Here is a 57178-nt window from a genome sequence, read left to right as displayed (position 1 = left end):
TGGCCGCTGCGCAAGGTTCGTGAGGAGATTGCGCGAATGCGGAGCGGCCAATCGCGCCAGATCGATCGTGCAATGCCGGTTGAGGTTGCGCCGATGGTCGAAGAACTCAACGGCCTGATCGCGCATAACGAGCGCCAGGCCGAAGAGGCGCGGCGGCACGCGGGCAACCTGGCCCATGCGCTGAAAACGCCGCTGACCGTGATCATGAACGCAGCAACCGCCAATGCTGCTGATCTCGGCCCGACCGTTATCCGCGAAGCAGCAACGATGCGCCGTCAGGTCGATCATCACCTCGCGCGGGCACGGGCGGTAGGGCGGCGTGGCAACGCGCACAGCCGATGTGATGTGTGGCCAAGCCTTGAATCGGTCGAACGTGCCGTGGGGCGGCTGTACAGCCATGTCCGCTTCGACCTTGATGGGCCAAAGGATCTGAAGGTGCATGTCGAGCGCCAGGACCTTGATGAGATGCTCGGCAATCTCATCGAAAATGCTGCAAAATATGGCGGCGGCAGCGTGTTCGTGACCGTAAAGGCGCAGGCCGGTTTCGTCGAATTCCTGGTCGAGGATGACGGGATGGGCATTCCCGAGGCCGATCGCGTCCGCATTTTCGATCGCGGCGCGCGGTTGGACACGGGCAAGCCTGGCACCGGCCTGGGCCTCGCCATTGTGCGTGACGTGGCAGAAATTTATGAAGGTACCGTCTCGCTTGAGGAGAGCGAGGATCTGGGCGGGCTGCTTGTGCGGCTCAGACTGCCTGCGGCAGTCTAAAGCGTATCGCGACCGATATGATTGCTCTACACCGACGTGGTGGAGTCGGACCCCCCCACCACGGGACGGGAGTGACATTTTATGGAAACCAGCATTGACCGGCAGCTGCATCAGCAGCGAGCATTGCAGGAGCGCGTGATGACAGCGCGGGCCGTTTGTACCGAAGCGGCGATCGCACATGACGAACTCAACGTTTTACATATCGCCGCTTGCGCCAAGTGCGCGCACGGTCTGACCGCAGAATGCACCGAGTGCGACATGCAGCCGCTTTGCGACGCGGCAGAAGTTCACCTGGCCTAGATTTCAGGCGGCGTGGCGCACCGCCTGCATCGCCTCAGCCGCGATTGTTAGGCTGCGCTTGCGGGCGGCGTGATCATAGATTGAGCTGGTCAGCATCAGCTCGTCCGCGCCGGTGCGTACGATGAAGCGGGCGATGTCGCGCGCTACCTTGGCGGGGCCACCAACGGCCGAGCATTGCAGCACCTGATCGAGCATCGCCGCGCCCTGCGGCCCCAGGCTCTCCCGATAGCCAGCGACCGGCGGGGGCAGCTGGCGCGGATTGCCGGAGCGCAACGCTACAAACGCCTGTTGCTGCGATGTGGCGAGTAGCTCGGCCTCGTCATCGCTGTCCGCGCCGAACACATTGAACCCGGCCATGAAATGCGGTTTGGTGAGCAGCGCCGATGGCCGGAAATAGTGGCGGTACAACGCCGCTGCCTCATCAAGCGCATCGGGCGCGAAATGCGAGGCGAAGGCATAGGGCAGGCCAAGCGCGGCGGCGAGCTGGGCGCCGTACGTGCTCGATCCGAGAATCCAGATACTGACGCGTGCGCCTGCACCGGGGGTCGCGCGGATGCCGGTTTGCCCGTCATCAGCAAAATAGCTTTGCAGCTCCAACACATCCTGCGGGAAGGCGTTGGCATCGCTTTCCAGCGTGCGGCGCAGCGCGCGCGCGACCTTCATGTCCGATCCCGGCGCACGGCCAAGCCCCAGGTCGATCCGACCGGGGAACAGCGCGTCGAGCGTGCCGAACTGTTCGGCGATCACCAGCGGCGCATGATTGGGCAGCATGATGCCACCCGCGCCGACGCGAATGCGGCGCGTGGCGGCGGCGACATGCGCGATCACGACTGATGTGGCCGCCCCGGCAATCCCGGCCATGCCATGATGTTCGGCAATCCAGTAGCGGCTAAACCCCAGCCCTTCGGCATGGACGGCCAGATCGGCGGCATTGGCGAGCGCCTGTGAAACGCTGCCGCCTTCGACGATGGGGACAAGATCGAGAAGCGAATATGCTGTCATGTCTGCCAAGATGGGGCGGCGGGGGCGTTTACACCAGCCCCGTCAGAATTCCTTCGAGAAGCGAAATGCAATGCCATAATCGTCCGAGAAGGTGGCGACATTGCCGGGGTCGCGCCGCAAATACAGGTTCGTCTGGAACGCCCCGCCCCATAATGGCAGGCCATAGCGGGCCTCCAGATCGATCTCACGACCGGTGGGCGCCAGGTTCAGCCGCTGTGTGGCGAAGCTGCTGACGCTGTTGGTGCCGTAGTCGAAAAATGCCGGCAGCCGCAGATCGATGCCGCCGCCGCGCGTTAAGCGTAGCGGTTGCGACACGCGCAGCCCCATGCTGTCCCCGCCGAACAGGAAATTGCGCTTGCCGATGTCAGCGGCAAAGGCGGTGGTGCCGATGAGCCCTGATCCATCAAGCCCGGCGCGTGCGTGCGCCATCGTCCAGCCTTGCCGCCATGTCCCGCCGATCGACCAGCCTGCACCGAAATCGACACGCGCAGCGGCATCGATGAACCAGCTGTTCGCCTGTGCAGCACCTAGCCCGTCACCGAAGCGCGCGCCGAGCACGGTGTCACGCTCGCGCAAATGCGTGGCGTTGAGCGAGGTGAAGAGGGCACCAAAGCGCCGGTCGAGCGCGACCGACATCCGATCATAGCGCGATTGCTGCATGCGGGTTTGTTGCCCGGCCAATAATTCGAGCCCTGGTGCAAGCACGGCGCCATTTTCCGCCGCCACGGTTAGCCCGAACTTGCCGAGATCGCGGCGTACTGCGACCGATGCGGCGGTGGTGCTGGCAAACCCCTGCGTTTGGGCGGGGTCTGGCGCGATCAGGAAGGCGGGATCGCTGCGTCCGGCGAGTTGCGCGGTCATGGCGGACGCGCTTTGCGAAAAGCCGATCGCGAACCGGGCCTTGCTGCCCAGCTTGCTTGTAATCGTCGCGGCAAGCGTGCGCGCCACATCGGCATCGCCGGGCGCCAGCAGCAGCCGTTCAACCTCGGGCCGCTCGCGCCCCGGCGCAATCGTGACGGCAATCGCTGATGATCCCGCGCTGACGCTGTAGTTGCGCTGATAGCCTGTCAGCGCCCCCGTCAGCATCCGCTGAATCGGGGCAGCCGTCAGCGTCCGGGCGAGGTTGAGCGAATAGGCTCGGCCAAAACTATCCTGAATCGCGGTGCCGAGCGGACCCTGCTTGGCATCGCCCATCGGTGCCGAGGTAGCGCCGTTGCGGACCAGCGAGACGGGCACGCGCGATCCCGCCAGCGATGTCTGGCCGATCGGTGCGAACGCGCTGGTGAGATCGAGTATACCGCGTCCATAAACGGCATCGATCCCTGTTGCCCCGGCATCGCGCGCGCTGCGGTACAGGATGTCGACAATCTGCGTGCCGCTAAGATTGGGGAAAGCCTGTGCCAGCAATGCGACCGCGCCGCTGATCTGCGGGGCGGAGAACGAGGTGCCGCTCCACAGGAAGGGCACATTTTCCTGGTTGGGCGCGCGCACGCGTTCGCCAACGGCCGTCAGGAAGAAATTCGCGCCGGTTCCGGCCTGATTGCTGGAGCTGGAGATGACATCGGACGTGCCGACCGATCCAGCGATGATCACCAGCCCGCGCGCAACCGCTGCGTTGGTAGCGACTGCTGCAAAGGCATCGGGGTTCATCGCGCCATCATTGCCCGCTGAAATCACGATGATGATACCCGCCGCCGTCGCCCGGTCCACCGCTTGCAAAAAGGTGTTGGTCCCGGCCGATCCGCCGAGCGAAATGTTGATCACCTTCGCCCGGTTGGTGACGGCTAGATCGATCGCCGCGGCGATGTTGCGGTCGCTATGCGTGCATCCGCTGGTGGTGGCAGAGCCACTCGGCGTGGTGCCCGCGCAACTGCCCGGCGTATCGGTCCGCAGCACGAGCAGGGTGGAATCAAACGCGATGCCGTGCGTTCCGGCATCGTTGCGTCGGCCTGCGATAGTGAACGCTACTGCGGTGCCGTGTCCCGATTCGTCATCGATGGTGCCGTTGTTCGCCGTGCTGGCCGATGCCGCGCTGATCCGGGTGCCGAATTCCGCGCTCTGAAGATCGATGCCGCTATCGATCACCCCGACGATGATCCCCGCGCCGGTTGCCCCGCGCTGATAGGCGGCAAGCGAATTCGCGGACACATTGCCGACCGTCATCCGATACTCGGCGGTATCGAAGTTGCTTACCGGAGGCGGTGTGGGTGTTGGAGTGGGGGTCGGCGTTGGTGTCGGCGTGGGCGTGGGCGTTGGGGTCGGAGTTGGGGTTGGGGTTGGCGTTGGCGTTGGGGTGGGAGTTGGCGTGGGAGTCGGAGTCGGAATGGGGGCCGGCGCTGGTGGCGTTGGCGCAATTACACCACCGCCGCTACCGGACGAACAGGCACCCGTAGTGACGAATGCAGCCAGCATGGCCGATTGAAGCAGGTGCTTTGACGTCATTCTGCGCATTGCTGGTCCCTGCCTTTTTCCTGTCGTGCCCTGGCTGCTTGGTGTGGCCTGCTTCACACTCGATCCGGTCTCTCATCTTTATCGGCCGGCTGTTTTGGCAATCGATCGGCGACCTCGCCTTGCTCCCCTCCTGATGGGCGCTTAGAGGGTCGAGCCTATGCTCGCGCGTCTTGCCCATATCCGCAACTGGATTTTCGATCTGGATAACACTTTGTATCCGGCAAACATTAACCTTTTTTCTCAAGTCGATCAAAGAATTACCGATTATATCGCCGATCGGTTCGGGCTTGATCCGGTGGCGGCGCGCGCCAAGCAGAAGGATTATTTCCACGCGCGCGGCACCACGCTTGCCGGCCTGATGGACGATCATGGCACCGATCCGCACGATTATCTGGACTATGTCCATGATGTTGAGATGGACGTGCTTGAACACAACGCGCCGCTGGTCGCCGCGATCGCGCGGCTGCCCGGTCGCAAGCTGATTTTCACCAATGGCGATGCGCCCTATGCGCGCAAGGTGCTCGACCGGATCGGCCTGTCCGAAAGCTTCGAGGCGATCCATGATATCCACGCGACAGCCTATGTCCCCAAGCCCGAACCATCGGTTTATGCAGGGCTTTGCGCGGCGTATGACATTGATCCGCACGCCAGCATCTTCTTTGAGGACATGGCCCGCAACCTGAAGCCCGCCAAGGCGATCGGCATGACGACGGTATGGATCGATAACGGATCCGAACAGCACGCCGATCAGGATCGCGACTTTATCGATTTCACGATTTCAGACATCACCGGCTGGTTACACGAGATAATGGAGGACGCATGAGCGAGGAACTGCAGGGCCTGATCGACGGCGCATGGGAAAAGCGCGATCAGATCAACAGCGCGACCAAGGGCGCGGTCCGCGATGCCGTCGATTCCGCGCTCACCCTGCTTGATTCCGGCCAGGCGCGTGTGGCCGAACCCGATGGCGCGGGCGGCTGGCGCGTTAACCAATGGCTGAAAAAAGCTGTCCTGCTGTCGTTCCGACTGAACGATAATGCGCTCATCAAAGCCGACTCGGACTTTGCTGGCAACGGCCCGAGTCTGGGCACCTGGTGGGACAAGGTGCCGCTGAAATTCGATCGCTGGACCGAGGAAGATTTCCGGACCGGCGGCTTCCGCGTGGTACCGGGCAGCGTGGTGCGGCGCGGTGCCTTTATCGGCAAGGGCGCGGTGCTGATGCCAAGCTTCGTCAATATCGGCGCGCATGTGGGGGAGGGGACGATGGTCGATACCTGGGCTACGGTCGGCAGCTGTGCGCAGATCGGCAAGAACGTTCATCTCTCGGGCGGGGCCGGGATTGGCGGCGTGCTCGAACCGCTTCAGGCTGATCCGGTCATCATCGGCGACGGCGCCTTCATCGGCGCACGCGCCGAAGTGGCAGAGGGTGTGCGCGTGGGTGAGGGCGCGGTGCTGTCGATGGGCGTCTATCTCGGCGCATCGACCAAGATCATCGATCGCGCGACGGGCGAAGTCCACCGCGGGGTCGTGCCGCCCTATTCAGTGGTGGTGCCCGGCAGCATCGGCGGTGGGGATGGCAAGCCAGCGCTGTATTGCGCGGTCATCGTGAAGCAGGTCGATGCGCAGACGCGCTCCAAGACGAGCATCAACGAATTGCTGCGGGATTAAAGTCCCGCAGCTTTGCGGAGCGCAGCGTTGATCCGTGTTTGCCAGCCGGGGCCTGAATCGCGAAACCAGTCGATCACATCGGGATCGAGGCGCAGCGACACGGCGCGCTTGGCATGATCGATCGGAGGCCTCCCACGCCGAACAAGGCGGTTACCGTCGCGTGGGTCGGCACCAGCGAACCAGTCGGCGTCGAGCTTCGGCGCGTCGTCAGGATCGGTCCAGCCATTGTCGATATTGGTGTCGTTCATCGCGATCCGCTTTCTGATCGATAATTAACGTAGATACGATATATCGGAATTGCACCCACTATTTCTCGACAACCCATGCCCTTCGTCCTATCCGCGAGCGCAAGCAATAAGAAGGATGCCCAATGCCCAAAGCCAGCAAGGTCCTGGACCGCGTTCTCGTTCTCGAAATGGTGCGCGTTACCGAGGCGGCCGCCGTGGCCGCTGCCAAGCTGGTCGGGCGCGGGGATGAAAAGGCTGCCGATGCTGCTGCGGTTGAGGCGATGCGCGCGGCGCTGAATGAGCTCTACATGGACGGCACCGTCGTGATCGGTGAGGGCGAGCGTGATGAAGCGCCGATGCTCTATATCGGTGAAAAGGTCGGCTCGGCTATCGGCAAGGGCCCCAAGATCGACATCGCGCTCGATCCGCTGGAGGGCACCACGATCACCGCCAAGGCCGGGCCGAATTCGCTCGCGGTGCTGGCAATTGCCGAGGAAGGCTGCCTGCTCAACGCGCCCGATGTTTATATGGATAAGATCGCGGTCGGCCCTGGCTACCCCAAGGATATCATCGATCTCGACAAGACACCGACCGAAAATGTGAAGGCGATCGCCAAGGCCAAGGGCGTCAAGCCGCGCGATATCGTTGCCTGTGTGCTTGATCGCCCCCGCCATGAAAAACTGATCGCCGAACTGCGCAAGATTGGCTGCGGCATCATGCTGATCCCCGATGGCGATGTCGCAGGCGTGATCGCGACGACCAATCCCGATACCCAGATCGATATCTATATCGGCCAGGGTGGCGCGCCGGAAGGGGTGCTGGCGGCGGCGGCTTTGCGCTGCGTGGGCGGGCAGTTCAAGGGTCGACTGGTGTTCCGCAACGATGACGAGCGCGCCCGCGCCGCCAAATGGGGCATCAAGGATCTTGACAAGCAATATGATCTGAAGGAACTCGCCAAGGGCGACTGCATTTTCGCGGCGACCGGGGTTACCGATGGATCGCTGCTCGCCGGCGTGAAGCGCATGAAGGGCAAGATGACCACCGAGAGCGTGGTGATGCGGTCAAGCTCGGGTACCGTGCGCTGGGTGAAGGGTGAGCACCGGATCGATTGAGGGTTCGGCGCTTATGCGCTCGCCTCGCCTCCCGTCGGTGCTGCCGCCGCGCGTTTGAACGAAATCACCACCTTCGTCCCTTGGCCTGGCGCTGAATCGACCTTGATCCTGGCCGATGCATTCTGGCGCAGCGATTGGACGATGATCGCGCTCAGCTTGCCGCGTTCGGGCCATACCATCTGAGCGGGAAGGCCAATGCCGTCATCGGCGATCGTGATATGGCACCCCTCATCGTCGATCAGGCTGTGAAGCTTGATCGTGCCCGCATCGCGCCCGGTGAAGGCGTGTTTTAGCGCGTTGGTCAGCACCTCGTTGACGACGAGCCCGGTCGGCATCGCGACATCGACCGAGACCGGCCAGGTGTCGATCGTCATGTCGAGCCGGATGCCCTCCACCGCATGCGCCTGCATCACTGAGCTGGCAATCTGCGCCAGATAGACGCCCAGATCGATCGTATCATCGGCATTGTCGTTTGACAGCGCATCATACAGCGTCGCAAGCGCGTTGATCCGCCCTGCCAAACGATCGAACCGTTCGCCGGTTTCGTCATCGGGCACGTTGCGCGCTTCCAGCCGGATCAGCGCGGTGATCATCTGGAGGTTGTTCTTCACCCGGTGCTGCAGCTCCCGCAGCGCATTGTCCTTGGCGCGGAGTGCTGCTTTGGCGACCTGTTCGGGATCGGGATCACCCGCCGCGCTGCCCAATGCGACCAGCCGATAGATTGGCGTGCCGCTGTCATCCTCGATCGTGTTCGACCAGACATCGACATGGATCGTGCCGGTCTCGCGATCGATGCGGAATTCGCCGATATAGTCGGCATCGTTTTCGATCGCGTCGCGCAGCAGGCGTTCGTCGTCCGCCGCAGCGGCGATTCCCGGCAGCGTGCGCCAGCTTTTGCCCTCGATCTCCGCCACGTTCTGGCCAGTCAGGCGGGCGAATTCCAGATTGGCATAGGTCACGACTTCGGACGGATGAAGCTCCGACACGGCAATCGCCACGGGCACGTGATCCAGAAACTGCTTGAAGCGATCACTGCCCAGAGCGTTGGCCAGATCGGTCGTCCCCATCAGTTCGTCGATGCGGTCGGCGTCGTCGCTCATCGTTGAAATTTCCTGCCCATGCGCTGCAGGCGTTAGCCGCTTTTCGCTGATGCGCCAACTGGTTGCGAAGGGTGCTTCGGCAAGCCGTTAAACGCGGCGATCGGCGCTTTCCCATCGGCGAGGGCCGGGTTAGGTTCGCGGCACCGTCCTGGGGAGAATAGTCGATGCGCGTCCGCCACCTTGTCCTGCTGCTTGCCGCCGCCGCGATGCCGGTGACGCTTGCCGCTCGCCCTCAAGCCGCATCATCGCCCGCCACGACGCCCGCTGAATCGCCCTTCACCTACGAAAAGCTGATGGTGCCGATGCGGGACGGCGCGAAGATGGAAACCGTGATCATCCGGCCGCGCGACCAGAAGGGGCCGCTGCCTATGCTTTTCCAGCGCACGCCCTATGGCATCCCCGGGGCCGCCCCACGATCAGTGCCGCGCGGTTGGGCGGCGCTGGTGAAGGACGGCTATATCTTCGTCTTCCAGTCAATGCGCGGTCGGTTCGGATCGGACGGCGTTTTCACGCTGTCGACGGCGGTGCACCCGAAAGATCCCAAGGCGGTGGATGAAGCGACCGATGCCTATGACGCTACCGGCTGGCTGGTGAAGAACATCCCAAACAATAACGGTAAGGTCGGCATGGTGGGCATTTCCTACCCCGGTTTCGCCGCCGCAATCGCGCTGGCCAAGCCGCACCCGGCGCTAAAGGCGGTCAGCCCGCAAGCCGCGTGGATTGATTACTGGCAGAATGACGATCTCCATCGCAATGGCGCCTTCCGGCTCAGCTATTTCACGGACTGGGTCTATTCGCTGCAGGCTGACAAGGGCGACGGGGCCGACTTCAAGTATGACACGGTCGATACCTATGACTGGTTCCTGAAACTCGGCCCGGTCGAAAATCTGGAAACCTATTTCAAAGGCCGGGTGCCGCTATTCCAGTCGATGCTCGATCACCCCGATCATGACAGTTTCTACACCGATCAGCGCTGGTCAGATACGCTCGGCAAAACGGTGGTGCCGACCTTGAACGTTGCCGGATATTGGGATCAGGAAGACCCCTGGGGCAGCTGGCGCATCTATGAAAAGCAGGAAGCCAAGGACCCGAAGAACCTGAACCTGATGGTTGCAGGACCATGGAGCCATGGCCAGTGGAGCCGCCCCGGCGCGAACAATCTGGGTAAAATCACTTACGGCGTCGATACCGGCACCACGTTTGTGGAGGAAATCCAGGCCCCGTTCTTCGCGCATTGGCTGCACGGCAAGGGCGCCAAGCCGTCTTACGAAGTGAAGAGCTTCCAGAGCGGGTCCTGGGTGTGGAAGGACTATCCGCGCTGGCCCGCGCCGGGCGCCACCGCGACCAGCCTGTATCTGCGCGCCGATGGATCGCTCTCCTTCGAACCGCCGCCAGCAGGGGAAGCATGCCGCAGCTACACCTCCGATCCCGCCAACCCGGTGCCGTTCCGTCCGCGCCCAATCTCGCCCACCTATCCGCGCCCCGAATGGCAATGGTGGGAGGCGGAGGATCAGCGCTTCGTCGATCACCGGCCTGATGTGCTGAGCTATGAAAGCGCGCCGCTGGAGGCCGATCTGACGGTGACCGGCGCGTATCTGGCCGAGCTGATGGCTTCGACCACCGGCACGGACAGCGATTTCGTGGTGAAGCTGATCGACGTACTGCCGCAGTATTATGAGAAGTTCGACAACGCCAAACCGCTCGGCGCCTATCCGCAGCAGCTGAACGGCTACCAGCTGCCGATCGCGATGGAAGTGCGGCGCGGGCGCTATCTGAAGAGCGATACGACCCCGCAGGCACTGGTGCCCGGACAGGTGACCGCCTGGGACGTGCCGCTGCGGGATCACGATCACGTGTTCAAAAAGGGCCACCGGATCATGGTGCAAATCCAGTCGAGCTGGTTCCCCGTGATTGACCGCAACCCGCAGACTTTTGTTCCGAACATCCTGCGCGCCAAGCCCGCGGATTTCGTGAAGGCCGAGCAGCGGGTGTGCCCCGGATCGAAGCTGGTGCTGCCGGTGGTGAAGTGAGGGGCAGAGTAATCCTCCGATTGCCCCTTCCAACACCCTCGTCACCCCGGGCTTGACCCGGGGTCCCGCTTCTTCTTCTTCTTCCTCAGACCAGCGTATCGTAAAGGTCCAGCCATTCAGGATTGCCGCGTTCGATCAACTCAAACTTCCACTCGCGCCGCCATCGCTTCAAACGCTTTTCATGCTCGATGCAGCTGACGATATCGTCGCCGCGCTCGGCCCAAACGAGGCGATTCAGCCCGTATCGCGCGCAGAAGTCAGAGCCGTTTCCGGATCGGTGCTGATTGATTCGCTTCGCGAGGTCGGAGGACACGCCGATGTACATCGTGCCCCGATAGCGATCGGCCATGATGTAGACCCAGCCGCCCTTGTTTATGCGCTCCATCGGCGTTGGATGAGAAAAGCGGGACCCCGGGTCAAGCCCGGGGTGACGTGCATTATTGGGCTGTTATTGCTCGACTTTGCCCCCTATTCGTCACCCCGGGCTTGACCCGGGGTCCCGCTGCCTTGCGACCTCAGCGAGACGCGGTGCCTTCGCCCCCTCTCTCAACTCTTCAGCCGATAGCCCGTCTTAAAAATCCACGCGATCGCCGTCAGCGTTGCTCCCAAGAACACCGCGATCGCCAGCAAACTCCACTCGATCGCCACATCGCCCTGCCCGAAAAAGGTCCAGCGAAAGCCGCTGATCAGATACACGATCGGATTGAACAGGGTGATCCATTGCCACGCGGGGGGCAGCATCTTGATCGAATAGAAGGTGCCGCCAAGGAAGGTGAGCGGGGTGATCACCAGCAGCGGAACGATCTGTAACTGCTCGAAGCTTTTCGCCCAGATGCCGAGCACGAAGCCGAACAGGCAGAAGGTGATCGCGGTGAGCAGCATGAAGCCGATCATCGCCAGCGGATGCGCGATCGGCAGCGCCACGAAGAGATGCGCGGTCGCCAAAATCACTAGTCCCAGGATCATCGATTTGGTCGCCGCGGCGCCCACATAAGCGATCACGGTTTCCAGCGGCGAGATCGGCGCGGAGAGGAGTTCATAGATCGTACCCGACCATTTGGGCATATAGATGCCGAAGCTCGCATTGCCGATCCCCTCGGTCAGCATTGACAGCATGATGAGCCCTGGCACGATGAACGCGCCGTACGGTACGCCATCCACCGTGGTGATCTTCGATCCGATCGCCGAGCCGAACACGATGAAATAGAGCGAGGTGGTGATGACCGGGGTCAACAGGCTGGTCGCGATCGTGCGGCCAAAGCGGGCGACCTCGAATTGATAGATCGCGGCAATACCGTGCCAGTTCATCCCGTTCATGCTGCCTGCTCCGCCGATTGGTGGACGAGCCCGACAAAGATATCCTCGAGCGAGCTTTGCGCGGTGTTCAAGTCCTTAAAGCCAATCCCCAGATCGCCAAGCGCCCGCAGCAGCGAGGGGATGCCGGTCCGTTCGCTATTCGCCTCGAACACATATTCCAGCTCATAGCCATCGGCCTTCAGCACCGGATTCCACTGCGCCAGTTCCGCAGGCACGGCGGCGAGCGGTTCGGCGAGGTTGATCGTCAGCGTCTTCTTGCCGAGCTTTTGCATCAGCGTCGTCTTGTCTTCGACCAGGATCAGCTTGCCCTTCAGGATCACGCCGACGCGGTCGGCCATTTCCTCGGCCTCTTCCAGATAATGCGTCGTCAGGATGATCGTGGTGCCCCGGTCGCGAAGCCCGCGCACCAGATTCCACATATCGCGGCGCAACTCGACATCGACGCCCGCGGTCGGTTCATCGAGGAACAGGATATCGGGCTCGTGGGACAGCGCTTTGGCGATCAGCACACGGCGTTTCATGCCCCCCGAAAGCTCCATGATCTTGTTGTTACGCTTGTCCCATAACGACAGGTCGCGCAGGATTTGCTCGATGACGGCCGGGTTGGGTGCGCGGCCGAATAGCCCGCGGCTTAGCTTCACCGTGGCGAGCACGGTTTCGAACGCATCGGTCGACAATTCCTGCGGGACGAGCCCAATGCGGTAGCGCGCGGCGCGGTAGTCGCGCTGAATGTCATGCCCGTCGACGCTCACGGTCCCCGCGCTCGGCGTCACAAGCCCGCAAATGATGCTGATGAGTGTCGTCTTGCCCGCACCGTTGGGCCCGAGCAGCGCGAAAATCTCGCCGCGGTTGATCGTCAGATCGACATGGTCAAGCGCGGTCAGGCCCGATGCATAGGTCTTGGTCAGGCCGGAAACGGCCAGGATCGGTGTCATGAATGCCCCTGTATTGGTCTGGGCTGAAATGGGGTGGGTGTAGCGCGAGTGCAATCGCTGGCTTGACCGAACCGACGTCGTCTCCAAAATTGTGCCGTCACCCTGAACTTGTTTCAGGGTCCACCCCGCCGCACGTCCGGTCGCCGGTGGGGCAAGGTGGATGCTGAAACAAGTTCAGCATGACGGATGTTTCGTGCCGAAGGTCGCGTTCAAGCGACGAGCGCAGATTGGTTATGGCTCATGGCCTGCCCATAACTTGAAAAACGTCAGCGCTTCGCCCGCACTTTCGCGATTTGCGCCCGCAGCTCTTCGATCGGCAGCGCGGCGGAGACGACATGATCGCCGATCACCCAGGACGGTGTGCCCGTCATCCCCAATTTCTGGGCGATGCTGGTGTTGCGCTGGATTTCGGCCTCGATACGCATGTCGGCGGCGGCCTTTTGGGCGACGAACGGGTCGATCCCGGCGACTTTGAGCGCCTGATTGATCGATTGGTCGCTGATCGGCCCGCCGGCATATAGCGCTTCGTGAAACTGGTTGAAGCGCCCGCGTTCGGCGGCGACCAGGCTCAGTCTAGCGGCGGTGCGGCTTTCTTCGGACAGGATCGGCAATTCGCGGAACACCACGCGGAGCTGCGGGTCGCTGGCCACGAGTTCGCGGATCACCGGCAGGCTCGATCGGCAGAAACCGCAATTATAATCGAAATACTCGACGATGGTGACATCGCCCTTTGGATTACCCATCCACGCATTGCCATAGGGCGTCAGGATCGCGGCGCGATTGCCGGCGATCACCTTGCCCGATTCGCGGTCGCGCATCAGGCCCATCGCTTCCGGAATGATTTCCGGATGGGCGAGCACATAATCGCGCACCACATGCTCGATGGCGGCGCGCTGCGGTGTCGAGCCGACGCTGCCCGTCAGCTGGGTCACTCCGGCGACGGCGCCCGCACCGATCAGTGCCGATCCTGCTGCCACCGCGATCAGCAGCAGCTTGTTTCCTGCAACCCTGTCGATCATCGCCGCCGTCCGCCTTTGCTATCGTCCAGCGCGTTCTGTGACGCGACCGCGATGTCCTGTGCCCTGATCCAGTCGACGCTGTTTTGCGGCAACGCCCCCATCGCCGCCCGGGCGCTGAAAGCAGCGGTACGTGCATCGCCTGACAGGCTGGCGCGCTCAGCAGTGGCAAGCATCGCGCGTGCCTTGTCGCCGCGCAAATCATAGACGGTGCCGAGCTGATACCAGGCGAACGGGTTTTCATAATCCCGCGACACGGCCTGGCGCAGCACCTTTTCCGCCTCGAGATAATTGGCGGGGTCTTCGGTCGCGATCAGCGCGTGGCCAAAGCTGGTGGCGATCAGCGGTTGAAAATTAGTAGCCTTGGTGGCTTCGCGAAGCGGCGCCAGCGCTTCGAAAGGTTTGCCCGATTCGAGCAGAATCTGGCCCTTCACCTCAAGGAAATAGGGGTCATGCGGTGCCACCGCGATCAGCGCATCGGCTTCGGCGTTGGCTTTCTCAGGGTAGCCAGCCTTGTGATAGGCATAGGCGCGGGCATAATGCGCGTAGATGCTCTGATTTTCGGCCGGATAGGCGTTCAGCGTGCGGGGTGGATCGCCCACAAAGCCGATCAGCTTGGCGCGCACCCGCTGGAACCTGATTTCAAGCGCCGGATCGAACGGCTTGTTCCAGGCGGGCGACTGCACGAGCGTTTCGGTTAGTGTGGCGACGCGCTGGCCGCTGAGCGGATGGCTTTGCGCGAACGGATCGATGTTGGTGTACCCGGCGCGATACTCAAGGCTTTGCAGCTTCTTGAAGAATTGCAGAAAGCCCTTGCCTGATACGCCGGCCGTTTCGAGGAACTTCGCCGCAGTCGCATCGGCTGTGGCTTCCTGCACACGGGTAAAGGCCAAAAACTTGCTTTGCGCCACTTGCTGGCCGGCGGCGATGATGCCCGCGCCGCCCTCGGCCGACCCAGCGGCGATTGCTGCCACGCCCAGCACCATGCTCAGCAGCATGATCCCCAGCGCGGGGCGAACGCCCTCTGCCTGCAGCAGCACATGGCCATCGGCGATATGGCCAAGTTCGTGCGCAATCACGCCCTGCACCTGATTGGCATTGTCGGCAGCGTTGACCAGGCCCGAATGAACATAAACCGTCTGTCCGCCAACCACGAAGGCGTTGATCGACTCGTCGTTGATCAGGATGACCCGAACATCCTTGGGGGATAGCCCCGCCGCCAGAATCAGCGGCTGCGACATGTCGGCAAACATCGCCTCGGTCTCGGCATCACGCAGAATCGATTGCGCACGGGCGGGCTGCGCCAAAACCAGCAAGGATAACGCCAACGCAGCAACAAACTTTTTCATCGCACTGATATCGGCCATTTCCGCCGATTATTCAACGGACCAGAATGACGATCGGCCCGCATGATCGCTTCATTGCGTTCATACGGGCCGATCGGACGATCAATCGGGTGATCGGCTGGTGTGATCAGGCACCAAACGTGCGCTGCCACCAGCCGCGGCGTGCTGGCCCGGTGTCGCTGGTGCTGGCGCTTGCTTCAGCGGGCGCATCTTCCACGGTGGTTGCCGTTTCCACGAGCACCGGTGCGGGTTCAGCCGGTTCCTCGACCGGCACCTCTGCAATAGGTGCGTCCGTGGCGTCGTCATCGGCCTTCGCCTTGGCTTTACCCTTGGCGGCGGCGCGGCGCTTCGGCTTGGCTGGTGCTTCTTCAGCATCGAGCGCGGGCGCTTCAAAGGCTTCAATCACCGTGTCGCTGGCCGACGCCTTGGCACGACGCGCGCGCTTGGGCTTGGCTGGCGCTTCGGCTTCTGCGTCGGGCGCTGGCGTCTCTATGACCAAAACCTCAGCAATTGGCGCTGCCGTGTCAGGTAACACGGGTGCCTTGGCCCGAGGACGGCGACGGGCGCGCTTGGGCGCATCGCTCTCCTCGACGGCAGTGGCTGCGGCGTCGTCCAGCGCTTCGGTATCGATGGCTTCGGCTACCGCATCGCCCGGACTTGCCTCGGTAACCGCTTCGCTACGATCACCCTCTGGCCGGCCTTCACCGCGACGGCCACCACGACGACCCCGACGACCGCGACGACGGCGGGGTTCGCCATTTTCGTCGGTCGCGCGCGGTGCTTCACCGTCGCCCGTGCCTTCTGCTGCGTCACCTTCGCCTGTATCATCGCCTACATCGTCACCGTCCGCGTTGTCGGCGGGGGCTACGCGATCGGCATTCTGATCACCGCGATCACCGCCTTCACCCTCGGGGCGGCCACGACCGCGCCGACCGCGACGGCGGCGGCGCTTGTTGCGGCGCGCTTCGCGCTCGCCCTCGGTTTCGCCCGGTCGCGCCGCATCTTCGCGCGCTTCTTCGTCGCGCTCTTCCTCGGCTTCTTCTTCCTCTTCGATTTCCTCGATCTCGTCGTCTTCTTCGACTTCGGTGATCGCCTGTTCGAAACGCGGGCTATAGGCAGGCGGCGGGCCGCTTGCCTCGACCGACATGCGCGCGCCCTCCTGCTCGCCGTCGGCGGCAACCTCGACCATCACGCCATAGCGTTCCTCGATCTCGGCGAGTTCGGCGCGCTTGCGGTTGAGCAGGTAGAAGGCGGCTTCCTGGCTGGCGCGCAGCAACAGCTGCGATCCACGCCCGCGCGCGGCTTCGTCCTCGATCATGCGCAGCGCGCTGAGACCAGCCGATGATGCGGTGCGGACAAAGCCCGATCCCTCGCAATGCGGGCAGGGGCGGGTCGATGCTTCGAGCACGCCGGTGCGCAGTCGCTGACGGCTCATTTCCATGAGGCCAAAGGACGATATACGACCGATCTGGATGCGGGCGCGATCGTTCTTCAGCGCTTCCTTCATCGCCTTTTCAACCTTGCGGTTGTTCGACGGGTTATCCATGTCGATAAAGTCGATGACGACGAGGCCAGCCATGTCGCGCAGACGGAGCTGACGCGCGATTTCCTGCGCCGCTTCCAGATTGGTCGCGGTCGCGGTCTGTTCGATATTATGCTCGCGCGTTGATCGGCCGGAGTTGATGTCGATGGACACCAGCGCCTCGGTCGGGTTGATGACCAGATAGCCGCCCGATTTCAGCTGGACGACCGGGTGGTACATCGCCCCCAGTTGATCCTCGACATGGCTGCGCTGGAACAGCGGCACCGGATCGGAATAATGCTTCACCCGCCGGGCATGGCTGGGCATCAGCAGCTTCATGAATTCCTTGGCCTGACGATAGCCCTCGTCACCCTCGACGATCACCTCGTCGATTTCCTTATTATAGATATCGCGGATCGCGCGCTTGATCAGGTCGCTGTCGCCGTAAACGAGTGCGGGCGCCGCCGATTTGAGCGTGGTTTCGCGAATGCCGTCCCACAGCCGCGCCAGATAATCGAAATCGCGCTTGATCTCGACCTTGGTCCGCTGAAGGCCGGCGGTGCGGACGATGCAGCCCATCGACGGCGGCAGCTTCATATCCGCCATGATCGATTTCAGCCGCTTGCGATCGCCCGCGTTCGAAATCTTGCGGCTGATGCCGCCGCCATGCGACGTATTGGGCATCAGCACGCAGTAACGGCCGGCGAGCGACAAATAGGTGGTAAGCGCCGCACCCTTGTTGCCGCGCTCTTCCTTCACGACCTGCACCAGCAGCACCTGGCGGCGGCGGATAACGTCCTGGATCTTGTAGCGGCGGCGCAGGTTCATGCGGCGCTGGCGCAGTGCCTCTACCGCATCGTCGCTGCCCCCGCGGCCGCGCGGGCGCGGCGGTGAATCGGCATCGCCGCTTTCGCCGTCGTCATCGTCATGTGCATCATCCCGGTCGCTATCGCGTTCGGCGTCATGATCGGAATCGTCATCGCCATCATCGTCGCGTGCATCGTCCTCGGCATCGGCCTGAGCGCGAAGCGCCGCTTCCTCAGCGGCATGCTCGGCTTCCTCGCGGAGCAGCGCGTCGCGATCCTCCTTGGGGATCTGGTAATAATCGGGGTGGATTTCGCTGAAGGCCAGGAAGCCGTGGCGGTTGCCACCATAATCGATGAAGGCCGCCTGAAGCGACGGTTCAACCCTGGTTACCTTGGCAAGATAGATATTGCCCTTGAGCTGCTTGCGCTCAGCGGATTCGAAATCAAACTCTTCAATCCGGGTTCCCTTGACGACGGCAACCCGGGTTTCTTCCCGGTGCCGAGCGTCGATCAGCATACGCATGGTCATTGATATATCTCCGCGCACGCGTGCCGGGGCCGTTCAGGCCGGGCCGCATGCGATTAAGTGGCGTCGACGGAGGCGCGGCATCGCTGCCCGCTCCGGTCGATCGTGTTGCGATAGAAATTGCCTCTGCCCGCAGTGCACGCCGGGACCCTTGGTCCGCGACACCCCACGCGCCCACATAGCCGCCGGTGTTGACCGGGCGGTTTGCGGGGCAAGGGAAATGCATCATTCGAGCGTCAACCTGAAGAACCGCGCTCGGGCCGGACGGCATCGCGCGGTCGATTACCCGGTCGTGCGCGGCTTGCGCACAATCGCGGATGTTGACGGCCTAGCATCACCTTTGGCGGACAGCAACCGGCAGTGATTTGCCGCCCACCGGCAAAAAAATGCCGAACGGCAAGTTAACCGCGTCGTTTCACCGCGATTTGAGACGCGGCCCCCTAGGCAAGCCTCATCACTTGTCCCAGCGGGAGCGATCCCTTCATGCCTTTTTACTGGACCGGCGGGCCCTCCGCACGGCATTGTCGCCGCGTGTCTTTCCTCCTTGCCCTGTTTGCCTTTTGGCTGGGCGGCGCGCCCGCTTGGGCTGCGACCGTTGAGCGGATCGACGTGCGCCCTGACCGGATCGTCATTCGTTTCGACGGGGTGGTGGCGCAAGCGTCCACCTTTGCACTCGATGGGCCGCAGCGGATCGCGCTTGATGTCGACGGTGCTCGGCCCGGCGGGCGCGTCGATTCCGATGGCCTGGTCGACGGTATCCGACAGGCCGCCCGGGGTGATGGTGGCGCGCGGATCGTGTTCGATCTTGCCGCACCGGCAATCGTCACCGAAGGGAAATTCGGACGGAACGGGCATGAACTGACGTTGATGCTGCGCACGGTCGATGATGCCCGCTTTGCGCGTGCCGCTGCCGAAGGGCGGATGCGGTTCCTACCGCCGTTCAACTATGGATCGGGGGTGACGCCGGCGGTGTACCGCGTGTCGACGCCTGTCCCGCTCGCCAGCCGCAAGCTCGCCTTGCCGCGGGTGTACGGCGATGACGATACCCGCCCGCTGGTGGTGATCGATGCCGGGCATGGCGGGGTCGATCCCGGCGCGATTTCGCCTGACAGTGGCCTGCGCGAAAAGGACGTGACGCTGAAGATCGCCCGCTCGATCCGCGACGAACTGGTCGCATCGGGTCGAGTACGCGTGGCGTTGACGCGCGAGGATGACAAATATCTGATCCTGCAGGAACGCTATGGCATCGCGCGCAAGCTGAAGGCCGATCTGTTCATTTCGATTCACTGCGACAGTGTTGGCGGCGGATCGGCGAGCGGCGCGACCGTTTATACCCTCTCCGAAGTCGCCTCCGACAAGGAATCTGCCCGGCTTGCCGCGCGCGAGAACAAGGCGGACATCATTCAGGGCGTTAATCTCGCGTCGACCCCGGTTGATATATCGTCGATCCTGATTGATCTGACGCAGCGCGAGACGATGAACGCATCGGCCAATTTCGCGCGGGTGCTGGGGCGTGAGGCAAAACCACTGATGCCGATCAAGCCCAATTTCCACCGCATGGCGTCGCTGGTTGTCTTGAAGGCGCCCGACATGCCGTCGATCCTGTTCGAAACAGGCTACATCTCGAACCCCGTCGATGCCGCGTTCATCGATTCGCGCGACGGGCGGGCAGCGATTGCACAGAGCGTGCGCCGCGCGGTCGACATCCATTTCGCCCGGCGGATGGCGTCGCGGTGATCGTTTAGAATTTAGTTCCCATCGCCACTTTCACCCCGTCATTCCCGCGCAAGCGGGAACCTATGGATCGGGCCGCATATCGTGGTGAGTGCATCACTTGCCATGGGTCCCCGCTTTCGCGGGGATGACGAAGCGGGATAACACCGGTGCAGAGCATCATCCTTCTTTCCACGTCTGATCATGCGCCAAGGCTGGCAAGCGACACCAAAACTGGGTAGGGGCTGCGGCCTGTATGGCTGAACCACCTTCCACCGTGAATTTTCGCATCCGGCGCGATGTGAGCGGCCTTCAGGGCTATATTGAGCGCGCCTGGGATCGCTGGTGGGTGAAGCTGCTAGCGATTCTCGGCGGGCTGGGGCTGATCGCCTATGCGCTGCTGTGGCTGATTTTCGCGCGCGATCTGCCCTCGGTCGATGGCCTGCGGGCTTATGAGCCGCCCTTACCCACCAATGTCCGCGCGGTCGATGGCGCACCGATCCACAGCTATGCGCGTGAACGCCGGGTCGAGCTGGCGTTTGACGAATATCCCAAGATGCTGATCAACGCCTTTCTGGCGGCCGAAGATCGCACCTTTTTCAGCCATAATGGCGTCGATTACCCCGGCACGATCGGGGCGGTGCTCGATTATGTCAGCAAGTTCGGCACCGGCAAGCGCGCGCGCGGTGGCTCCACGATCACGCAACAGGTCGCCAAGAATCTGCTGATCGGCAACACCTATTCGCCCACCCGCAAGATCAGGGAAGCGATCCTCGCTTATCGAATCGAGGATTCGCTGACCAAGGAACAAATCCTTGAGCTATACCTCAACCAGATTCCGCTTGGTCGAAATGCGTTTGGGGTCGAAGCGGCATCCCACGCTTATTTCGATAAGGAGCTGGATGAGCTGACGCTCGGCCAATTGGCCTATCTGGCGATCCTGCCCAAGGGACCGGCCAATTATGATCCGTTCCGCAACACTGCCCGGGCGATTGATCGACGCAATTATGTGCTGCGCGAAATGCTGCGCAACGGCTTTATCGATCAGGCGCAGTTCGATGCGGCCAAAGACGAGCCGATCGGCGCCGTTGCGCGGCAGACTCCCAAGTTCGAGCGCGTTGGCGGCTATTTCGTTGAAGAGGTTCGCCGCCAGCTGATCGATAAATTCGGCGAGAATGAAAAGGCTGGCCCGTACAGCGTCTATTCCGGTGGGCTCTGGGTGCGGACGTCCTATGATCTGAAACTGCAGCAATATGCCCAGGCGGCACTGCGTGATGGCCTGCTCCGCTATGATCGCGGAAGGGGCTGGAACGGGCCGCTCGGCCATGTCGATATCGCACCAACGGCGCCCGGCAGCGAGCCCCAGCAAGCGGGAGGGCAGGGCTGGCTTCAGGCGCTCGTCAACACCAATATCGGGCTCGATTACCAGAATTGGCGAGCCGCGATCGTGATTGCGCGCGACAGCAACGCCGCGTCGATCGGCTTTGCCGACGGATCGACCGGCAGCTTGCCGAAATGGGGCGCGCAGATGGCGGTGCGCGGCAAGGGTGGCAATGCCTTTGGCGCACTTGAGATCGGCGATATCATTGCGGTTGCGCCCGAAGGCGGCTCTTTTGCCTTGCGCTCGATCCCGCGGGTGTCGGGCGGAATCGTGGTCGAACAGCCGCAAACCGGCCGTGTGCTGGCGATGCAGGGCGGGTTCGATTCCAGGCTCGGCTCGTTCAATCGTGCAACCCAGGCAAATCGCCAACCAGGATCGACGATAAAGCCGTTGGTCTACGCGGCAGCGCTAGAAAACGGGATGACGCCCAGCTCGATCATCGTCGACGGGCCGTTCTGCGTCTATCAGGGCGCGCGGCTGGGGCAGAAATGCTTCACCAACTTCGGCGGCGGGCGCGGATCAGGCCCGCACACGATGCGCTGGGGGATTGAGCAATCGCGCAACCTCATGACGGTTAAAGCCGCTTCACAGACAGGCATGGATCGCGTGGTCGATGTGATCAACCGGATGGGGGTTGGCAAATATCCGCCTTTCCTGTCGATCGCGCTTGGCGCCGGCGAAACGACCGTGCAGCGCATGGTCAATGCCTTTTCGATTTTGGTCAATCACGGGCGCGGCCACCCGTCAACGCTGATCGATTTTGTGCAGGATAGGCATGGCAAGGTTATCTGGCCGGACAATTGGCGCCCTTGTGACCGCTGCAATGCCCCCGACTGGAACCGCAAGGCGATGCCCCGCCCCATCATCCGCGCACGCCAGGTGATCGATCCGATCACCGCTTATCAGATGGTCCACATCACCGAAGGGGTCATTCAGCGCGGCACGGCCACCGTGCTGCGCGATCTCAACCGCCCGATCATGGGCAAGACGGGGACGTCGACCGGGCCGACCAATGTGTGGTTCATCGGCGGGACGCCGCAGCTGATCGCCGGGCTGTACATCGGTTATGACAAGCCATCGAGCCTGGGCGGTTATGCGCAAGGCGGCACCCTCGCCGCGCCAATCTTCAAGCAGTTTGCTGAAAAAGCCTATGAAGGCATGCCGGTGCTTCCGTTCCGGGCACCGCCGGGCGTGCGGATGGTGCGCGTCGATCGTGCTTCGGGCAAGCAGGTCTATGGTGCATGGCCGGGCGATGATCCCAAGGCATCGGTTATCTGGGAAGCCTTCAAGCCCGAAAGCGAGCCGCGCCGCAATGTCGCCCGCCAGACCGATGCGGCCCCGACCCGGGATGCAAAGAATGCCCGCCGCGACGATAGCCAGAAAGACAGCGATTTCTTGCAAAGGCAGGGCGGAATCTACTAGCGACGTCCACAGTACGTCATCAGATAGGCGTCACCCCGGTGAAAGCCGGGGTCTCCCGGTCACGAAGAGATGCCAGCTTTCGCTGGTATGACGGCACAGGAAAAAGGTTCAGTCCATGCGCGCTGAGGCGCAAGCTCATGTCGACAGCATCAACGAGGCGCTGGCGCTGCTCCGCCGCTTCCTCGATTGGGATCGCGCGCTTCGCCGCCTCGATGAACTGAACGCCCGCGTCGAAGATCAGGCGCTGTGGAACGACCCCAAGGCCGCGCAGGAAGTGATGCGCGAACGCCGTCGCCTCGACGAGGCGATCACCGCCACCCGCGCGATCGAGACCGAACTCGCCGATACCGTCGAGCTGATGGAGATGGCCGAGGCGGAGGGTGATACCGGGATGGTCGATGATGGCGTGGCCGGGCTCGCCGCCCTCGCCGCACGTGCCAATGAAGACAAGATCAAGGCGCTGCTCGCAGGCGAAGCCGACACGAACGACACCTATATCGAGGTGAATGCCGGCGCTGGCGGTACCGAGAGCCAGGATTGGGCGGGCATGCTGCAACGCATGTATACGCGCTGGGCCGAACGCCGTGGCATGAAGGTGGAACTGATCGACCAGCATTCAGGCGAGCAGGCGGGTATCAAGTCCGCCACATTGCTGCTGAAGGGCGAAAACGCTTACGGCTATGCCAAGACCGAAAGCGGCGTGCACCGCCTCGTCCGCATCAGCCCTTATGACAGCGCGGCGCGGCGCCACACCAGCTTTGCCAGCGTCTGGGTGTACCCGGTGATCGACGACAATATCGAGGTCGATTATAACGAGAGCGACCTGCGCATCGATACCTACCGCGCATCGGGTGCGGGCGGGCAGCACATCAACACCACCGATTCGGCGGTGCGCATCACGCATATCCCGACCGGCATCGTCGTGCAGTGCCAGAATCAGCGATCGCAGCACAAGAACAAGGCGGAAGCCTATAACCAGCTCCGCGCGCGGTTGTACGAACGCGAACTGGCGATTCGTGAGGCTGCAGCCAATGCGGAAAACGATACCAAGACCGATATCGGCTGGGGTCACCAGATCCGCTCCTATGTGCTGCAACCGTACCAGATGGTGAAGGACCTCCGCACGGGGGTCGTCTCGACCGCCCCCGGCGATGTGCTCGACGGGGCGCTCGATCCATTCATGGCGGCGGCACTGTCTCAGCGCGTGACGGGTGAGACGGTCGAAGTCGAGGATGTCGACTAGCGTGCGCCGCGCAGCGATCCTTGGCGCATTGGTGCTGATCGCGGCGTGCGATGTCGGTGCGGGCACGATGGCATCGGGCGGCGACGGCGCTGGCCCGTTCCCCGCCGCCGATCGCCCGGTCGCCCGGATCGTCTCATCACGCTGGTCGAACGAGGAATCGCGCGACCGGCTGAACGAAGCCGATGAAGTGATGGACAAGGCCGGGATCAAGCCCGGCATGACGGTGGCGGATATCGGCGCGGGCGAGGGTTATTACACCATCCGCCTCGCCGAACGCGTCGGCAAGGACGGGCGTGTACTCGCCGAGGATATCGTGCCCGAAGTCCGCGATTCGCTTGCCCAGCGCGTAGTCCGCGAACGTCTGCAGAGCGTCAGCGTGCGTCTGGGCGAACCCGCCGATCCAAAGCTGCCCGAAAACAGCTTCGACCGGGTGCTGATGGTGCACATGTATCACGAGATCGGCGAGCCCTACGAATTTCTGTGGCGAATGCGGCCCGCGCTGAAGCCCGACGGGCTGGTCATCGTTGTCGACGCCAACCGCCCGACCCAGAACCATGGCACCCCGCCTGCCCTGCTGAAATGTGAGTTCGCTGCCATCGGCTATGAGCAAGTGTCGATGAGCGAAATGCCATCGGCGGGGGGCTATATGGCATCGTTCCGCACGCGCGGCCCGCGCCCGGATCCGCGCGCGATCAAAGCCTGCAAAGAAGGCTGAAGCGGTGCGCGCCTATCTCGATCTGATGCAGCGCATCCTCGACACCGGCGTCGAGACCGCAGACCGCACCGGCGTCGGCACCTTATCGGTGTTCGGCCACCAGATGCGCTTCGATCTCGCCCAGGGCTTCCCGGCGCTGACCACCAAGAAGCTCCACCTGCGCTCGATCATCGTCGAGCTGCTGTGGTTCCTGCGCGGCGACACCAATGTGCGTTGGCTGCAGGAACGCAAGGTCGGCATCTGGGATGAATGGGCGCGTGCGGATGGCGATCTCGGCCCCATTTACGGCAAGCAATGGCGCGATTGGGCGGCAAGCGATGGCCGGTCGATCGACCAGATCGCCGAGCTGATTACCCAGATCAAAACCAATCCCGCGTCGCGCCGCCAGATCGTCAGCGCTTGGAACCCTGGCGACCTGCACGCGATGGCGCTCGCCCCGTGCCACTGCCTGTTTCAGACGCATGTCGCCAACGGCAAGCTGAGCCTGCAGCTTTACCAGCGATCGGCGGACGTGTTTCTGGGCGTGCCGTTCAACATCGCGAGTTATGCGCTACTCACCCACATGCTCGCGCAGCAATGCGACCTGGAGGTCGGCGAGTTCATCTGGACCGGCGGCGATTGCCATCTCTACCTCAACCATCTGGAGCAAGCCCGGCTGCAATTGACGCGCACGCCCGGTCCGCCGCCGCGGCTGGAAATCCTGCGCAAACCGGACGGTATCGACGGCTATGAATATGAAGATTTCAAGCTGATCGATTACGTCGCCCAGCCGCATATCGCCGCGCCCGTCGCGGTCTGAACAGGCCTGTTCATCCCGCGTTCAAGAGTGACGATTACATGCGTAATCACGAGATGTGATCGAGGGAATCGGGCAATGAGAAACCTGTATGTCGCGCTGGTGCTGGCCGCGTTGGTGATTGGCACGGCGGGGGATCGGCAGCCCAAGCCTGCGACCCCCAAGCTGTCTCCTGCGACGTCGCACGCCATTCTCGATGCGCGGATTGGCCCTGTGAGCATTGCGCTGACGCTGAACGGATAACGCTGCGCTTGGCACGCGCCGCGCGCCCTCGCATAAGCAGGCGATGGCCGATCCGCAGACCCTGACGCTATACCTCGCCCGCGCCGATAATGGGGTGATCGGGCATGAAGGCAAAATGCCCTGGCACCTGCCCGCCGATCTGAAGCGCTTCAAGGCGATGACGATGGGCAAGCCGATGATCATGGGCCGCAAGACATTCGAGAGCTTCCCTGGTCCGCTCCCCGGCAGGCGACACATCGTGCTGACGCGCGACGCAGGCTGGCGTGCTACGGGGGCACAGGTCGCGCATTCGGTGGCTGAAGCGCTGGCGCTGGCCGGGCCGGGCGATATCGCCATCATCGGTGGTGCGGAGATTTACGCGCTGTTTCTCCCTCTGGCACAGCGGATCGAACTGACCGAAGTGCATCTGTCACCGCAAGGCGATACGGTGGCGCCATCGCTGGAGGGATTCGCGGTGCTCGCGGCTGAGGATCACCCCGCAGACGGCGCGCGCCCTGGCTATCGCTTCGTCACCTTGGGGAGGGAATGAATGATCCGCCGGATAGTCCTGGGCCTGCTCATCCTGATCGTCATCGCCGCCATCGCCTTTTTCGCGTTCGCGCCCGGCATGGTCGAACGATCGATGAACAAGGTCGTGCCCGTCCCACTGCCCAAGGTGACCGCACAGACCCGCGCGCTGCACCAGACGCTCAGCATCGCTGACATGCATGCCGATCCGCTGCTGTGGAGCCGCGATCTGCTCGAACGATCCGATCAGGGGCAGGTCGATCTGCCCCGGCTGATGGCGGGCAATGTCGCGCTGCAGGTCTTTTCGTCTGTCACCAAGACGCCCAAGGGCCAGAATTACGATGCCAATGCGGCGGATAGCGATAACATCACGCTGCTGACGGTGGCGCAGCGCCAGCCGGTGCGGACCTGGACGTCGCTGCTCGAACGCTCGCTGTGGCACGCCGAAAAGCTGAAAACCTATGCTGCGGCGTCAAAGGGCAATCTGCGCGTCATCCTAACGCCCGCCGATCTCGACGCTTTGCTGTCGGATCGGCGGAACGGGTCGCCTGCGGTTGGCGGGCTGCTGTCGGTGGAAGGGTTGCAGGATATCGAGGGCAAGCTCGGCAATCTCGACCGGCTTTATGCGGCGGGGTTCCGGATGGCGGGGCTCGCGCATTTCTTCGACAATGAAGTGGCGGGATCGATGCACGGCGTCGTCAAGGGCGGGCTGACCCCGCTCGGTCGGCAGGTCGTGCGGCGGATGGAAAAGATCGGCATGGTCGTTGATATCGCGCATAGCAGCCATCGGGCGGTCGCCGAGGTGATCGCGATGGCGAAACGCCCGATCGTGTCCAGCCATGGCGGCGTGCAGGCGGTGTGCAAGGTCAACCGGAACCTGACCGATGACGAGATCAGGGGCATCGCCAAAACAGGCGGCGTGATCGGCATCGGTTATTGGGATGCCGCAATCTGTGGCACCGATCCGCGCGGCACGGCAGCGGCAATCGCGCATGTCCGCGATCTGGTGGGGATCGATCATGTCGGGCTGGGATCCGATTTCGACGGCGCGGTGACGACGGCGTTCGATGTGTCGCAGCTGGCGGTCGTCACACAGGCGCTGGTCGATCGCGGCTTTACCCGTGACGAGATCGCCAAGGTGATGGGCGGCAATGTGCTGCGCGTGCTTCGCGCCGGCATGGTGCCGCAGCCGTGATGGCTAGCGCACGCGCCATCGCGCCCGTATAGCCGCGCGCATGGAGCGTCTCGACGGGGGTGCGCCAGTGCCCCAGCGCTATCGCCGCGGCATTGTGGCGCTCGGCAATTTCGATGGATTTCACCTGGGGCACCAGGCGGTCGTGGGGCGTGCGGTGGCGCTCGCCAGGGCGCGCGGTGTGTCCGCTTTGGTCGCGACGTTCGATCCGCATCCGGTGCGCTATTTCAAACCCGATACCGCACCGTTCCGCCTGACCACGCTCGATCAGCGGCTGCGACTGTTCGCCGGAGCCGGGGCTGATGCCATGGTCGTGCTGCATTTCGATGAAGTGCTGGCCCGGCTGAGCGCGGCGGCGTTCGTCGATGAATGCCTGGTCGCCAATCTCGGCGTGGCGGGCGTGGTGACGGGGGAAGACTTCACCTTTGGTGCAAAGCGTGGCGGCAATGTGCAGGTGCTCGCCACGCTGGGCGCGGCGAATGGCTTTAGCTGTGATACTGTCGGGCCAGTAACGGCATCGGACGAAGTGGTTTCCTCCAGCCGCATCCGCGCGCTGTTGCAGGGGGCCGATCCGGCGGGGGCGGCGCGATTGCTGACCCGGCCCTTCGCGATTGCGGGCACCGTGCAGCACGGCGACAAAGTCGGCCGCACGATCGGCTATCCCACCGCCAATATTGATATGGGGACCTATCTGCGCCCCGCCTACGGCATCTACGCAGTCCGCGCGCGGCTGGCCGATGGGCGGGTGGTGGACGGCGCGGCCAATATCGGCGTGCGCCCGACCTTCGATCCGCCCAAGGAACTGCTCGAAGTGTTCCTGTTCGATTTCGCAGAGGATCTGTATGGCCAGCCGATCGAAGTCGAGCTGATCGCCTATCTGCGCCCGGAAGCGAAGTTCGATGGTCTCGACGCGCTGGTCGCGCAGATGGATGCCGATTGCGCGGCGGCGCGGGTGGTGTTGGCGGCCGTCGCCTAGTCGAACCGGAATCGATAGCTGATCGACGCGCCAAGCGTGATCTGGTTGCGGCTGCCGAACGTGCTCTTTGAAATCGGCGATCGGGCGGCGTCGGCGATCAGCCGGGCATAGCTGCCAAAGGCGTTCACGCTCCAGTTGCCGCCAATCCGGCGCGAAGCGAAACCCGATACGCCCACATCGGTAAAGCTTGCCCCGGGCCGATAGGCCTGCAGCCCGCTGGTGATCGACTGCGCCGGCGTCACGCCATGATAGGCGCGCAGATAGGTGGCATCGGCAAAGCGCACGCGCCCGCCATAGCCCAATGTCCATTTCCCCTTCAGCGCAATTTTGCGCAGCGTGAGATCAGCGACCAGCCCGTCATGACCGCCGACCGCCTGACGCACTTCCAGCTGCACCGATGTGAAGAATGACGGCTGATACGTCAGAAATCCGCCAAATTCAGGCGCGATATTGATTTTATTCAGGCCGGGAAAGACCGCAATGTCGCTGCGCGTGCGACCGAAATCGGGCCGCAGGATCGGTCCGGCTCGCCAGCGCCTGGTGTTGAGCAGGTTATAGCCAATGCCTGACTGGATCGAGGCGAAGAACTGGTTCTTGTAGCGGATATCCAGCTGCGGCACCGGCAGCACGCGCAAGCCATCGCTGCCCGGAAACCGGGGAATGGCGAGCACCCCGGGCCCCACATCGATTTGCCAAGCCGGAGGAAAGGGCCCGAACGTCATCCCACGCAGCGGCGCGGCTGGTGCCGCCTGACCTTCCGCATCGGCATCGGCATCGGCATCGGCATCGGCGATGGCCGATACGGTCATCACCGGCGTTTCCAGCGTATCGGAAGCATCGGCTACGCCCGCATCGACCGCTGCAATGCTCAACGCGGCAAGAAGAATCGACGCATTCATGCTGGGCTCCGGGTTGGATTCGGGGGCGTAATTAGTTTGATTCGGTGTAATTTCAAGCCAGTAAAGGCGTGACTGCATTGTGACGGGTGACGAACGCCGCCAGAGGCGATAGAGCGACCCTCCGATGACTGAAATCAACGATCCCACACCCGACGCAGCGTCCGTTCCAGCGACGGATTATCGCGACACCGTCTTCCTGCCGAAGACCGACTTTCCGATGAAGGCCGGCCTGCCCGCAAAGGAGCCGACGATTCTGGCGCGCTGGCAGGCGCTGGGGCTGTATGATCGGCTGCGTGATGCCCGGCGCGGGCGCGAGAAGTTCATCCTGCACGATGGCCCGCCTTACGCGAATGGCGACATGCATATCGGCCATGCGCTGAACCACATCCTGAAGGACACCGTCTGCCGCACGCAGAGCCTGCTCGGCAAGGACGCGCCCTATGTGCCTGGCTGGGACTGCCACGGCCTGCCGATCGAGTGGAAGGTCGAGGAACAGTATCGCGCCAAGAAGCTGAACAAGGATGAGGTGCCCGCGGCCGAGTTTCGCGCCGAATGCCGGGCGTACGCGCAACACTGGGTGGACACGCAGCGCGAGCAGCTAAAGCGGCTCGGCATCAATGGCGACTGGGATCATCCGTATCTGACGATGGATTTCCAGGCCGAGGCGACGATCGTTACCGAGCTGATGAAGTTCGCCGAGAGCGGCCAGCTCTATCGCGGCGCGAAGCCGGTGATGTGGTCGCCAGTCGAAAAGACCGCGCTCGCCGAGGCTGAGGTTGAGTATGAGGATGTCGTGTCGACGCAGATCGACGTGGCGTTTGAGATCATCGACGCGCCCAATGCGCCGGAGCTGGTCGGCGCCTATGCGGTGATCTGGACGACGACGCCATGGACGATCCCGGTGAACCAGGCTTTGGCTTATGGGCCGGAGATTGAGTACGTCGTTCTGGAATACGGCTCTGACAATGAATTGCCATGTCCATTCGGCGCAACTAAGCTCTTGATCGCGGCGGACTTGTTGATCCCGTTCTTGAACAGGGTGCAGAACACGCTCGAGCGCCTTGGGGCGCAAGACACATTTAAGTGGGACCGTGCTGGTACTTCGATCAGGGGCTCGCAACTCACTGGCGCCACCGCTCGCCACCCAATGGCCAACCTCTACCGTCACCCCGGCCTTGAGCCGGGGTCCCGCTTCTCGGCGACGTCGGAGGAAGGCAGCGGGACCCCGGGTCAAGCCCGGGGTGACGTGGGTAGTGGAGAAGGGGCGGAGCTGAATATCGATCCCAATTCCCCGCTCGCCGAATTCTTCCTGCGGCCGCGGCCGTTCCTGCCCGGCGATTTCGTCACCACCGACGCAGGCACCGGTCTCGTCCATATGGCCCCCGATCACGGCGAGGACGATTTTCTGCTGTGCAAGGCGCATGGCATCGAGCCCGTTTTCGCGGTCGATGCGGCGGGGATGTACCGGGAGGATTGGGCTTGGCTCGGCGGGCAGGGCTCGGTCATCAACAAGAAGTTCGTGGCAGCGGACGGCCCGATCTGTTCGGACCTGCGCGCGAGCGGCGGGCTGCTCGCGGCGAGCGATGACTTCAGGCACAGCTACCCGCATAGCTGGCGGTCGAAGGCAAAGGTCATCTTCCGCTGCACGCCGCAATGGTTTGTGCCGATGGATAAAGATCTGGGCGGTGCGGGTGCTTCGACTTCGCTCAGCACGAACGGGGAGAAGGGCGCTAACTCCCAACAGCCGTTCGCCCTGAGCGTAGTCGAAGGGCACGCAGCTACAGGCGACACCCTCCGCAACCGCGCCCTCGCGGCGATCGAGGCCACGCGTTGGCTCCCTGCCAAAGGCCAGAACCGCATCACCGCGATGGTTGCGGGCCGCCCCGACTGGGTGCTGTCGCGCCAGCGCGCCTGGGGCGTGCCGATCACGCTGTTCGTCGATCGCAAGACCGGGCAATATCTCTGCGACCCTGCCGTCAACGCGCGGATCATCGCTGCGGTGCACGAAAAGGGCGTCGATGCCTGGACCGATGAGGCGGCGCAAACGCTGCTCGGCAACGAGTATAACGCCGCCGATTATGAGCGCGTGACCGATATTCTCGATGTGTGGTTCGACAGCGGCTGCACCCACGCCTTTGTGCTGGAAAGCGGTCGCTGGCCCGATATGTTACGGCCTGAGGGCTATCAGGGGCCGCCCGCCGATCTCTATCTCGAAGGCTCGGATCAGCATCGCGGCTGGTTCCAGTCGTCGTTGCTCGAAAGCTGCGGCACGCGCGGGCATGCGCCGTACAAGGCGGTGCTCACCCACGGCTTCACGATGGATTCGAAGGGCATGAAAATGTCCAAGAGCCTGGGCAACACGATCAACCCGCTCGATCTGATGAAGGAGAGTGGCGCCGATATCTTGCGGCTCTGGGCGCTGACCGTCGATTTCACCGAGGATCACCGAATCGGCAAGGAAATCCTGAATGGCGTGTCCGATCAGTATCGCAAGCTGCGCAACACCTTCCGCTACATGCTCGGCGCGCTTGACGGGTTCGATGAGGCCGAACGGCTGCCGGTCGGCCAGATGCCCGAGCTCGAACGCTATGTGCTGTTCCTGCTCGCGGACATGGACGCCAAGCTGAAGGTCGCGGTGGATGATTTCGATTTCAACAGCTATGTCCGGCTGCTGACCGATTTCGCCAATGAGGATCTGTCGGCCTTTTATTTCGATATCCGCAAGGATTGCCTCTATTGCGACGCGCCCGACAGCGTGAAGCGCCGTGCGGTGCGCACCGTGATGGACATCCTGTTCCACGCGCTGGTCCGTTATGCCGCGCCGGTGCTGGTCTTCACCGCCGAGGAAATCTGGCAGACGCGCTTTCCTAGCGAGGATAGCTCGGTGCATCTGCTCGAATGGCCCGAACTGCCGCCCCAGCCGGGTGACGCGATGCTCGGCACCAACTGGGCCGATCTGCGGGCGCTGCGGGAACAGGTGACCGAGGCGATCGAGCCGCTGCGGCGTGACAAGATCGTCCGCTCCAGCCTGGAGGCCGAGGTGACGGTGCCGACCTTGCCGATCGATGCCGATGCGCTTGCGGAGATATTCATCGTGGCGAAAGTGACGAAGGGCGATACTGTGTCCGTCATGCGCACCGATTATGCCAAATGCGGCCGCTGCTGGCGGCTGCTGCCTGATGTGGTAGAGGATGCGGCATTGTGTAACCGGTGCAGCGAGGTGGTGGCATGAAGCAGTTCCCCCTGATCGGGCTTGCAGCGGCCGCGATCGTTTTTCTGCTCGATCAGGCGACCAAATTCATCGTCACCGATGTGCTTGGTCTGGACGTGCTCGCCGGACGGACGATCGAACTCTTGCCAGTTTTCCGCATTCGCTTTGTGGCGAATGAGGGCGTATCGCTCGGGCTGCTGACGGCGGGCAGCGATGGCGCGCGCTGGGCGTTGGTAGCGCTGACGTCGGCGATCGCCGCAGGCGTGCTCGTCTGGCTGTTTCGCGAACGCAACCGTCAGGATCAGCTGGCGCTAGGGCTGGTGCTTGGCGGGGCGCTGGGGAACATCATCGATCGTGCCCGGTTGGGCTATGTGGTCGATTTTGCGGATTTGCACTTTGGCGAGTGGAGCCCGTTTTTGGTCTTCAATCTGGCCGATGCGGCGATTACGATAGGTGTATTGGTGCTGTTGGTGCGCGCGATCCTGGTGCGCGATAGGCCGGCGGCGAAAGTTTCAGTGGAGAATGGCAATGCGTAAACTCACAGGGCTCGTACTGGGCCTGGGCCTGACCGTTTTCCTCAGCGCCTGCGGCGGCGGCTCGGGCCTAAACCGTGCGCGGCCCGATGAATTTGCAGTGGCGCGCCAAGCGCCGCTTGTCATTCCGCCCGATTATTCGCTTACCCCGCCTAAGCCCGGCGCTGCGCGCCCGCAGGATACCGGCCCAAGCGCGCTTGCGCTTGAAGCGATGTTTGGTGGTGCGGCGGCCCGCAGTGCATCGGAAAGCGCCCTGCTGCGCTCGGCCGGCAATGATGTTGCGAGCCCCGGTATCCGTTCGGATGTGGGCGATCCCGAAACGACGGTCGTCGACAAGGGATCGACCACGCGCGACATCGTGGCGGCGCCTGAGGGCGACGGCCAGGCAGCGACGACCTCGACCCCGAAGTAACCGCTGCATTGCCTAGTGGCCAACCGGCGAGCAACGCCTCGGAAATCTAGGTTAAGGGTCTCGACACAGATTCGGCGCTCGTTGTGACCTAAAAACCGAAGTCTGTAACGAAAGCCAGAAAGCTCACGTCCAGACCGCTGATAGGGGATAGAGCGCGATCAGCCAGGCCAGACAGGCAAGGATGATGCGGCGATCCGCGGTGATGATGGCAATCAGCGTGACGGGAAAGAATGACCAGGTCAGGATCGACGATCGCAGGTCAAGGCCAGATGAAGTCGCGCCAAGCCCGATCACCGTTGCAAGCAGCACGACGTTGCAGATGAAAATCCCGCCCAGCACCTTGCGCCGATGCTTGTCGAAATGCGCGTCGAGATCGTCCCAGTCCGAAAGGTCATCCGGGAAGATCAGCGACGTCGATACATAATAGATCGCCGTCACCACAAAGCCGCCGAACAGCACCGGCCAGCTGATCGGCAGCCGATCCCGCAGCGCCCAGCCATACATCCAGAAGGTGACGACGTCGCACGAGACGAAGATGCCGAGCAGCGCTGTCGACCAGCCGATCCGTACCCGGTGCCCCGCCTTGATCGACCGGGAAAGTCCACCCAGCCCCTCGGCAAGGGCAAGGCCGAGCAACAGGCCGAACAGCGAAAAAACGAACTCGAACCCGCTCATGCGTCAATCGCCCTCACGATCACCACTCACCTGCGTGGTTGCGATTATCGCCGTGATTGGCAAGCGCTGTTTGTTATGGTGTTTCCGCTATCCCGCCCGAAAGCGCTCAAGCCCCGCCGCCAGATCGGCGATCAGATCGGCCGGGTCTTCCAGTCCGATGCTCAGGCGCACGAGCGGCCCGTTGAAATCGGGCGTGGTGGCGGTGCGGTACCGCTGCGGATCGACCGGCAGTGCGAGGCTTTCGAACCCGCCCCAGCTATAGCCGATGCCGAACAGCGCCAGCCCGTCGATCAGGGCCGCACGCGCCTTGTCGGTCCCGCCGTTCAGCTCGAAGGCGAACAGCCCTGACGATCCCTTGAAATCGCGGAGGAAATGCGCGTGGCCGGGGCAATCGGGCAGCGCCGGGTGGAACACGCGCGCCACTTCGGGCCGGGTTTTGAGCCAGTGGGCAATCTCCAGCGCCGATGCCTGATGCTGTCCCAGCCGCAGCGCGAGTGTGCGCAACCCGCGCGACCCCAGCCAGCAATCATCGGGGCTGGCAATCTGCCCGAGCTGGAACGCGGTATCGCGGAGTGCCGCGAAATGGCCGGGCCCGGCGGTTACCGATCCGAGCATCGCATCCGAATGGCCGACGATATATTTGGTGCACGCCAGGATCGAGAGGTCGATGCCCATGGCGATCGCGGGCAGGAACAACGGCGTCGCCCAGGTATTGTCGAGCAAGGTCACCACGCTCCGCGCCTTCGCCGCCGCGATGATGGCGGGCAGATCGGGCACCTCAAAGGTCAGGCTGCCGGGTGCTTCGATCAGGATGGCACGGGTCCGGTCGCCGATCAGGTCGGCGATAACCGCCCCGATCATCGGATCGTAAAAACGCGTCGTGATGCCCATCCGCTTGAGCAACCCCATCGCCATTGATCGGCTAGGGTCATAGGCGGTGTCGACCATCAACAGCTCGTCACCGGGCGACAGCACCGACAGCAACGCTCCGGCAATCGCCGCAACGCCTGAGCAGTACAGGAAGGTGCCCTCCGCGCCGGGTTCGAGCTCGGTCAGCGCGTCGGCGAGCGACCACTGGGTCGGCGTGCCCTTGCGGCCATAGAACAGGCGGTGGTGCGTATCGCGGCCCGCCGCGCGCAGATCGGCGACATTGTCGTACAGAATCGTCGAGGCGCGCCAGACCGGCGGGTTGACGATACCCGCGGTCCATTCGGGGCGGCGACCGGCGTTGACGACCCGGGTCGCGTCACCGCGCCGGTTTTTGTTCGCCGGGCCACCGCCCTGTTCGCTCATGCAGCGCCCGTTGCCTTTGGCGTGGAGAGGTCTGCACCCCATTCGGACCAGCTGCCGTCATACAGCGCCGCTTCGGTGCCGAGCAGATGCGCGCCGAACACCAGAACCGATGCGGTGATGCCCGATCCGCAGGTGCCGACCAGCGGGCGCGACAAATCGATACCGGCGTCGGTATACACCGATTTCAGTGCGTCGCCCTGTTTCCAGGTGCCGTCGGCGTTGAACAATTGGCCGTAAGGAATGTTCTTCGACCCCGGAATATGGCCCGGCATCGTCGCGGGGCGCGGATCGGGCTCCTGGCCGGTGAAGCGTGCCGCGGAACGGGCGTCCATCACCTGTTCGGCGCCGGTTTCGACATTGGCCTTCATCTGCGCGAGCGTGCGGACGCCCTTGTCATCGGCCCAGACGGTGAAGTGGCGGTGCCGCAGCGTTTCCTTGCCGCTCTTCGTCGCGCGCCCCTCGGCCTTCCACTTGGCAATGCCGCCATCGAGAATCGCGACGTCATGCGCGCCGAATGTGCGCAGCATCCACCATGCGCGCGCGGCCGTGTGCAGCGGAGAATCGTCGTACAGCACGATGCGGCTGCCATCGCCCAGCCCGAGCGACTGCATGCGGCTCGCGAATTTTTCGGGCGAGGGCAGCATCGTCGGCAGCGGGCTCGACGTATCGGCGATTTCGGCCAGGTCCATGAACACCGCGCCGGGAATGTGCGCGGCTTCATATTCGGCGAGCGCATCGCGACCATGATCGGCAAGGAAATAGGTCGCATCGACGATACGCAGGTCGCTTGCCTGCAACTCGGCTGCCAGCCATTCGGTCGTTACCAACGCGTCCATCATCGTCTCCTGGATTCTTTGTTGGCGTTCCCTAGCGCTCGACTTGCGCCCCGTCGAGACGATCCAGAAAACTTGCCGCCGATGCGCGTAATTCGGCCTGACCTTGCGGTGTCATTTTGGCCCAGTTGCGATACGGCATCGCAAGCCGCTGGTTGCCTGCCAGTTTTTCAGCGTTGCGCGCCAGGAAATCCCAATAGAGCGCGTTGAACGGGCAGGCATCGGGCCCGGTGCGCTGTTTCACGTCATACCGGCAGCGCCCGCAATAATCGGACATGCGGTTGATATACGCGCCCGACGCGGCATAGGGTTTCGACGCGAGCAGCCCGCCATCGCCGAACTGGCTCATCCCCAGCGTGTTGGGGAGCTCGACCCATTCATAAGCATCGGCATAAACCGCCAGATACCAGCGATGCACCTCGGCCGGATCGACGCCGATCAGCATCGCAAAATTGCCGGTGATCATCAGCCGATGGATATGGTGAGCATAGGCGAAATCGAGCGTCTGGCCGATCGCCTGTGACAAGCAGTGCATGTCGGTGTCACCGGTCCAATAGAAATCGGGCAGCGGGCGAGTGGCGTTCAGGAAGTTGCGGGTCGCGTAATCGGGGCCTTCATGCCAGTAGATCCCGCGTACATATTCGCGCCAGCCGATGATCTGGCGGATGAATCCTTCGGCGGCGTTGATCGGCACATCGCCGTCGTGGAACCGCGCCTCCACCGCTTGCGCGAGTTCGAGCGGACCGAGCAGCCCGCTGTTGATGTAGGGTGACAGCAGCGAGTGCCACAGAAACGGTTCGCCGCTGAGCATGGCATCCTGATAATCGCCGAAGCGGGGCAGGGCGTGCGCCAGGAAATGCGCCTGCTGGGCAAGGGCATCCGCGCGCGTCACCGCGAAGTCGAACCCGTCGAGCGACCCCGGATGATCGGTAAAGCGATCGGCGACCAGCGCCAACACTTCCCGAGTGATCGCATCGGGCGCGAACGACAGCGGGCGCGGCATCGCCGGATCACGCGGCGCGGCTTTGCGGTTTTCGCTGTCGAAATTCCAGTCGCCGCCGACGGGTTTGTCGCCGTCCATCAGCAGCCCGGTCTTGCGGCGCATGTCTCGGTAGAAATACTCCATCCGCCATTGCTTGCGCCCCTTGGCCCATGCCGCGAATTCGTCGAGCGTGGCGATGAAACGCGTGTCCGGTCGCACATCGACGGGGATACCGAACAAGGTTTCCCAGCTGTCGATCATCGCGGCCACCCGCCATTCGCCCGCTGCCGTTACGACTATCCGGTCGGGCGCATGCCGAGCAATCGCGCGCGCCACTTCTCCCGTAAAGCTGCCGCTGTTGTTCGAATCATCGAGCGGCACATAATCGACCCGCCATCCGGCATCGCGCAACGCATCGGCATGGTGCCGCATCGCCGAAAAGATGTACGCGATCTTGCGCTTGTGATGGACAACATAGGTGGCTTCCTCGATCACCTCGACCATCAGCAGGCTGGAGGTTGCCGGATCGGCATCGCGCAGACTGGATAACGACATCGACAATTGGTCGCCCAGGATGGGAATCAGCGTGGTCATCATTTCCTTTCGGCGTGCCCCGCGATAAATGCCAGCGGATGACACCCAAATTCCTTGGCCAGGCGAGCGCCCTGCCTGAATCGCCCGAAGCCGCGACGCTCGATTACGTGCCTAATCCGCGCCCCGGCAGCCCCTATATGGTGCGGTTCGTGTCGCCAGAATTCACGTCGCTTTGCCCGGTGACCGCACAGCCCGATTTCGCGCATCTGGTGATCGATTATGTGCCGGCAGCGACGATCGTCGAATCGAAATCGCTCAAGCTGTTTCTGGGCGCGTTCCGCAACCATCAGGCCTTTCACGAGGATTGCACGGTCGGCATCGGCCAGCGACTCGCGGAGGAAATGCAGCCGGTTTGGTTGCGGATCGGTGGCTATTGGTATCCGCGCGGCGGCATTCCGATCGATGTATTTTGGCAGACTGGTGCGCCGCCTGAAAATGTCTGGATTCCGGCGCAGGATGTGCCGGGGTATCGCGGACGCGGCTGAGCCTTAGCGTCTCGATCGGCTAATCATGTTGCGTTGCAACATTATTGCAACCATATTGCGTGGCAGCAGTTTCTGTTAACGAAGGGTCCATGCAGGATCCATCGTTAGGCTCGTGAAAGGGCGTGCGTATGGAGCAGGTATCGGCAATCGGATCGGGCATTGGCCATATTGCCTTGATCGGCAATTTTCTGCCGCGCCAATGCGGTCTGGCGACCTATACCACGGACACATTTCATGCGCTGAAGGCTGAATATCCGGCCATGCGCGTCGATGTATACGCGATGGACGATCATCCTGGTCGCTATGATTATCCGTCCGACGTGACGGCTGCCATCGCCCAGCATGATCTGGCCGCATATCTGGAGGCAGCGCGAGCAATTGAGGCGAGCGGGGCTCAGGCGGTTTGGCTGCAGCACGAATATGGCATTTTCGGCGGTCGTGCGGGTGATTTCATCCTGACAATGCTCGATCGAATTTCGCTGCCCGTCATTGTCACGCTTCACACCATCCTTGAAAAACCAAGCCCCGATGAGCGCCGGGTGATGGAAGGTCTGTTGCGGCGGAGTGCACGCGTGATCGTCATGGCGGAGCGCGGGCGCGACATTCTCCACCGCGTCCACGGTTTCAGCGGCAAAGCAGTAGTGATGATCCCGCACGGCGTGCCCGATCGTCCCTTTGCCGATCCCGACAGTTTCAAGCCGCGCTTCGGGTGGGAGGGGCGCAAGACCGTGCTCACCTTCGGTCTGCTTGCGCCCAATAAGGGTATCGAGACGCTGATCGAGGCGATGCCCGCGATTATCGCGGCACAACCCGATGCGCTCTATATCGTGCTTGGCGCCACCCACCCCAATCTGGTCGCGCATGAGGGCGAGGCGTATCGAGATCGGCTGAAGGCGTTGGCGGCAGCGCGTGGGGTGCTTGATCACGTCCAGTTTATCGACGCCTTTGTCGAGCATGACCACCTGATCGATTATCTCCAGGCGGCTGATGTCTACGCCACACCCTATATCAACCCCGCGCAAATCACCTCAGGGACGCTTTCCTATGCGGTGGGTGTCGGTAAGGCGGTCGTATCGACGCCTTATGTCCATGCGACCGAAATACTGGCCGATGGCCACGGCGTATTGGTGGATTTTGGCGATAGCGCTGCCTTTGCACGAGAAATCATCGCGTTGCTTGGCAATGACGGCAATCGCGCGCGGCTTTCGGCACGCGCCTATGCGCGCGGCCGGACGATGATCTGGTCGCAGCTGGTCGAAACAGCGATGCGTGAGATGACGGCGATGATTGCCGCGCAACCCAAGCGACTGAGCCACCCCGGCGCCGCGATGACGCCGCTTGTCCCTGACTTTTCCGCCGTTGAACGGATGAGCGATTCGACCGGGATGCTGCAGCATTCGATCTATTCGATTCCCGATCGTCGCCATGGCTATTGCATCGATGATAATGCCCGTGCGCTTATGCTGGTCGGCCGGATGGCGGGGCTGGACGAGGCGACGCAGGATAAGTGGACGACGATCTATGCGTCTTTCATCCAATACGCCTGGAACCCCGAAGCCCAGCGCTTCCGTAATTTTATGAATTTCGATCGCACCTGGTGTGAGGATTTCGGGTCAGAGGATTCGAACGGTCGCGCACTTTGGGCGCTGGGGATGACGGCGCGCACTGCCACGATGGCCAAACATCGCGATTGGGCGGTCCAGATGTTCGACATGACGGCATCAATGGCGTTCGAACTGGGCAGCCCGCGCGCGCAGGCGTTTGCAATGCTCGGCGCGGCCGAAATGCTTGATTGCCATCCGGGCCATGGCCTTGCCCGCGCGATCATCGAACGGTTCAGCGCTGATCATCTGGCGCTGCTCGCCGATGCGCGGCGGCCCGAATGGGAATGGTTTGAGATCGTCCTTGCCTATGACAATGCCCGCCTGCCAGAGGCGATGATCCGCGCGGGCGTGGCGCTTGATCGGGCAGACTTGATCGAAACCGGCGTCAAGACGCTGGACTGGATTATGGTACAGCAGACCTCGCCTGAGGGTCGTTTCCGCGCGGTTGGCACCGAAAGTTTTGGCCGCGCCTATGCACCGCCGTTGCCGTTCGATCAGCAACCGTTGGAGGCGCAGGCCACAGTTGAGGCGTGTGCCGCTGCCTACCAGGCGACCCAGGATTGCCGCTGGATCGATGAGGCTACCCGGGCCTATCGTTGGTTTCTGGGGCTGAATGACATGGATATGCCTTTGGCAACAGTACAGGATGGCGGCTGTTTCGACGGCCTGACCCCGACCGGGATCAACCGGAACCAAGGTGCGGAATCGATTTTGGCGCTGCAATTGGCATCGTGCACGATTTCATCCCTTTCAAAACTGGCCGGAACCGTGGCAGGACCAACGCACGCCGTGGCCTGATCCGTTCGGATCGGATCTGGATGTCTTGGTGCCGTGATCGCGTGATGGTTTTTGGGGGCATGCCGACCAGTGCTGGAAGTGTTCAACCATCGTTTGCGCTTGCATGCCGATCCCTCACGGGTCGTGGTGCGTCCCTTCCATCTCGCCTGGCAAGCTAATGGCAATGCGCCCAGCCGGACCGAACGGCTGGTGCGCGAAGTGCTGGCGATGAGCCGCGAACAGACGCGCGCGGAGCTCGAGGTCGTGCTCAAGGATTTCGAGGCACGACACTGGCAAACCCGCCGCGTGTTCATGACCCGCTACGAAGAAATTGAGGATCGGCTGGGAATCGACGGCAGCGAGATTGATGATGAGAAGCGCCAACTGATCGGCGCCTATTTCTGCCACGAATATAGCTACGCCGCCGCCGCGCTGATGAACCCTAGCGCGGTTCCGCATTTCGACCAGTCTGGTATGCCGCAGGGGTCGCAGCGCATTCTGATGTCGATGCGTGCGGTGGGCGAAGGGCATATCTCATCGATCGCGTTTCGAGAGGGCATCATCACCGAACGAAACGAGCTGAAGCTCGCGCCCGAACCTCCCTTTGCCACGGCGACTGACATTATCGAAGGCGACGAACTGGCCATGCCAGAGGGGCCGGTGACGGTACATCGCCACCGCGATTCTACGCTATCGGGCACGGTGATTTTCCCGATCACGCAGGCGCAGTCCAAAGGGCTGGAGGATTTGCGCCTCGTCCAGTTTACGCATGACGATGGCAGCCTCGAATGGCTGGGTACCTACACCGCCTATAACGGATCGATGATTCAGTCGGAGCTGATGCGCACGCGTGATTTTCGTGCGTTCGATCTGGTGCCGATGAGCGGCAGCGCGGCGCGCAACAAGGGAATGGCGCTGTTTCCCCGCAAGATCGACGGCCAGTATATGATGATTGGCCGGCAGGACGGTGAGAATCTTTTTTTGCTGCGATCGGACAGACTGACCCACTGGGAAGAGGGCGAGCGCCTGCTCGAACCGCATTATCCATGGGAGCTGGTCCAGATCGGCAATTGTGGCCCGCCGATCGAGCTGGACGAGGGCTGGTTGCTGCTGACCCACGGAGTCGGAGCGATGCGCAAATATTCGATCGGCGCCGTACTGCTCGACAAGACCGATCCATCGAAGGTGATCGGCCGCACGCGTGAGCCGATTCTGGCAGCAGCGGACCAGGACCGAGAGGGCTATGTGCCCAATGTTGTCTATAGCTGCGGCGCGATCCGCCACGGGCAAACATTGTTCCTGCCGTACGGCGTGGCGGATAGCTCGGTTGCGTTTGCGTTCATCCCGATCGAGGCGCTGTTGAGCCATATGTGATCGGCGTATAGTTGACGGGGGAGAAAATAGTGATGTTCAAATCATTCGCAATCATTGGTGCGCTGATCCTTGCTGGCACCACGCCGGCGCTGGCCAAAGATGCCGCCGTCGAAGCGCCCATCACGCAGTTTCTGGAAGCGTTCAACAAGGGCGACATCGCCGCCGCCGCGGCGACCCATGCCGGGGACTCGCATATCACCGATGAAGTCGCACCCTATTTCTGGGGTGGACATGATGTCGTGCAGCGCTGGGCCGCGGATTACGCCAAGGATGCTGCCGCCAAGGGCATTACCGACCCCAAGGTCGTGCTCGGCGCGCCAACGCGGGAGCTGATCGAGGGGGATCGCGCCTATGTGATCGCGCCGTCGGTTTACACCTTCACGCAAAAGGGCGTGGCGATGCGCGAAGCGGCGCAGATGACCTTTGCGCTGCGCAAGCTTGCCACGGGCTGGAAGATCGTCGCCTGGACATGGACGGGGCCGGACGCAACACCGGTGAAATGAGCGATAAGACCGCGACCACCCTTTGGGCACGAAAGCTTTGGCGAATGTCCACGTTTGCGCAGATTGCGACCGGAAAGACCAAATAATTTCGTTCATGCAACGTTTAGGTGGACTCAGCTGTTATGGGTGCAGCATCCAGGAGAGAGCCATGAACCGTTTCACCCGTATCGCCGCTGCCATCGCCACCGCATCAGTCGCGATTGCCACCCCCGTTTTCGCGCAAACCGCGCAGGAAGATCAGCGTTTTCAGGCAGCACAGCAGCGTTTTCAGAACGAAATGCAAATTTTCCGCACAGAATTTGATCGTTATCAGGCCGCGCGGAACAATCGCTCGAACTTCCGCGATCCCCGCAACAACGATCCGCGTTTCAATGATCCCCGGTATAACGACTCGCGCAATAATGATCCGCGCTACGCCGATCGTGACGAAGGCGATTACGATCCGGCCCGTTATTATCGCGATGGACCCAATTATCAGGAGCGCGTGCTTGCCGCTGACGATCGGGTCTATCGCGGTAACGACGGCCGCTATTATTGCCGTCGCAACGACGGCACGACCGGCCTGATCGTCGGTGCGCTTGGCGGCGGTATCCTCGGGAACGTGATCGATGGCGGTCGTTCGCGCACGGTCGGGACGCTGCTCGGCGGTGCGCTCGGCGCCGTGGCCGGCAGGGCGATTGACCAGAACAGCAATCAGGTCCGCTGCCGCTAAAGGGCAAACCGCCCAAACCAATCAACCGTCATGCTGAACTTGGTTCAGCATCCAACGCGCCTCACCATTGGTCGATCTAGAGGCGCGGTGGACCCTGAACTGAGTTCAGGGTGACGGTCGATGCGGGGATTAAACCTCCCCTACCGCCCCTTGAACAACCCGCCGAGCACACCGCGCACGATGCCGCCGATCAGTCCGCCGCTCGACGAACCGCGCTTGCTGCCGGTGCCGAACACCTGTTTCGCCACCTCATTCGCCACCGTCCGCGTGATGGTGGTTGTGGCGGTGCGGGTGGCGGACGTGGCGATCTTGTTCCACGGGCTGTTGGCGGCAGCTTTGGCCGCTTCACGTTCCTTTCGAGCGGCTTCTTTCTCTGCCGCGATCCGCGCGCGTTCGGCTTCCTTGGCGGCGCGCGCGTCGACCTTGGCCTGCGCAGCGGCGGCTTTTTCAGCCTCGCTTGCGGCCTTCGCCTCGGCGGCGGCAGCGGATGCCTCGGCGGCCTTGATTGCCAGCAATTCCTCGGCGGAATCGGCATCGATCCGCGTGTCATATTTCTCGCCGATCGCGTCAGTGGCGATCATCACCCCGCGTTCCTTGGGATCGAGCGGGCCGACCCGCGACGATGGCGGTTTGATCAAAGTGCGCTCGACGGGGGAGGGCGCGCCATCAGGCTGGAGCAGCGACACCAATGCCTCGCCCACCTTCAGCTCGGTGATCACGGTTTCGACATCAACGCCTGGATTGGCGCGGAACGTGGTCGCTGCCGATTTCACCGCCGCCTGATCGCGTGGGGTGAAGGCGCGTAGCGCATGCTGGACGCGGTTGCCGAGCTGACCCGCGACGGTATCGGGAATATCGATGGGGTTCTGGGTGATGAAATAGACGCCGACGCCCTTCGATCGGATCAGCCGCACGACCTGTTCGATCTTCTCGAGCAGCGCCTTGGGCGCATCGTTGAACAGCAGATGCGCCTCGTCGAAGAAGAAGCACAGCACGGGCTTGTCGGGATCGCCAATCTCGGGAAGATGCTCGAACAGCTCGCTCAGCAGCCAGAGCAGGAAGGTCGAATAGAGCTTGGGGCTCTGCATCAGCTTGCTCGCGGCAAGCACGTTCACCACACCGCGGCCCTTGTCGTCACACGCGATAAAATCGGCCATGGCGAGCGCGGGTTCGCCGAAGAAATTTTCGCCGCCCTGGCTGCGGAGCTGGAGCAGCGAGCGCTGGATCGTGCCGATGCTCGCCTTTGACATATTGCCATAAGTGGTGGTCAGCTCGTCCGCGCGGGTTGCGCAATGCGCGAGCATCGCCTGCAGATCATCGAGATCAAGCAGCAGCAGCCCTTCCTTGTCGGCGACCGTGAAGGCGATCGTCAGCACGCCTTCCTGCACTTCGTTCAGGTCCATCAGTCGCGCGAGCAGCAGCGGCCCCATTTCGCTAATCGTCGTTCGGATCGGGTGGCCCTGTTCGCCGAACAAATCCCAGAACTGCACTGGCGTGTCGGCATAGGCCCAGCTGTCATAGCCGATTTCCTTGGCACGCGTGGCGAAGATCTCGTGCATCTTGGTCGTGGGCGAACCGGCCATGGCTAGCCCGGCCAGATCGCCCTTCACGTCGGCGACGAAACACGGCACGCCCACTGCCGAGAACCCCTCGATAATGCCCTGCACCGTTACAGTCTTGCCGGTGCCAGTTGCGCCCGCGATCAGCCCGTGGCGATTGGCGCGCTTCAGCTCGAGGGCCTGAGGTTTCCCGCCGCCAGTGCCGATATAGATGCTGGTGCCTTCTGCCATAGTGCCTCCCTGGTCCGAATGTCAGCTATCGCGCGATTACGGGCAGGGCGGCAAGAGACGAAAACGCCGCCCGTCTCGGGGGAGACGAAGCGGCGCAATCGTTCGCGCGGTTGCGCGGGTTACTTTTTCAGCTTGATCGGTACGAACTGGGCCGGAAGCCGCTGGCGCTGCACATAGAGCAACACGCTGGGGCGACCGTCCTTGATGGCCTGCGCCACGATCGCGCTGAGTGCGGCGGGCGTGGTAACGGCGGTGCCGTTGACCGAGACAATCACATCGCCGCGCTTCAGCTTCTGCCCGGCATCGCTCGATGGATCGGTGCCGCTGATGACAACACCCTTTACTGTCGAATCGACACCGATGTTCTGCGCAATCTGTGGCGTGAGCGGCACCACGGCGAGACCCAGCTTGTTGGCGACGGGCGATGCCGGACCATCACTATCGGGCTGGCCCATCGCATCGTCACCCGGCTGCCCGCCTGCGGCAGCGATCAGGGCATCTTCCGATGGACGTGTGCCTACAACGACATTGATCGTCTGCTTTTTGCCAGCACGAATAATCTCGAGTGGGATGCGCGTGCCCGGCTTTACATTGGCGACCAGATAGCTGAGCGATGCGTCCTGGGTTACGGCTTGGCCGTTGACCGCCACGATAACGTCCCCAACCATCACGCCTGCCTTGTCGGCTGGTTCACCCGGCGACACGCTCTGAATCAGTTCACCGCTGTTCTTGGGCAGGCCTAGCGCCTCGGCGACATCTTCCGTCAATGGGCGCATCCCAACGCCCAGATAACCGCGGGCAATCGTGGTGCCCTGCATCAACTTGTCGATGACGGGCTTGGCCTCGCCTGCCGGAATGGCAAAGCCGATGCCGATATTGCCGCCCGACTGACCCGCGAAAATCTGCGAGTTGATGCCGATAACGTTGCCGTTCAGGTCGAACATCGGCCCGCCCGAATTGCCCTGGTTGATCGCCGCATCGGTCTGGATAAAGCGATCATAGGCGCCGCCCTGACCAGTGGCACGGTGCAGCGCGGAAACGATGCCCGCGGTCACGGTGCTGCCGATGCCGAACGGATTGCCGATCGCGATGATCCAATCACCCACGCGGGTGCGCTCTGAATCGCCGAACTTCACGAATGGCAGGCCCTTCGCCTCGATCTTCAGCAGCGCCAGATCGGAGATCGGATCACGCCCGATCAGCTTCGCGCTATATTCTTTGCGATTGGTGAGCGTGACGGTGATCGAATCGACCGATGCCCCGCGCGCACCCGGCGCGACGACATGGTTGTTCGTCACCACATAGCCGTCATCCGAAATCAGGAAGCCCGAACCGAGTGACTGCGCTTCACGCGTCTGAGGTTGCGGGGTGCCCTGGCCCTGGCCTTGCCCGCCGAACAATTCGGCAAAGGGCGTGCCAGCAAACGGGTTGGCGGGCGCCTGCTGCACCTTGATGCTTTGCTTGGTCGAAATGTTGACCACAGCCGGCTGCAGTTTGGCGACCAGATCGGCAAAGCTGATCGGCGCACCGGCACGGGGCGCTAATGCGGCCATTGCGCCGGGTTCGTTCTGGGCGGTCTGGGCAGTGGCGGGCGGCTGCAGCGTCATGGCGGCGGCGGCTCCACCCAACAGGACCGCGCTGGTGATGGCATAAGCGTAACGCACGTTAGTGTATTCCTCTCTTGACCGTCGCAAGACCGCCGTTCCTGGCCTCTTCTGCATGAACGGCGATTGAATATGAACCGATTGTCAGCCTCATTGTCAGCGGGGGCGCCCCGTAAACTGTTTCATATATTCATTGTTGGGTGACAGCACGATCGAGGTTTCCCCCTGCGGCGTAGTGCCATCCCCGATGAACGTCTGGCGGTATGATTTCATGGCGCGATAAAAATCGTAGAAATCAGCATCCTTGTTGAAGCTTTCAGCATAAATCCGCGACGCATTGGCGTCGGATTCGGCGCGGATGATCTGGGCTTGCTTCTGCCCCTGTGCGCGGATCGTGGCCGCCTGTTGCTGGCGCGCCGTTCGCATCCGGTTGAGCGCGCTGTCGAGCGGGCTGCCATCGGGCAGATCGGCATGCTTGATGCGAACATCGACGATCTGGACGCCATATTGCGACGCCAGCCGCTGGAGCCCGGCCTGGATATTATCCATCACCTGGCCACGTTCCGGGCTGAGCAGCGCGGCAAACTGCCGCTTGCCGAGTTCGTTCCGGAGCGCCGAGCCAAGCAATGGCCGAAGTTGTTCGGCAATGCGGTCCTCGGTGGCGGAGCTGCTGCCGGTCGAAACGACCGCCTTTAACGGATCGATGATGCGGAACCGGGCAAAGGCATCCACCTCAAGCCGCAGCTGATCGGTCGACAGCACCTGCTGGTTCTCGAGATCGACATCCAGCACGCGTTTGTCGATCCACACGACCTTGTCGAGAAACGGAATCTTGACCTGCAAGCCGGCACCGGTGCGACCGAACGGTACGTTTGGCTTCCATACGTTGTACGTGCCGACCGGCTGTTCGAACCGCAGGATCACGGCCTGTTCGGTTTCGGGCACGATCACAAACGCACTCATCGCGATGATCAGCGCGACGAGCCCGGCGATTGCCATCGAAATCGGGTTCCGGAAAAACGCGGCGTTCACTGGCCTGCTCCCGTCGTTGGATTGGGCAGGGCCATGGGCGCCGGTTCAGGCGCGCGGCCCCGGACGGCCGGCAGCGGCAGATAAGGGACCACGCCGGGCGTTTCGACGACGGTCTTGTTGGTGCGCGCCAGCACGGCCTCCATCGTCTCATAATACATGCGACGACGAGTCACCTGCGGAGCCAGCTTATACTGGGCATAATTCAGATCGAACTCAGCCGCCTCAGCCTGGGCACGTGCCGTGACCTGCTGGGCATAGGTGCGGGCTTCGTTGAGGTTCGATTCGGCTTCCTGCTGTGCCGCGCTCACCTTTTTGAACTCGTCGATCACCTTGTTGGGCGGATCGGCCTGTTTGATCGCAAAGCCCTGAATCCGGATGCCAGCGTTATATTCGTTGAGGATCGATTGCATCAGATCCTGCGCGCGTACGCCGATCCGGTCACGCCCGCTGCCGATCGCCTCGTCGAGCGTGACGGTGGCGACCACGGCGCGCATCGCGCTTTCGGCCACCGCACGAACCGTGTCCTTGGGGTTGCGGATCTGGTAGATATAATCCTGAGGGTTCGCGATATCCCACCGTACCGAATAGGCCAGATCAATAATGTTCTGGTCCCCTGTCAGCATCAGGTTCTCGCCGGTGCCGCCTTCGGGGAAATCCTCCGTCCGGATCGCCTGTACGTCGACCTTCGTCACCGTCGCAATTGGCGCGGGCCAGGTAAGACGGATGCCGGGATCAAGCGTGGACGAATAGCGCCCGAAATAGGCGACCACGCCGCGTTGCTGCGGGGCGATCTGGTGAACGCTGGTGAAAATCACCCACAGCGCGACGATCAGGCCAACGCCGATCATCCACACCGCCTTGCCGCCGCGCCCGCTTGGGAAGCCGGTAAAGCCGCCGCCACCGCCGCCGCCACCCGTACCGCGTGCGCGACGAATAAATTCGTCGAGCGCCGTCGGTTTCGGCCCGCGGCCACGATTGCCGCCCGGCGGTATCGACCACGGATTGCGTGGTCCCTCATTATCATCGCCCGAATTGCCCCAGGGGCTTTTCGGTTTTTCGGTCATCAGGGTGGAGAGGCGCTGCAGCCAGGCCGGTCGGGTCATCATGAACCCCATTATAAGTGTCCTACACGGGAAAAACAGTGGCAACTGGCAAAGACCGTCCTAATGCTGTATCAATGACTGATATTGATGCCTTGAACGCCGCCCTGTTGCCCATCGCAGGGCCCCGCGCCACCGCCCGGCTGGAGGATGGTCGCGCCTCGATCATCCTCGACGTGAGCGGACTGGACCCAACCGCGCGTGACATGCTTGAAGCAGCCGTCAAGCGCTGCGCGACTGCGTTGCCCGGCATATCGGAAGTGCGCGTTGCGCTCACCAGCCAGCGCACCCAACGCCAGATTATCGCGGTCGCCAGCGGCAAGGGCGGGGTCGGCAAATCGACCGTGTCGGCGAATCTGGCAATCGCGCTGCATCAGTTGGGCCGCAAGGTCGGGCTGGTCGACGCCGATATTTATGGGCCCTCGCAGCCGACGCTGATGGGGGTGGAGGGCAGTCGCCCGACCGCGCCCGACAAGCTGTTGGTGCCGGTCGAAACCCCCTCCGGCGTACCGATTCTGTCAATGGGCCAGCTGGTCGCGCCGGATCAGGCGATTGCGTGGCGCGGGCCGATGGCAGCGGGGGCGCTTGGCCAATTGGTCGATGCCGATTGGGGCGATGCCGATACGCTCATCATTGATATGCCGCCTGGCACCGGTGATGTGCAGCTGACGATGATCCAGAAGCACCGGCCGAGTGGCGTGGTGATCGTCTCCACCCCACAGGATCTGGCGTTGATCGATGCGAAGCGCGCGATCGACCTGTTCGTCAAATCGGGCATCCCGATTATCGGGCTGGTCGAGAATATGGCGGGCTATGCGTGCCCGTCATGTGGCGCGATCTCGGATCCGTTCGGCAGCGGTGGAGCGGAGCTGGCCGCCGATATTCTCGAAATCCCATTTTTAGGCCGCATCCCGCTCGATATTGCAATCCGCACCGGCTCCGATGCCGGGCACCCGCCCGTTACCGGGAACGGGCCTGAGCGTGCCGCGTTCATGGGGGTTGCGGAAATCGTCCGCGACTGGATCGAACGCGGAGGCAAGCATGCCACTCACATCGGATGACGATATCGCTGCCTTGCTGGCGCGGGTGCGCACGATTGCGCTGGTCGGCGCATCGGACCGGCCTGATCGCCCGTCATATGGGGTGATGAAGACGTTGCAGGATCACGGCTACCGCGTGATCCCGATCAACCCGCAAATCGCTGGCGAACATATCCACGGCGAGTTCGTGTTCGACGACATGGTGACGCTGGGCGATCCGATCGACATGGTCGATATCTTCCGTAACTCGGCAGCCGCCGGTGAGGTTGTCGACGCCGCGATCGCGGTTGGCGCGAAAGCGGTGTGGATGCAACTGGGCGTCATCAATTCCGAAGCCGCCGCACGGGCCGAGGCGGCCGGGCTCGATGTGGTGATGGATCGCTGCCCGGCGATCGAACTTCGGCGGCTGGATGTGGCGCGGGTTACAAGCGCCTAGAGGATATGGCGATTAACGTGGAACTGTTTGCCCTGAGCTTGTCGAAGGGCTGCTTTTTTTCCGTGCCTCAGAGACTGTGGCCCAAAGAGCAAGGCAGGGCTTCGACAGGCTCAGCCCGAGCGGGGATATCGATTCCGATTTTCAGAAGGACGCATTAAGCCAGAATATGCATCCAGAGCGGTGCGCCGGTCAGGCTCTCCGACCCGCGCAGCGTTGCCAGCGCCTTTGCCACCGCGCGTTCGGGGCCTTCATGGGTGACGATCGCGACGAGGACGCTGCCATCGGCGGAGCGCCCGCGCTGCATCAGGCTTTCGATCGAAACGCCTGCGTCGCGCATCGCCGCAGCAATTTCTGCCAGTACGCCGACCTTATCGGCAACGGTGAAGCGCACATAGGCGCGGCCGCGCCGGTCGCCGGTGTCGGCGGGGGACTGGGCGACGAGTGCGGCGGCGGGCATCGCATAGGGGGGACCATATTCGCCGCGCGCGATATCGATCAGATCGGCGACCACCGCGCTGGCGGTGGGGCCATCGCCCGCGCCTGCGCCCTGAAACAATAGCCGCCCAACGAAATTGCCCTCCGCCACCACCGCATTGGTCGCCCCCGTCACATGGGCGAGCGGGTGGCTGACCGGCACAAGGTGCGGATGGACGCGCTGGAACAGCCCGTCTGAATTGGCTTCGGCAATGCCCAGCAAGCGGATGCGATAACCGAGCGCTGCCGCTTCGGCGATGTCAGCGGCGAGCACGTCGCGGATACCGCCCGACTTCACGTCGCCAAAGGCCGGCTGCGTGCCGAACGCGATGCTCGCCAGGATCGATAGCTTGTGCGCGGCATCGACGCCGTCGATGTCGAAACTGGGGTCGGCCTCCGCAAAGCCAAGTGCCTGAGCTTCGGCGAGCACATCGCCGAAATCGCGGCCTTCCGCTTCCATCTTGGTCAGGATGAAATTGCAGGTGCCGTTCAGGATTCCATAAACGCGGGCAATCTCGTTCGCGGCCGCGCCTTCGCGCAGGCCCTTGATCACCGGGATACCACCCGCCACCGCTGCTTCGAATTTCAGCGCTGCCCCTGCCGCTTCGGCGGCCCGCGCTAGCTCCAACCCGTGATGCGCGATCATCGCCTTGTTGGCGGTGACGAGACCTTTGCCGTTCGCCAGCGTCGCGCGCGCCAGCGTGAGCGCGGGGCCATCCGATCCGCCGACCAGCTCCACCACGACATCGGCATCGTCGCGCTGGGCGAGCGCGGTTGTATCGTCGACCCAGGCAAACCGCCCGATATCAACGCCGCGATCCTTCGCCCGGTCGCGCGCCGAAACAGCGACAATCTCGATCGGGCGACCCGCGCGGCGCGCGATAAGATCACCATTCGCATCGATCAGCTTGATCACGCCTGCACCGACGGTACCCAGCCCGGCAAGCGCAATACGAAGTGGTTTGGTCATTCAACTTCCCCCGTCACCCCGGCCTGGTTCCGGGGTCCACCGGGCAGCATCCGCCCCGTAGGCGTTCGCTAGCGGAGGTGTGGGCCCCGGAACAAGTCCGGGGTGACGGATTATGCCTTCACCAGCCCGATTTCGACCAGCCGTTCGTGCAGATAATCATGCGCGGTGATCGGCGTGGGGTAGCGATTGGGGTTCGCGGCACTGATGCAGCCCGGCAGCGTCTCGATCAGGAAATCGGGCGCGGGGTGAAGGAAGAACGGCATCGAATAGCGCGGATGCGCGCGGCGCTCTGGCGGCGGGTTGACGACGCGGTGGGTGGTGGAGGGCAGGACATGGTTGGTGAGCCGCTGGAGCATATCGCCCACATTCACCACCATCGCATCAGCAGGAGGCTTGATCGCCAGCCACTCGCCGTCCCGGTCGAGCAGTTCGAGCCCTGCTTCCTCGGCGCCGAGCAACAGCGTGATGAGGTTGATGTCCTCGTGCGCACCAGCACGCACGCCCTCGGCATCGGCGGGGATCGGCGGGTAATGGAGCAGCCGCAGGATCGAATTGCCGTCCTTCACCGCCGGATCGAACCAGTTGCTCGCGAGCCCCAGATGCCGGGCGATTGCTGACAATATCTTGTCCCCCGCCCGGTCGAACGCGGTGAACAAGGCGCTCAGTGTTTCGTGGAACCCTTCGGGCCGATCGGGCCAGATATTCGGCGGCATCACATCGGCAAAACGGTGCCCGGCGGACAGATCGCGGCCGACATGCCAAAATTCCTTCAGGTCGACGACGCTCGCGCCCTTCGCGATCTCGGTCTTGAACGGGGTATAGCCGCGCTGGCCGCCGCCCGCCGCGAGGAAATAACGCCGCTTTTCCTCCTCGGGCAGCGCGAAGAATTGCGCGGTATACTCCCATGCCCGGTCAATCAGGACCTGGTCGATGCCGTGATCCGACACCACCGCAAAGCCGAAACGTTCGAACGATGCCCCCAGCGCGCTGGCGAACCCCTGCGGGTCGGTCGCGTCCTGCGTCAGCGAAAGTGCCGGGACCTGGGCGGTGGCGGTATCGAGCATGGGGAAACGTCCGTTATGCGGTTGATTAGCCAACATAGGACGCGGTGCCGGATTCGAACAGAGGGCCTTAGCCCTTGCTGATGACGCCCGTACTATGTCCGGCGGCCGCCGGTTTTACGTCGATGTGCACCGGGTTTCCTGCAGGGTCGGTGCCGACCACGGTCGTTCCCTGCTCCTTCAGCATGAAGCCCTTGGCGCCCAGCGTGTCGATGTACCAGCGTCGTACTGTGGCGGGGTCCGCAGGGCTGTCGAACGCCATGCCGGTCATGTCATCTTCTTCATGCGGCATGATCTTCATGTCGATCATTGTCGAGCCGGGATACATTGGCACCGCCGCCATATCGACCGCAATGCCATCGGGCATCGGCATGTCCGTCATGTTGGCCCCCGCCATCGGTTGGGCGGGCGGGCGGGCCGGCTCCGTGCAGGCCGCAAGCGCGATGCTCATGCCCAAGAGTAACGCCGTCGTTCGGGGAATCGATCGGGTCATGCCAGCCTCCAGCGCTTTTGCTCCCGACCAAAAGGAACCGCATCGCCGTGGGGTCAAGCACTGCCCGAGTAGCGCACCGATGAAGGACGATACCGCGCCGCGACCGATCAGCCCCCCGCCTTGATCGTGCCGGTCGAATGCCCGTTCGCGGCAGGCTTTACTTCAAGCGAGAAGGGCTTTTTCTCATCATCAGTGCCCGTCAGCGTGTCGCCCTTGCGGGTGAGCGTGAACTCGGCCTTGCCAAGATTTTCAGCATAGTAATCGAGCACCTTTTCGGGGGTGGCCGGGCTATCAAACACGATGCGGACGCTATCGTTGTCCTTTTCACCTTCTTTGCCCGCCTTGGCGTTGATGTTCATCGTCGTGACGGTCGAACCGGGATAGAGTTTCACCCCATTTAGGTCGATATCACCGCCGCCCAACGTCAGCTTGGGGAGTGTGAACTTGCCCGAAAAGCCGGGTGCCTTGATCGAGACCTCACCGCTCTTGCCGTCGACGCCAGCCGCGACATTGCCCTCGCCATCCTCGTCATTGTCGGTCGCGTTGAAGGTGATCGTGGTGCCTTCCTTGTCGCCGCCACAGCCCGCCAGGGACAGGGCAAGGGGAACCAACAGGCCAAGCAACATCGTCGATCCGCGCATCGTCAGTCTCCATTGGTGTGTTGATGTTATAATACACAGGCTGTTGTCGATCCGTCAATATATCGAAGGCTTGCGCCCCAGACGGGGTCGACCATGGCGCGTGGATCGGGCATGGCCGCGCGCATGAATGCGCCCCAGCCCGTGATCGCCCCCGCCAACCCGCCGATCGGCTTTGCCGAATTCGTGGCACTGGTCGCGTCGCTGATGGCGCTTACCGCGCTCGGCATCGATGCGATGCTGCCCGCGTTGCCCGCGATTGGCGATGCGCTTCGCGTCAGTGTGGAAAATGATCGCCAGCTGGTGATCGGCATGTTCCTGTTCGGTTTTGGCATCGCCCAGCTTGTCCACGGCCCGCTCGCGGACCGTTATGGCCGGCGGCCAGTGCTGGTGTTCGCGCTCGCGGCCTATGTGATCGCCAATCTGATCGCCGCGACGTCGAGCAGCTTTACCTTGTTGCTGGTGGCGCGCTTCACCGCCGGGCTCGCCATCGCGGCATCGCGGGTGGTGACGGTGGCGCTGGTGCGCGATTGCTATTCGGGCCGCGCCATGGCCCGGGTGATGAGCCTTGCCTTCATGGTATTCATGGCCGCCCCGGTGCTCGCCCCCAGTGTCGGCCAGGTCATCCTGTTCTTTGGATCGTGGCGGCTGATCTTTGTGATGATTGCGGTCATCTCCGCTGGGATTCTCGCCTGGTTCGTGTGGCGCATGCCGGAAACGCTGCGGCCCGAAAATCAGGTGCCGATTTCGCTGATCGGCTTGTGGGCAGGCTGGCGGCAGACCCTCACCGATCGCTTCTCGATAGGCTACACCCTGGCGGCAACCGCTTTGCTGGGCGGGCTTTATGGTTTTATCAACTCGGTGCAGCAGATCGTCCATGTGCTGACCGGGGATGATTGGTTGCTGGTTTGGGTTTTCATCGCGGTGGCGGGGATGATGGCGCTCGCCAATCTGCTCAATTCGCGGATCGTGATGCGCATCGGCACGCGCCGCATCTCGCATACGGCACTGGTCGGGCTGATTATCGTTTCGGCGGTGCATCTGACGATTGCACTGGCGGGGGCTGAATCGATCTACAGCTTTGCTATCCTGCAGGCGCTGGCGATGGCGTGTTTCGGGCTGGCGACCGCCAATTTCTCGTCGATGGCGATGGAGAATATGGGCGGCATCGCTGGCACCGCCTCGAGCGTGCAGGGCTTCATCACCGTGACGATTGGCGCGTTCATGGGCCTGGTGATCGGCCGCGCCTTCGATGGCACCACCGTACCGCTCTATATCGGTTTCCTGACGCTCGGCCTTGTCGCGCTGGTGATCGTAGCGGTGGTTGAGCGCGGGCGGTTGTTCCGCCCGAGCTGAGCGTCGAATTGAGCGGGGACCGCTGGAACAAGCGCCGCCGCCCACCGTTGGTTTCCTGAACGGCTGCAGTCTTCAGATTCCCTTCACGCAGCCATTTTCGGGAGAGCAGGCAATGGTTAGCGGTGGCATGCAAAAACCGGGCGGCGGCACGGGCGATGATGGCTATGATGAGGATGGCTATGACGAGAGTCAGCGCGCCGAAATCCTCGAGGCGACCGGCGGCGGCCCGAGCGACGGCACGATCCTGACCGATCTCGCCCCCGATCTGGGCGGCGATGAAGAGGGTGAAGGTCTCGAGCCGATCGAGGTCGAGGACAGCGCCGGTGATGGCGTGGCTGATCCCGAAGATCCCGATGAGGAAGACGACGATAGCGACGACGACGACGATGACGATGACGATGACGACGTTGATGACCTCGACGACGATGATGAACCCGTCGAACAGGGCGAAGAGGATGAAAACGCCGATTGATTTAGCGCCCGATCGAGTTGGTTCCAGCGTCCCGGACGAAGCGGCCGGTCGCGAGTGTCGCGCGTCGGGTTGATACCGATCGGGGAGCGGCGTAGCCTGATTCCAACGATTGGATCCGGGAGAGAAATAATGCGCGCCACCCCGATGATTGCCGCGTTGCTTGTCTCCATCGCCAGCGGGGCTTCCGCCGGGCCCCGTGATCGTGCCGAAACCGAAATGGCCAGGGATGGACATAGCGCCATCATCGCCGGCCGGCAGGCGGCGTTTAAACTCACACTGGCGAGCTTTGTAGGCTTGAAGGCGGCAATCACGCGTGGCGATGACCCCAAGACGCTGGTGCTGCCCGCCAGCGCCATCGCCGCCTGGGGCAAGGCGATCCCCAGCATGTTCCCGGCGCATAGCGACGGACCGGCATCAAAGGCGCTGCCGACAATCTGGAGCGATCGCACCGCCTTCGAAGCCCGTGCCACCGACATGGCCGCCGCCGCTGACAAGCTCGCTGCGCTCGCCAAAGCGGGCAACGCCGCCGCTCTGCCCGCACAGTGGGACTCGCTTAAGGGCAGCTGCGCAGCATGTCACATCAAGTACCGGGCCGAGGACGTAAAAAATAGGCTGTAATCAATAGAGGGGTTCGGCAGGCGATCGGATCGACTTCCGGACATATAATCTAACGGCACTACCCCATTTTGCGTCTCGCTCTGACGGCGGCAGCTATCGAGGCAGGACCCGCATTTTTAAAAATGGCTGAAACGAACGGTCGATGAAGTTGCCCGATGACCGGGCGACCTCACCCGACTTACTCCGCCGCCACCCCGGCCCGCGAGAACATATCGTCCCCGCCATCCTCATTCGCGATTGCCGCAGGCGTAACCTTCGCCTTTTGCCGCTTGTCGAACGAATCCCACACGTCGTTCCAGTTCCCGCGCGTCGCGCCCTTCGAATATTCCGTTGCGCGCTGTTCGAAGAAGTTGGCGTGCTCCACGCCGTTGAGCAGTGGGGCGAGCCAGGGGAGGGGGTGTTCCTCGATCATGTAGATCGGCTTCAGGTCGAGCTGGGCGAGGCGCCAGTCGGCGATGTAGCGGATATACTTCTTGATCTCCTTGGGCGTCATGCCGTGGACCGGGCCCTGTTCGAAGGCGAGATCGATAAAGGCGTCCTCCAGCCGCACGGTCGTCTGGCAGACGTCCATGATGTCGTCCTTCACCGCCTTGGTCAGGCACTGCCGCTCCTTCACGAAAGCGTGATAGAGGTGGATGATGCCTTCGCAGTGCAGGCTCTCGTCGCGCACCGACCAGCTGACGATCTGGCCCATGCCCTTCATCTTGTTGAAGCGCGGGAAGTTCATCAGCATGGCAAAGCTCGCGAACAGCTGAAGCCCCTCGGTAAAGCCACCGAACATCGCCAGCGTCCGCGCGATATCGGCATCATTGTCGACGCCGAAATTCTGCAGATAATCGTGCTTGTCCTTCATCTCGCTATATTCGAGGAAGGCGCCATATTCGCTTTCGGGC

52 protein-coding genes (1 of these 52 cut by a window edge) are annotated in these 57178 nt (G+C 62.7%); 28 read left to right on the top strand and 24 right to left on the bottom strand.

Annotation, left to right across the window (positions count from 1 at the left end; all coding sequences use genetic code 11):
- A protein-coding gene (locus B7Y49_RS02645; RefSeq protein WP_374126014.1) for a HAMP domain-containing sensor histidine kinase crosses the window boundary here: on the top strand, positions 1-768 show its 3' portion. It extends 618 nt beyond the left edge of the window; only the last 768 of its 1386 coding nucleotides appear in the window; the start codon falls outside the window, past its left edge; the stop codon is at positions 766-768.
- A gap of 81 nt (positions 769-849) precedes the next feature.
- Entirely contained in the window at positions 850-1068 is a 219-nt protein-coding gene (locus B7Y49_RS02640) for a hypothetical protein (RefSeq protein WP_374126013.1), read from the top strand.
- Positions 1069-1071: 3 nt separating this feature from the next.
- Here B7Y49_RS02640 and B7Y49_RS02635 read toward each other — a convergent pair whose 3' ends face one another.
- Together B7Y49_RS02635 and B7Y49_RS02630 are read right to left on the bottom strand one after the other, a co-directional pair.
- Positions 1072-2070 (bottom strand): LLM class flavin-dependent oxidoreductase, encoded by a 999-nt coding sequence (locus tag B7Y49_RS02635; protein ID WP_374126012.1) that lies wholly within the window; start codon positions 2068-2070, stop codon positions 1072-1074.
- A 42-nt stretch (positions 2071-2112) separates the two neighbouring features.
- A complete protein-coding gene (locus B7Y49_RS02630; RefSeq protein WP_374126011.1) occupies positions 2113-4218 on the bottom strand; it encodes a S8 family peptidase in 2106 nt (701 codons plus the stop codon).
- 460 nt (positions 4219-4678) lie between these two features.
- On the opposite strand from B7Y49_RS02630, the gene B7Y49_RS02625 reads away from it, so the two are divergent.
- Complete coding sequence (locus tag B7Y49_RS02625; RefSeq protein ID WP_374126010.1) at positions 4679-5344, top strand: pyrimidine 5'-nucleotidase; 666 nt, start codon at positions 4679-4681, stop codon at positions 5342-5344.
- Positions 5341-6189, top strand: coding sequence for a 2,3,4,5-tetrahydropyridine-2,6-dicarboxylate N-succinyltransferase (gene dapD / locus B7Y49_RS02620; RefSeq protein WP_374126009.1), 849 nt, complete (start codon positions 5341-5343; stop codon positions 6187-6189). The genes B7Y49_RS02625 and dapD overlap by 4 nt, the downstream gene beginning before the upstream one ends.
- Here dapD and B7Y49_RS02615 read toward each other — a convergent pair.
- Positions 6186-6437: a BrnA antitoxin family protein gene (locus tag B7Y49_RS02615; protein ID WP_374126008.1), complete on the bottom strand. Its 252-nt coding sequence runs from the start codon at positions 6435-6437 to the stop codon at positions 6186-6188. The two genes, dapD and B7Y49_RS02615, sit on opposite strands and share 4 nt — an antisense overlap.
- A gap of 122 nt (positions 6438-6559) precedes the next feature.
- Here B7Y49_RS02615 and glpX point away from each other — a divergent pair, with 122 nt between their 5' ends.
- Positions 6560-7528, top strand: a complete 969-nt coding sequence (glpX, locus tag B7Y49_RS02610; RefSeq protein WP_374126007.1) for a fructose-bisphosphatase class II family protein — start codon at positions 6560-6562, stop codon at positions 7526-7528.
- 11 nt (positions 7529-7539) lie between these two features.
- On the opposite strand, the gene B7Y49_RS02605 is transcribed toward glpX, so the two are convergent.
- Positions 7540-8628, bottom strand: coding sequence for a sensor histidine kinase (locus B7Y49_RS02605; protein ID WP_374126006.1), 1089 nt, complete (start codon positions 8626-8628; stop codon positions 7540-7542).
- Between the two features lie 164 nt (positions 8629-8792).
- On the opposite strand from B7Y49_RS02605, the gene B7Y49_RS02600 reads away from it, so the two are divergent.
- Positions 8793-10658 carry a CocE/NonD family hydrolase gene (locus B7Y49_RS02600; RefSeq protein WP_374126005.1) on the top strand — a complete coding sequence of 622 codons (1866 nt, stop codon included), beginning with the start codon at positions 8793-8795 and terminating at the stop codon, positions 10656-10658.
- An 85-nt stretch (positions 10659-10743) separates the two neighbouring features.
- Here the strand turns inward: B7Y49_RS02600 and B7Y49_RS02595 are convergent, their stop codons facing one another.
- The 6 genes from B7Y49_RS02595 to B7Y49_RS02570 all read right to left on the bottom strand — a co-directional run bounded on the left by B7Y49_RS02595 (position 10744) and on the right by B7Y49_RS02570 (position 18129).
- Positions 10744-11043 (bottom strand): GIY-YIG nuclease family protein, encoded by a 300-nt coding sequence (locus B7Y49_RS02595; protein ID WP_374126004.1) that lies wholly within the window; start codon positions 11041-11043, stop codon positions 10744-10746.
- A gap of 161 nt (positions 11044-11204) precedes the next feature.
- Entirely contained in the window at positions 11205-11975 is a 771-nt protein-coding gene (locus B7Y49_RS02590; RefSeq protein WP_374126003.1) for an ABC transporter permease, read from the bottom strand.
- Positions 11972-12910 carry an ABC transporter ATP-binding protein gene (locus B7Y49_RS02585; protein ID WP_374126002.1) on the bottom strand — a complete coding sequence of 313 codons (939 nt, stop codon included), beginning with the start codon at positions 12908-12910 and terminating at the stop codon, positions 11972-11974. The genes B7Y49_RS02590 and B7Y49_RS02585 overlap by 4 nt, the downstream gene beginning before the upstream one ends.
- Positions 12911-13176: 266 nt before the next feature.
- Entirely contained in the window at positions 13177-13929 is a 753-nt protein-coding gene (locus B7Y49_RS02580) for a DsbA family protein (RefSeq protein WP_374126001.1), read from the bottom strand.
- The gene (locus B7Y49_RS02575; protein ID WP_374126000.1) at positions 13926-15275 is read right to left on the bottom strand and encodes a M48 family metalloprotease; all 1350 of its coding nucleotides are present in this window, start codon (positions 15273-15275) and stop codon (positions 13926-13928) included. Before B7Y49_RS02575 ends, B7Y49_RS02580 begins: the two co-directional genes overlap by 4 nt.
- A 124-nt stretch (positions 15276-15399) precedes the next feature.
- A complete protein-coding gene (locus tag B7Y49_RS02570; RefSeq protein WP_374125999.1) occupies positions 15400-18129 on the bottom strand; it encodes a ribonuclease E/G in 2730 nt (909 codons plus the stop codon).
- 528 nt (positions 18130-18657) lie between these two features.
- Between B7Y49_RS02570 and B7Y49_RS02565 the strand changes: the two genes are divergently transcribed.
- The 9 genes from B7Y49_RS02565 to B7Y49_RS02525 all read left to right on the top strand — a co-directional run bounded on the left by B7Y49_RS02565 (position 18658) and on the right by B7Y49_RS02525 (position 28314).
- Positions 18658-19863, top strand: a complete 1206-nt coding sequence (locus B7Y49_RS02565) for an N-acetylmuramoyl-L-alanine amidase (RefSeq protein WP_374125998.1) — start codon at positions 18658-18660, stop codon at positions 19861-19863.
- A gap of 232 nt (positions 19864-20095) precedes the next feature.
- On the top strand, positions 20096-22642 hold the full coding sequence (locus B7Y49_RS02560; protein ID WP_374125997.1) for a penicillin-binding protein 1A: 2547 nt from the start codon (positions 20096-20098) through the stop codon (positions 22640-22642).
- Positions 22643-22757: 115 nt separating this feature from the next.
- Positions 22758-23885, top strand: coding sequence for a peptide chain release factor 2 (prfB, locus tag B7Y49_RS02555; RefSeq protein WP_374125996.1), 1128 nt, complete (start codon positions 22758-22760; stop codon positions 23883-23885).
- Complete coding sequence (locus B7Y49_RS02550; protein ID WP_374125995.1) at positions 23875-24600, top strand: class I SAM-dependent methyltransferase; 726 nt, start codon at positions 23875-23877, stop codon at positions 24598-24600. Before prfB ends, B7Y49_RS02550 begins: the two co-directional genes overlap by 11 nt.
- Before the next feature lie 4 nt (positions 24601-24604).
- A complete protein-coding gene (locus tag B7Y49_RS02545) occupies positions 24605-25399 on the top strand; it encodes a thymidylate synthase (RefSeq protein WP_374125994.1) in 795 nt (264 codons plus the stop codon).
- A 75-nt stretch (positions 25400-25474) separates the two neighbouring features.
- Positions 25475-25639: a hypothetical protein gene (locus B7Y49_RS02540; RefSeq protein WP_374125993.1), complete on the top strand. Its 165-nt coding sequence runs from the start codon at positions 25475-25477 to the stop codon at positions 25637-25639.
- A 43-nt stretch (positions 25640-25682) separates the two neighbouring features.
- The gene (locus tag B7Y49_RS02535; protein WP_374125992.1) at positions 25683-26168 is read left to right on the top strand and encodes a dihydrofolate reductase; all 486 of its coding nucleotides are present in this window, start codon (positions 25683-25685) and stop codon (positions 26166-26168) included.
- Complete coding sequence (locus B7Y49_RS02530) at positions 26169-27341, top strand: dipeptidase (RefSeq protein ID WP_374125991.1); 1173 nt, start codon at positions 26169-26171, stop codon at positions 27339-27341.
- 40 nt (positions 27342-27381) lie between these two features.
- Positions 27382-28314: a bifunctional riboflavin kinase/FMN adenylyltransferase gene (locus B7Y49_RS02525; RefSeq protein ID WP_374125990.1), complete on the top strand. Its 933-nt coding sequence runs from the start codon at positions 27382-27384 to the stop codon at positions 28312-28314.
- Here the strand turns inward: B7Y49_RS02525 and B7Y49_RS02520 are convergent.
- Entirely contained in the window at positions 28311-29213 is a 903-nt protein-coding gene (locus B7Y49_RS02520) for a MipA/OmpV family protein (RefSeq protein ID WP_374125989.1), read from the bottom strand. The two genes, B7Y49_RS02525 and B7Y49_RS02520, sit on opposite strands and share 4 nt — an antisense overlap.
- Positions 29214-29337: 124 nt before the next feature.
- On the opposite strand from B7Y49_RS02520, the gene ileS reads away from it, so the two are divergent.
- From ileS to B7Y49_RS02505, 3 genes are read left to right on the top strand one after another with little or no spacing between them, the layout of a single operon-like run.
- Positions 29338-32445: an isoleucine--tRNA ligase gene (gene ileS, locus B7Y49_RS02515; RefSeq protein WP_374125988.1), complete on the top strand. Its 3108-nt coding sequence runs from the start codon at positions 29338-29340 to the stop codon at positions 32443-32445.
- Positions 32442-32960: a signal peptidase II gene (gene lspA / locus B7Y49_RS02510; protein ID WP_374125987.1), complete on the top strand. Its 519-nt coding sequence runs from the start codon at positions 32442-32444 to the stop codon at positions 32958-32960. Before ileS ends, lspA begins: the two co-directional genes overlap by 4 nt.
- A complete protein-coding gene (locus B7Y49_RS02505) occupies positions 32953-33369 on the top strand; it encodes a DUF3035 domain-containing protein (RefSeq protein ID WP_374125986.1) in 417 nt (138 codons plus the stop codon). The genes lspA and B7Y49_RS02505 overlap by 8 nt, the downstream gene beginning before the upstream one ends.
- A 123-nt stretch (positions 33370-33492) precedes the next feature.
- Here the strand turns inward: B7Y49_RS02505 and B7Y49_RS02500 are convergent, their stop codons facing one another.
- The 4 genes from B7Y49_RS02500 to B7Y49_RS02485 form a co-directional block, all read right to left on the bottom strand.
- Entirely contained in the window at positions 33493-34044 is a 552-nt protein-coding gene (locus B7Y49_RS02500) for a hypothetical protein (RefSeq protein ID WP_374125985.1), read from the bottom strand.
- An 87-nt stretch (positions 34045-34131) separates the two neighbouring features.
- On the bottom strand, positions 34132-35337 hold the full coding sequence (gene metC / locus B7Y49_RS02495) for a cystathionine beta-lyase (protein WP_374125984.1): 1206 nt from the start codon (positions 35335-35337) through the stop codon (positions 34132-34134).
- On the bottom strand, positions 35334-36173 hold the full coding sequence (sseA, locus tag B7Y49_RS02490) for a sulfurtransferase (RefSeq protein WP_374125983.1): 840 nt from the start codon (positions 36171-36173) through the stop codon (positions 35334-35336). The genes metC and sseA overlap by 4 nt, the downstream gene beginning before the upstream one ends.
- 31 nt (positions 36174-36204) lie before the next feature.
- The gene (locus B7Y49_RS02485) at positions 36205-37746 is read right to left on the bottom strand and encodes a cryptochrome/photolyase family protein (RefSeq protein ID WP_374125982.1); all 1542 of its coding nucleotides are present in this window, start codon (positions 37744-37746) and stop codon (positions 36205-36207) included.
- 38 nt (positions 37747-37784) lie between these two features.
- Here B7Y49_RS02485 and queF point away from each other — a divergent pair, with 38 nt between their 5' ends.
- The 5 genes from queF (at position 37785) to B7Y49_RS02460 (ending at position 43201) form a co-directional block, all read left to right on the top strand.
- Positions 37785-38231 carry an NADPH-dependent 7-cyano-7-deazaguanine reductase gene (gene queF, locus B7Y49_RS02480; RefSeq protein WP_374125981.1) on the top strand — a complete coding sequence of 149 codons (447 nt, stop codon included), beginning with the start codon at positions 37785-37787 and terminating at the stop codon, positions 38229-38231.
- Between the two features lie 128 nt (positions 38232-38359).
- Positions 38360-40633: a glycosyltransferase family 4 protein gene (locus B7Y49_RS02475; protein ID WP_374125980.1), complete on the top strand. Its 2274-nt coding sequence runs from the start codon at positions 38360-38362 to the stop codon at positions 40631-40633.
- 69 nt (positions 40634-40702) lie between these two features.
- Entirely contained in the window at positions 40703-41986 is a 1284-nt protein-coding gene (locus B7Y49_RS02470; RefSeq protein ID WP_374125979.1) for a glycoside hydrolase family 130 protein, read from the top strand.
- A 32-nt stretch (positions 41987-42018) separates the two neighbouring features.
- Positions 42019-42489 (top strand): nuclear transport factor 2 family protein, encoded by a 471-nt coding sequence (locus B7Y49_RS02465; RefSeq protein WP_374125978.1) that lies wholly within the window; start codon positions 42019-42021, stop codon positions 42487-42489.
- A gap of 148 nt (positions 42490-42637) precedes the next feature.
- Positions 42638-43201: a glycine zipper 2TM domain-containing protein gene (locus B7Y49_RS02460; RefSeq protein ID WP_374125977.1), complete on the top strand. Its 564-nt coding sequence runs from the start codon at positions 42638-42640 to the stop codon at positions 43199-43201.
- Positions 43202-43341: 140 nt separating this feature from the next.
- Here B7Y49_RS02460 and B7Y49_RS02455 read toward each other — a convergent pair whose 3' ends face one another.
- The 4 genes from B7Y49_RS02455 to B7Y49_RS02440 all read right to left on the bottom strand — a co-directional run bounded on the left by B7Y49_RS02455 (position 43342) and on the right by B7Y49_RS02440 (position 48733).
- Positions 43342-44991, bottom strand: coding sequence for a helicase HerA-like domain-containing protein (locus tag B7Y49_RS02455; RefSeq protein ID WP_374125976.1), 1650 nt, complete (start codon positions 44989-44991; stop codon positions 43342-43344).
- Between the two features lie 119 nt (positions 44992-45110).
- The gene (locus B7Y49_RS02450; RefSeq protein ID WP_374125975.1) at positions 45111-46655 is read right to left on the bottom strand and encodes a Do family serine endopeptidase; all 1545 of its coding nucleotides are present in this window, start codon (positions 46653-46655) and stop codon (positions 45111-45113) included.
- Between the two features lie 96 nt (positions 46656-46751).
- The gene (gene hflC, locus B7Y49_RS02445; protein WP_374126040.1) at positions 46752-47594 is read right to left on the bottom strand and encodes a protease modulator HflC; all 843 of its coding nucleotides are present in this window, start codon (positions 47592-47594) and stop codon (positions 46752-46754) included.
- Between the two features lie 29 nt (positions 47595-47623).
- Positions 47624-48733, bottom strand: a complete 1110-nt coding sequence (locus tag B7Y49_RS02440) for a protease modulator HflK (protein ID WP_374126039.1) — start codon at positions 48731-48733, stop codon at positions 47624-47626.
- Between the two features lie 71 nt (positions 48734-48804).
- Here B7Y49_RS02440 and B7Y49_RS02435 point away from each other — a divergent pair, with 71 nt between their 5' ends.
- Both B7Y49_RS02435 and B7Y49_RS02430 read left to right on the top strand, forming a co-directional pair.
- Complete coding sequence (locus B7Y49_RS02435) at positions 48805-49788, top strand: Mrp/NBP35 family ATP-binding protein (protein ID WP_374125974.1); 984 nt, start codon at positions 48805-48807, stop codon at positions 49786-49788.
- Positions 49769-50203, top strand: coding sequence for a CoA-binding protein (locus tag B7Y49_RS02430; RefSeq protein WP_374125973.1), 435 nt, complete (start codon positions 49769-49771; stop codon positions 50201-50203). The genes B7Y49_RS02435 and B7Y49_RS02430 overlap by 20 nt, the downstream gene beginning before the upstream one ends.
- 154 nt (positions 50204-50357) lie before the next feature.
- On the opposite strand, the gene B7Y49_RS02425 is transcribed toward B7Y49_RS02430, so the two are convergent.
- From B7Y49_RS02425 to B7Y49_RS02410, 4 genes are all read right to left on the bottom strand, one after another.
- The gene (locus B7Y49_RS02425) at positions 50358-51647 is read right to left on the bottom strand and encodes a homoserine dehydrogenase (RefSeq protein ID WP_374125972.1); all 1290 of its coding nucleotides are present in this window, start codon (positions 51645-51647) and stop codon (positions 50358-50360) included.
- Between the two features lie 110 nt (positions 51648-51757).
- Complete coding sequence (locus B7Y49_RS02420; RefSeq protein WP_374125971.1) at positions 51758-52711, bottom strand: isopenicillin N synthase family oxygenase; 954 nt, start codon at positions 52709-52711, stop codon at positions 51758-51760.
- A gap of 67 nt (positions 52712-52778) precedes the next feature.
- Positions 52779-53201 carry a hypothetical protein gene (locus B7Y49_RS02415; protein ID WP_374125970.1) on the bottom strand — a complete coding sequence of 141 codons (423 nt, stop codon included), beginning with the start codon at positions 53199-53201 and terminating at the stop codon, positions 52779-52781.
- Between the two features lie 107 nt (positions 53202-53308).
- On the bottom strand, positions 53309-53842 hold the full coding sequence (locus B7Y49_RS02410; protein WP_374125969.1) for a hypothetical protein: 534 nt from the start codon (positions 53840-53842) through the stop codon (positions 53309-53311).
- 93 nt (positions 53843-53935) lie between these two features.
- Between B7Y49_RS02410 and B7Y49_RS02405 the strand changes: the two genes are divergently transcribed.
- The 3 genes from B7Y49_RS02405 to B7Y49_RS02395 all read left to right on the top strand — a co-directional run bounded on the left by B7Y49_RS02405 (position 53936) and on the right by B7Y49_RS02395 (position 56285).
- Entirely contained in the window at positions 53936-55195 is a 1260-nt protein-coding gene (locus tag B7Y49_RS02405) for a multidrug effflux MFS transporter (protein ID WP_374125968.1), read from the top strand.
- Between the two features lie 112 nt (positions 55196-55307).
- A complete protein-coding gene (locus B7Y49_RS02400) occupies positions 55308-55667 on the top strand; it encodes a DNA primase (RefSeq protein WP_374125967.1) in 360 nt (119 codons plus the stop codon).
- A 129-nt stretch (positions 55668-55796) separates the two neighbouring features.
- A complete protein-coding gene (locus B7Y49_RS02395; protein ID WP_374125966.1) occupies positions 55797-56285 on the top strand; it encodes a cytochrome c in 489 nt (162 codons plus the stop codon).
- Between the two features lie 178 nt (positions 56286-56463).
- On the opposite strand, the gene B7Y49_RS02390 is transcribed toward B7Y49_RS02395, so the two are convergent.
- Positions 56464-57178: ribonucleotide-diphosphate reductase subunit beta (locus B7Y49_RS02390; RefSeq protein WP_374125965.1), on the bottom strand; the 715-nt coding region annotated here is incomplete at its 5' end.

Source organism: Sphingomonas sp. 28-62-11, from assembly GCF_002278865.1.
Lineage (GTDB): Bacteria > Pseudomonadota > Alphaproteobacteria > Sphingomonadales > Sphingomonadaceae > Sphingomonas.
This window is presented reverse-complemented; position numbering and strand designations above follow the sequence as displayed.

Excerpts from the sequence above, each read along its gene's own strand:
- B7Y49_RS02615 (WP_374126008.1), bottom strand. The coding sequence starts at position 6,437 with ATGAACGACACCAATATCGACAATGGCTGGACCGATCCTGACGACGCG.
- B7Y49_RS02625 (WP_374126010.1), top strand. The coding sequence starts at position 4,679 with ATGCTCGCGCGTCTTGCCCATATCCGCAACTGGATTTTCGATCTGGAT.
- B7Y49_RS02600 (WP_374126005.1), top strand. The coding sequence starts at position 8,793 with ATGCGCGTCCGCCACCTTGTCCTGCTGCTTGCCGCCGCCGCGATGCCG.
- B7Y49_RS02455 (WP_374125976.1), bottom strand. The coding sequence starts at position 44,991 with ATGGCAGAAGGCACCAGCATCTATATCGGCACTGGCGGCGGGAAACCT.
- B7Y49_RS02525 (WP_374125990.1), top strand. The coding sequence starts at position 27,382 with ATGGAGCGTCTCGACGGGGGTGCGCCAGTGCCCCAGCGCTATCGCCGC.
- queF (WP_374125981.1), top strand. The coding sequence starts at position 37,785 with ATGACACCCAAATTCCTTGGCCAGGCGAGCGCCCTGCCTGAATCGCCC.
- B7Y49_RS02520 (WP_374125989.1), bottom strand. The coding sequence starts at position 29,213 with ATGAATGCGTCGATTCTTCTTGCCGCGTTGAGCATTGCAGCGGTCGAT.
- B7Y49_RS02585 (WP_374126002.1), bottom strand. The coding sequence starts at position 12,910 with ATGACACCGATCCTGGCCGTTTCCGGCCTGACCAAGACCTATGCATCG.
- B7Y49_RS02440 (WP_374126039.1), bottom strand. The coding sequence starts at position 48,733 with ATGATGACCCGACCGGCCTGGCTGCAGCGCCTCTCCACCCTGATGACC.
- lspA (WP_374125987.1), top strand. The coding sequence starts at position 32,442 with ATGAAGCAGTTCCCCCTGATCGGGCTTGCAGCGGCCGCGATCGTTTTT.
- B7Y49_RS02430 (WP_374125973.1), top strand. The coding sequence starts at position 49,769 with ATGCCACTCACATCGGATGACGATATCGCTGCCTTGCTGGCGCGGGTG.
- B7Y49_RS02460 (WP_374125977.1), top strand. The coding sequence starts at position 42,638 with ATGAACCGTTTCACCCGTATCGCCGCTGCCATCGCCACCGCATCAGTC.
- B7Y49_RS02395 (WP_374125966.1), top strand. The coding sequence starts at position 55,797 with ATGCGCGCCACCCCGATGATTGCCGCGTTGCTTGTCTCCATCGCCAGC.
- B7Y49_RS02505 (WP_374125986.1), top strand. The coding sequence starts at position 32,953 with ATGCGTAAACTCACAGGGCTCGTACTGGGCCTGGGCCTGACCGTTTTC.
- B7Y49_RS02465 (WP_374125978.1), top strand. The coding sequence starts at position 42,019 with ATGTTCAAATCATTCGCAATCATTGGTGCGCTGATCCTTGCTGGCACC.
- B7Y49_RS02485 (WP_374125982.1), bottom strand. The coding sequence starts at position 37,746 with ATGACCACGCTGATTCCCATCCTGGGCGACCAATTGTCGATGTCGTTA.
- B7Y49_RS02400 (WP_374125967.1), top strand. The coding sequence starts at position 55,308 with ATGGTTAGCGGTGGCATGCAAAAACCGGGCGGCGGCACGGGCGATGAT.
- B7Y49_RS02595 (WP_374126004.1), bottom strand. The coding sequence starts at position 11,043 with ATGGAGCGCATAAACAAGGGCGGCTGGGTCTACATCATGGCCGATCGC.
- metC (WP_374125984.1), bottom strand. The coding sequence starts at position 35,337 with ATGAGCGAACAGGGCGGTGGCCCGGCGAACAAAAACCGGCGCGGTGAC.
- B7Y49_RS02435 (WP_374125974.1), top strand. The coding sequence starts at position 48,805 with ATGACTGATATTGATGCCTTGAACGCCGCCCTGTTGCCCATCGCAGGG.
- B7Y49_RS02420 (WP_374125971.1), bottom strand. The coding sequence starts at position 52,711 with ATGCTCGATACCGCCACCGCCCAGGTCCCGGCACTTTCGCTGACGCAG.
- B7Y49_RS02580 (WP_374126001.1), bottom strand. The coding sequence starts at position 13,929 with ATGATCGACAGGGTTGCAGGAAACAAGCTGCTGCTGATCGCGGTGGCA.
- B7Y49_RS02570 (WP_374125999.1), bottom strand. The coding sequence starts at position 18,129 with ATGACCATGCGTATGCTGATCGACGCTCGGCACCGGGAAGAAACCCGG.
- B7Y49_RS02405 (WP_374125968.1), top strand. The coding sequence starts at position 53,936 with ATGGCGCGTGGATCGGGCATGGCCGCGCGCATGAATGCGCCCCAGCCC.
- B7Y49_RS02560 (WP_374125997.1), top strand. The coding sequence starts at position 20,096 with ATGGCTGAACCACCTTCCACCGTGAATTTTCGCATCCGGCGCGATGTG.
- B7Y49_RS02535 (WP_374125992.1), top strand. The coding sequence starts at position 25,683 with ATGGCCGATCCGCAGACCCTGACGCTATACCTCGCCCGCGCCGATAAT.
- B7Y49_RS02640 (WP_374126013.1), top strand. The coding sequence starts at position 850 with ATGGAAACCAGCATTGACCGGCAGCTGCATCAGCAGCGAGCATTGCAG.
- B7Y49_RS02575 (WP_374126000.1), bottom strand. The coding sequence starts at position 15,275 with ATGAAAAAGTTTGTTGCTGCGTTGGCGTTATCCTTGCTGGTTTTGGCG.
- B7Y49_RS02590 (WP_374126003.1), bottom strand. The coding sequence starts at position 11,975 with ATGAACGGGATGAACTGGCACGGTATTGCCGCGATCTATCAATTCGAG.
- B7Y49_RS02415 (WP_374125970.1), bottom strand. The coding sequence starts at position 53,201 with ATGACCCGATCGATTCCCCGAACGACGGCGTTACTCTTGGGCATGAGC.
- B7Y49_RS02475 (WP_374125980.1), top strand. The coding sequence starts at position 38,360 with ATGGAGCAGGTATCGGCAATCGGATCGGGCATTGGCCATATTGCCTTG.
- B7Y49_RS02500 (WP_374125985.1), bottom strand. The coding sequence starts at position 34,044 with ATGAGCGGGTTCGAGTTCGTTTTTTCGCTGTTCGGCCTGTTGCTCGGC.
- B7Y49_RS02410 (WP_374125969.1), bottom strand. The coding sequence starts at position 53,842 with ATGCGCGGATCGACGATGTTGCTTGGCCTGTTGGTTCCCCTTGCCCTG.
- dapD (WP_374126009.1), top strand. The coding sequence starts at position 5,341 with ATGAGCGAGGAACTGCAGGGCCTGATCGACGGCGCATGGGAAAAGCGC.
- B7Y49_RS02550 (WP_374125995.1), top strand. The coding sequence starts at position 23,875 with ATGTCGACTAGCGTGCGCCGCGCAGCGATCCTTGGCGCATTGGTGCTG.
- B7Y49_RS02530 (WP_374125991.1), top strand. The coding sequence starts at position 26,169 with ATGATCCGCCGGATAGTCCTGGGCCTGCTCATCCTGATCGTCATCGCC.
- sseA (WP_374125983.1), bottom strand. The coding sequence starts at position 36,173 with ATGGACGCGTTGGTAACGACCGAATGGCTGGCAGCCGAGTTGCAGGCA.
- B7Y49_RS02425 (WP_374125972.1), bottom strand. The coding sequence starts at position 51,647 with ATGACCAAACCACTTCGTATTGCGCTTGCCGGGCTGGGTACCGTCGGT.
- prfB (WP_374125996.1), top strand. The coding sequence starts at position 22,758 with ATGCGCGCTGAGGCGCAAGCTCATGTCGACAGCATCAACGAGGCGCTG.
- B7Y49_RS02605 (WP_374126006.1), bottom strand. The coding sequence starts at position 8,628 with ATGAGCGACGACGCCGACCGCATCGACGAACTGATGGGGACGACCGAT.
- hflC (WP_374126040.1), bottom strand. The coding sequence starts at position 47,594 with ATGGCAATCGCCGGGCTCGTCGCGCTGATCATCGCGATGAGTGCGTTT.
- ileS (WP_374125988.1), top strand. The coding sequence starts at position 29,338 with ATGACTGAAATCAACGATCCCACACCCGACGCAGCGTCCGTTCCAGCG.
- B7Y49_RS02540 (WP_374125993.1), top strand. The coding sequence starts at position 25,475 with ATGAGAAACCTGTATGTCGCGCTGGTGCTGGCCGCGTTGGTGATTGGC.
- B7Y49_RS02635 (WP_374126012.1), bottom strand. The coding sequence starts at position 2,070 with ATGACAGCATATTCGCTTCTCGATCTTGTCCCCATCGTCGAAGGCGGC.
- glpX (WP_374126007.1), top strand. The coding sequence starts at position 6,560 with ATGCCCAAAGCCAGCAAGGTCCTGGACCGCGTTCTCGTTCTCGAAATG.